The 57,671-nt window shown below is 39.5% G+C and carries 53 protein-coding genes and 7 riboswitches (2 of these 60 cut by a window edge); of the genes, 43 read left to right on the forward strand and 10 right to left on the reverse strand.

Going from position 1 to position 57,671, the window contains the following annotated elements:
- Positions 1-2,016, forward strand: partial view of a methyl-accepting chemotaxis protein gene (locus tag BMZ99_RS05795; RefSeq protein ID WP_090933865.1) — the 3' portion only. The gene continues 150 nt to the left of window position 1, outside the view; 2,016 of the gene's 2,166 nt are visible here — the last part of the coding sequence; the start codon falls outside the window, past its left edge; it ends in the stop codon at positions 2,014-2,016.
- Between the two features lie 124 nt (positions 2,017-2,140).
- Here the strand turns inward: BMZ99_RS05795 and BMZ99_RS05800 are convergent, their stop codons facing one another.
- Positions 2,141-3,376, reverse strand: coding sequence for an aspartate kinase (locus tag BMZ99_RS05800; RefSeq protein WP_090933867.1), 1,236 nt, complete (start codon positions 3,374-3,376; stop codon positions 2,141-2,143).
- A 260-nt stretch (positions 3,377-3,636) separates the two neighbouring features.
- Here BMZ99_RS05800 and BMZ99_RS26915 point away from each other — a divergent pair, with 260 nt between their 5' ends.
- From BMZ99_RS26915 to BMZ99_RS05820, 5 genes are all read left to right on the forward strand, one after another.
- A complete protein-coding gene (locus tag BMZ99_RS26915) occupies positions 3,637-3,843 on the forward strand; it encodes a pyridoxamine 5'-phosphate oxidase family protein (RefSeq protein WP_245754833.1) in 207 nt (68 codons plus the stop codon).
- Position 3,844: 1 nt separating this feature from the next.
- Positions 3,845-4,021, forward strand: a complete 177-nt coding sequence (locus BMZ99_RS26920; protein ID WP_245754834.1) for a hypothetical protein — start codon at positions 3,845-3,847, stop codon at positions 4,019-4,021.
- Between the two features lie 165 nt (positions 4,022-4,186).
- Positions 4,187-4,792, forward strand: coding sequence for an acetate uptake transporter (locus tag BMZ99_RS05810; protein ID WP_090933869.1), 606 nt, complete (start codon positions 4,187-4,189; stop codon positions 4,790-4,792).
- A 224-nt stretch (positions 4,793-5,016) separates the two neighbouring features.
- The gene (gene fliB, locus BMZ99_RS05815; RefSeq protein WP_090933871.1) at positions 5,017-5,973 is read left to right on the forward strand and encodes a flagellin lysine-N-methylase; all 957 of its coding nucleotides are present in this window, start codon (positions 5,017-5,019) and stop codon (positions 5,971-5,973) included.
- Positions 5,974-6,286: 313 nt separating this feature from the next.
- On the forward strand, positions 6,287-7,585 hold the full coding sequence (locus BMZ99_RS05820) for an NCS2 family permease (protein ID WP_090933874.1): 1,299 nt from the start codon (positions 6,287-6,289) through the stop codon (positions 7,583-7,585).
- A 110-nt stretch (positions 7,586-7,695) separates the two neighbouring features.
- Here BMZ99_RS05820 and BMZ99_RS05825 read toward each other — a convergent pair whose 3' ends face one another.
- Positions 7,696-8,406, reverse strand: coding sequence for a Crp/Fnr family transcriptional regulator (locus BMZ99_RS05825; protein ID WP_090933876.1), 711 nt, complete (start codon positions 8,404-8,406; stop codon positions 7,696-7,698).
- 315 nt (positions 8,407-8,721) lie between these two features.
- Between BMZ99_RS05825 and BMZ99_RS05830 the strand changes: the two genes are divergently transcribed.
- The 4 genes from BMZ99_RS05830 (at position 8,722) to BMZ99_RS05845 (ending at position 13,001) form a co-directional block, all read left to right on the forward strand.
- Positions 8,722-9,501 carry an SDR family oxidoreductase gene (locus BMZ99_RS05830; RefSeq protein WP_090933878.1) on the forward strand — a complete coding sequence of 260 codons (780 nt, stop codon included), beginning with the start codon at positions 8,722-8,724 and terminating at the stop codon, positions 9,499-9,501.
- Positions 9,502-9,703: 202 nt separating this feature from the next.
- On the forward strand, positions 9,704-11,002 hold the full coding sequence (locus BMZ99_RS05835; protein WP_090933880.1) for an NCS2 family permease: 1,299 nt from the start codon (positions 9,704-9,706) through the stop codon (positions 11,000-11,002).
- Positions 11,003-11,203: 201 nt separating this feature from the next.
- On the forward strand, positions 11,204-12,547 hold the full coding sequence (locus BMZ99_RS05840) for a DEAD/DEAH box helicase (RefSeq protein WP_090933882.1): 1,344 nt from the start codon (positions 11,204-11,206) through the stop codon (positions 12,545-12,547).
- A gap of 91 nt (positions 12,548-12,638) precedes the next feature.
- Positions 12,639-13,001, forward strand: a complete 363-nt coding sequence (locus BMZ99_RS05845; RefSeq protein WP_007955979.1) for a VOC family protein — start codon at positions 12,639-12,641, stop codon at positions 12,999-13,001.
- 101 nt (positions 13,002-13,102) lie between these two features.
- Here the strand turns inward: BMZ99_RS05845 and BMZ99_RS05850 are convergent, their stop codons facing one another.
- Positions 13,103-14,239, reverse strand: a complete 1,137-nt coding sequence (locus BMZ99_RS05850) for an HD-GYP domain-containing protein (RefSeq protein WP_090933884.1) — start codon at positions 14,237-14,239, stop codon at positions 13,103-13,105.
- A 245-nt stretch (positions 14,240-14,484) separates the two neighbouring features.
- Between BMZ99_RS05850 and BMZ99_RS05855 the strand changes: the two genes are divergently transcribed.
- From BMZ99_RS05855 to BMZ99_RS05875, 5 genes are all read left to right on the forward strand, one after another.
- Positions 14,485-16,464, forward strand: coding sequence for an LTA synthase family protein (locus BMZ99_RS05855; RefSeq protein WP_245754835.1), 1,980 nt, complete (start codon positions 14,485-14,487; stop codon positions 16,462-16,464).
- Between the two features lie 44 nt (positions 16,465-16,508).
- Positions 16,509-16,733, forward strand: a complete 225-nt coding sequence (locus tag BMZ99_RS05860; protein WP_245754836.1) for a hypothetical protein — start codon at positions 16,509-16,511, stop codon at positions 16,731-16,733.
- A 22-nt stretch (positions 16,734-16,755) separates the two neighbouring features.
- Entirely contained in the window at positions 16,756-16,953 is a 198-nt protein-coding gene (locus BMZ99_RS05865; RefSeq protein WP_090933891.1) for a YwbE family protein, read from the forward strand.
- A 105-nt stretch (positions 16,954-17,058) separates the two neighbouring features.
- Entirely contained in the window at positions 17,059-17,412 is a 354-nt protein-coding gene (locus BMZ99_RS05870) for a poly-beta-1,6-N-acetyl-D-glucosamine biosynthesis protein PgaD (protein ID WP_090933893.1), read from the forward strand.
- Positions 17,413-17,542: 130 nt separating this feature from the next.
- Entirely contained in the window at positions 17,543-18,901 is a 1,359-nt protein-coding gene (locus tag BMZ99_RS05875) for an MATE family efflux transporter (RefSeq protein WP_090933895.1), read from the forward strand.
- Between the two features lie 79 nt (positions 18,902-18,980).
- On the opposite strand, the gene BMZ99_RS05880 is transcribed toward BMZ99_RS05875, so the two are convergent.
- Both BMZ99_RS05880 and BMZ99_RS05885 read right to left on the reverse strand, forming a co-directional pair.
- Positions 18,981-19,799: a MetQ/NlpA family ABC transporter substrate-binding protein gene (locus tag BMZ99_RS05880; protein WP_090933897.1), complete on the reverse strand. Its 819-nt coding sequence runs from the start codon at positions 19,797-19,799 to the stop codon at positions 18,981-18,983.
- A 27-nt stretch (positions 19,800-19,826) separates the two neighbouring features.
- Positions 19,827-21,017 (reverse strand): pyridoxal phosphate-dependent aminotransferase, encoded by a 1,191-nt coding sequence (locus BMZ99_RS05885; protein WP_090933899.1) that lies wholly within the window; start codon positions 21,015-21,017, stop codon positions 19,827-19,829.
- Between the two features lie 72 nt (positions 21,018-21,089).
- Positions 21,090-21,194, reverse strand: a riboswitch (SAM riboswitch).
- Positions 21,195-21,367: 173 nt separating this feature from the next.
- Here BMZ99_RS05885 and BMZ99_RS05890 point away from each other — a divergent pair.
- The 6 genes from BMZ99_RS05890 (at position 21,368) to BMZ99_RS05915 (ending at position 29,525) form a co-directional block, all read left to right on the forward strand.
- Positions 21,368-22,654, forward strand: a complete 1,287-nt coding sequence (locus tag BMZ99_RS05890; RefSeq protein WP_090933902.1) for an MFS transporter — start codon at positions 21,368-21,370, stop codon at positions 22,652-22,654.
- A gap of 12 nt (positions 22,655-22,666) precedes the next feature.
- Positions 22,667-23,962: an NPN-dependent 2-hydroxyacid racemase, LarAH10 family gene (gene larAH10 / locus BMZ99_RS05895; RefSeq protein WP_090933904.1), complete on the forward strand. Its 1,296-nt coding sequence runs from the start codon at positions 22,667-22,669 to the stop codon at positions 23,960-23,962.
- Between the two features lie 230 nt (positions 23,963-24,192).
- Entirely contained in the window at positions 24,193-25,578 is a 1,386-nt protein-coding gene (gene fumC, locus BMZ99_RS05900; RefSeq protein ID WP_090933906.1) for a class II fumarate hydratase, read from the forward strand.
- Positions 25,579-25,659: 81 nt separating this feature from the next.
- A riboswitch (Lysine riboswitch) is annotated at positions 25,660-25,832 on the forward strand.
- A gap of 110 nt (positions 25,833-25,942) precedes the next feature.
- Positions 25,943-27,226: a diaminopimelate decarboxylase family protein gene (locus BMZ99_RS05905; protein ID WP_090933908.1), complete on the forward strand. Its 1,284-nt coding sequence runs from the start codon at positions 25,943-25,945 to the stop codon at positions 27,224-27,226.
- 275 nt (positions 27,227-27,501) lie between these two features.
- Entirely contained in the window at positions 27,502-28,590 is a 1,089-nt protein-coding gene (buk, locus tag BMZ99_RS05910; protein WP_090933910.1) for a butyrate kinase, read from the forward strand.
- Between the two features lie 44 nt (positions 28,591-28,634).
- On the forward strand, positions 28,635-29,525 hold the full coding sequence (locus BMZ99_RS05915; RefSeq protein WP_090933912.1) for a bifunctional enoyl-CoA hydratase/phosphate acetyltransferase: 891 nt from the start codon (positions 28,635-28,637) through the stop codon (positions 29,523-29,525).
- Between the two features lie 73 nt (positions 29,526-29,598).
- Here the strand turns inward: BMZ99_RS05915 and BMZ99_RS05920 are convergent, their stop codons facing one another.
- Positions 29,599-30,666: an HD-GYP domain-containing protein gene (locus tag BMZ99_RS05920; protein WP_090933914.1), complete on the reverse strand. Its 1,068-nt coding sequence runs from the start codon at positions 30,664-30,666 to the stop codon at positions 29,599-29,601.
- A gap of 115 nt (positions 30,667-30,781) precedes the next feature.
- Positions 30,782-30,868, reverse strand: a riboswitch (cyclic di-GMP riboswitch).
- Positions 30,869-31,055: 187 nt separating this feature from the next.
- Here BMZ99_RS05920 and BMZ99_RS05925 point away from each other — a divergent pair.
- Complete coding sequence (locus tag BMZ99_RS05925; RefSeq protein WP_090933916.1) at positions 31,056-31,496, forward strand: metal-dependent transcriptional regulator; 441 nt, start codon at positions 31,056-31,058, stop codon at positions 31,494-31,496.
- A 108-nt stretch (positions 31,497-31,604) separates the two neighbouring features.
- Here BMZ99_RS05925 and BMZ99_RS05930 read toward each other — a convergent pair whose 3' ends face one another.
- A complete protein-coding gene (locus BMZ99_RS05930) occupies positions 31,605-32,510 on the reverse strand; it encodes a LysR family transcriptional regulator (protein WP_090933918.1) in 906 nt (301 codons plus the stop codon).
- Positions 32,511-32,745: 235 nt separating this feature from the next.
- Between BMZ99_RS05930 and BMZ99_RS05935 the strand changes: the two genes are divergently transcribed.
- The 11 genes from BMZ99_RS05935 (at position 32,746) to BMZ99_RS05985 (ending at position 45,959) form a co-directional block, all read left to right on the forward strand.
- Complete coding sequence (locus tag BMZ99_RS05935) at positions 32,746-34,005, forward strand: Glu/Leu/Phe/Val family dehydrogenase (protein WP_090933920.1); 1,260 nt, start codon at positions 32,746-32,748, stop codon at positions 34,003-34,005.
- A 100-nt stretch (positions 34,006-34,105) separates the two neighbouring features.
- Positions 34,106-34,287, forward strand: a riboswitch (cobalamin riboswitch).
- A gap of 260 nt (positions 34,288-34,547) precedes the next feature.
- A riboswitch (cobalamin riboswitch) is annotated at positions 34,548-34,731 on the forward strand.
- A 365-nt stretch (positions 34,732-35,096) separates the two neighbouring features.
- Positions 35,097-36,518 (forward strand): sigma-54 interaction domain-containing protein, encoded by a 1,422-nt coding sequence (locus BMZ99_RS05940; RefSeq protein ID WP_090933922.1) that lies wholly within the window; start codon positions 35,097-35,099, stop codon positions 36,516-36,518.
- A gap of 223 nt (positions 36,519-36,741) precedes the next feature.
- Complete coding sequence (locus BMZ99_RS05945) at positions 36,742-37,050, forward strand: NifU family protein (RefSeq protein ID WP_090933924.1); 309 nt, start codon at positions 36,742-36,744, stop codon at positions 37,048-37,050.
- A gap of 79 nt (positions 37,051-37,129) precedes the next feature.
- Positions 37,130-38,272 (forward strand): acyl-CoA dehydrogenase family protein, encoded by a 1,143-nt coding sequence (locus tag BMZ99_RS05950; protein ID WP_090933926.1) that lies wholly within the window; start codon positions 37,130-37,132, stop codon positions 38,270-38,272.
- Between the two features lie 28 nt (positions 38,273-38,300).
- Entirely contained in the window at positions 38,301-39,131 is an 831-nt protein-coding gene (locus tag BMZ99_RS05955) for an electron transfer flavoprotein subunit beta/FixA family protein (protein WP_175490484.1), read from the forward strand.
- On the forward strand, positions 39,128-40,147 hold the full coding sequence (locus BMZ99_RS05960) for an electron transfer flavoprotein subunit alpha/FixB family protein (protein WP_090933930.1): 1,020 nt from the start codon (positions 39,128-39,130) through the stop codon (positions 40,145-40,147). The genes BMZ99_RS05955 and BMZ99_RS05960 overlap by 4 nt, the downstream gene beginning before the upstream one ends.
- A 198-nt stretch (positions 40,148-40,345) precedes the next feature.
- Positions 40,346-41,710 carry an aldehyde dehydrogenase family protein gene (locus tag BMZ99_RS05965; RefSeq protein ID WP_090933932.1) on the forward strand — a complete coding sequence of 455 codons (1,365 nt, stop codon included), beginning with the start codon at positions 40,346-40,348 and terminating at the stop codon, positions 41,708-41,710.
- 17 nt (positions 41,711-41,727) lie between these two features.
- Positions 41,728-42,843 carry a 4-hydroxybutyrate dehydrogenase gene (locus BMZ99_RS05970; protein WP_090933934.1) on the forward strand — a complete coding sequence of 372 codons (1,116 nt, stop codon included), beginning with the start codon at positions 41,728-41,730 and terminating at the stop codon, positions 42,841-42,843.
- 36 nt (positions 42,844-42,879) lie between these two features.
- Positions 42,880-44,340, forward strand: coding sequence for a 4-hydroxyphenylacetate 3-hydroxylase family protein (locus BMZ99_RS05975; RefSeq protein WP_090933936.1), 1,461 nt, complete (start codon positions 42,880-42,882; stop codon positions 44,338-44,340).
- Complete coding sequence (locus BMZ99_RS05980; RefSeq protein ID WP_090933938.1) at positions 44,330-44,641, forward strand: NifU family protein; 312 nt, start codon at positions 44,330-44,332, stop codon at positions 44,639-44,641. Before BMZ99_RS05975 ends, BMZ99_RS05980 begins: the two co-directional genes overlap by 11 nt.
- 22 nt (positions 44,642-44,663) lie before the next feature.
- Complete coding sequence (locus BMZ99_RS05985) at positions 44,664-45,959, forward strand: acetyl-CoA hydrolase/transferase family protein (RefSeq protein ID WP_090933940.1); 1,296 nt, start codon at positions 44,664-44,666, stop codon at positions 45,957-45,959.
- Positions 45,960-46,151: 192 nt separating this feature from the next.
- Here the strand turns inward: BMZ99_RS05985 and BMZ99_RS05990 are convergent, their stop codons facing one another.
- Genes BMZ99_RS05990 through BMZ99_RS06000 form a run of 3 tightly spaced genes read right to left on the reverse strand, consistent with a single transcriptional unit; the run spans position 46,152 to position 48,620 of the window.
- Complete coding sequence (locus tag BMZ99_RS05990) at positions 46,152-47,555, reverse strand: nucleoside recognition domain-containing protein (RefSeq protein WP_090933942.1); 1,404 nt, start codon at positions 47,553-47,555, stop codon at positions 46,152-46,154.
- Positions 47,552-48,331 (reverse strand): FeoB small GTPase domain-containing protein, encoded by a 780-nt coding sequence (locus BMZ99_RS05995; RefSeq protein ID WP_090933944.1) that lies wholly within the window; start codon positions 48,329-48,331, stop codon positions 47,552-47,554. Before BMZ99_RS05995 ends, BMZ99_RS05990 begins: the two co-directional genes overlap by 4 nt.
- A gap of 43 nt (positions 48,332-48,374) precedes the next feature.
- Positions 48,375-48,620 carry a FeoA family protein gene (locus BMZ99_RS06000; RefSeq protein WP_090933946.1) on the reverse strand — a complete coding sequence of 82 codons (246 nt, stop codon included), beginning with the start codon at positions 48,618-48,620 and terminating at the stop codon, positions 48,375-48,377.
- A 292-nt stretch (positions 48,621-48,912) separates the two neighbouring features.
- Here BMZ99_RS06000 and BMZ99_RS06005 point away from each other — a divergent pair, with 292 nt between their 5' ends.
- The 10 genes from BMZ99_RS06005 to BMZ99_RS06050 form a co-directional block, all read left to right on the forward strand.
- A complete protein-coding gene (locus BMZ99_RS06005) occupies positions 48,913-49,173 on the forward strand; it encodes an STAS domain-containing protein (RefSeq protein ID WP_090933948.1) in 261 nt (86 codons plus the stop codon).
- Positions 49,174-49,314: 141 nt separating this feature from the next.
- Positions 49,315-49,495: riboswitch (cobalamin riboswitch) on the forward strand.
- 117 nt (positions 49,496-49,612) lie between these two features.
- Positions 49,613-50,554 carry a nickel ABC transporter permease gene (gene nikB / locus BMZ99_RS06010; protein ID WP_090933950.1) on the forward strand — a complete coding sequence of 314 codons (942 nt, stop codon included), beginning with the start codon at positions 49,613-49,615 and terminating at the stop codon, positions 50,552-50,554.
- A complete protein-coding gene (gene nikC, locus BMZ99_RS06015; RefSeq protein ID WP_090933952.1) occupies positions 50,555-51,376 on the forward strand; it encodes a nickel transporter permease in 822 nt (273 codons plus the stop codon).
- Positions 51,377-51,440: 64 nt separating this feature from the next.
- Entirely contained in the window at positions 51,441-52,979 is a 1,539-nt protein-coding gene (locus BMZ99_RS06020) for an ABC transporter substrate-binding protein (RefSeq protein ID WP_407670179.1), read from the forward strand.
- Positions 52,980-52,999: 20 nt separating this feature from the next.
- Positions 53,000-53,788: an ABC transporter ATP-binding protein gene (locus BMZ99_RS06025; protein WP_090933955.1), complete on the forward strand. Its 789-nt coding sequence runs from the start codon at positions 53,000-53,002 to the stop codon at positions 53,786-53,788.
- Positions 53,778-54,758: an ABC transporter ATP-binding protein gene (locus BMZ99_RS06030; protein ID WP_090933957.1), complete on the forward strand. Its 981-nt coding sequence runs from the start codon at positions 53,778-53,780 to the stop codon at positions 54,756-54,758. The genes BMZ99_RS06025 and BMZ99_RS06030 overlap by 11 nt, the downstream gene beginning before the upstream one ends.
- A gap of 23 nt (positions 54,759-54,781) precedes the next feature.
- A complete protein-coding gene (locus BMZ99_RS06035) occupies positions 54,782-55,300 on the forward strand; it encodes a GNAT family N-acetyltransferase (protein ID WP_090933958.1) in 519 nt (172 codons plus the stop codon).
- Between the two features lie 307 nt (positions 55,301-55,607).
- The gene (locus BMZ99_RS06040) at positions 55,608-55,796 is read left to right on the forward strand and encodes a hypothetical protein (protein WP_090933960.1); all 189 of its coding nucleotides are present in this window, start codon (positions 55,608-55,610) and stop codon (positions 55,794-55,796) included.
- Between the two features lie 31 nt (positions 55,797-55,827).
- On the forward strand, positions 55,828-57,159 hold the full coding sequence (locus BMZ99_RS06045) for an MATE family efflux transporter (protein ID WP_090933962.1): 1,332 nt from the start codon (positions 55,828-55,830) through the stop codon (positions 57,157-57,159).
- A gap of 68 nt (positions 57,160-57,227) precedes the next feature.
- A riboswitch (cobalamin riboswitch) is annotated at positions 57,228-57,412 on the forward strand.
- Positions 57,413-57,639: 227 nt separating this feature from the next.
- Positions 57,640-57,671: the 5' end (the start) of a hypothetical protein gene (locus tag BMZ99_RS06050; RefSeq protein ID WP_245754842.1), read on the forward strand. Its footprint extends 241 nt past the window's final position; only the first 32 of its 273 coding nucleotides appear in the window; it begins with the start codon at positions 57,640-57,642; its stop codon lies off the right edge, out of view.

The raw sequence follows: 57,671 nt of genomic DNA on the forward strand, positions 1-57,671 counted from the left end.
TCTCTAAGGTCTTTTACACTGGATTCTTTGCGCAATTTTACATTTAAAATATCTTGGTCATCTCTTGCAACCCAGGCAACTATTACCATGGCTCTTATCTGCGTTATGCCGTTAAGTATCATAGGCTGGTATTTTACGAATCAGACAATGGGAAGCCTAACGCAGGCTGCTATAGATAAAAATAATAAAGTTGTGGACCGGATTGCCAGTGATATTGGGGCAAATATTCAATCCAAAAAGAATTTCTTAATGATAACCAGTTCCACGAGCAGCATTCGTGAGATGAAAAAAGAAGGATTGGAAAATTATCTTGCCCAGGTCAAGCCTTATTATGGCGGTAATGAGGCTCTTTTTGTGGCTCGTACAGATGGAAATCAAATTTTTCGTACGGATAATAAAGCACTAGTAAATATTGTGGATCGGGATTACTTTCAAAAAGCATTGCAAGGAACTGTAAATTTCTCAGATCCAATACATAGTAAGGTATCGAATGAGATGACGATCATTGCATCCGTTCCTATTGTAGGCGCAGATAATAAAGTGCAAGGGATACTAGGAGCTAATTTGTCTATGCAAAATGTAAATAATTTGGTTGAGCAGATATTATCGCAAAATCCAGGCTATTCTATAACGATTCTGAATAAAAATCGAGTACCGATTTTTTATCAAAGTGATTCATCTGCAGTTGTACAATCCAAACAATTAGAAGAAGAATATTATAAAGAGGCTGTAGAAAAGCAGTCTGGCAATACGATGGGAGTATTTCGGAATCAAGACTATTTTATCTCCTATCGTCCCATTGCGAATACGGATTGGATTGCTGTTTCCGCCTATCCTAAAAAAGATGCACTGCAGTCTGCCTTCGATATGGTAGAAAATAGTACAAAAATTATCTTTTGTATGATTATGATTTTACTGATTAGTGGATTGTTTGTGATTCGTAAATCTCTTGCTCCTTTGCAGGAATTAGCGGAAGGGGCCGATATTGTAGCCCAAGGTGATTTAACCCACACGATGGGGCATTACAGGCACGATGAATTAGGGCATGTTGCAATGGCCTTTAATAGCATGACATTTAATTTGCGAAATATTGTACAGTCTGTAAAACAATCTACTGGTCTTGTATTAGAGTCTACCAATACTGTTGCAGCTACTACAGAGCAATCTCGCGTCGGAAGCATCCAAGTGTCACAGTCTGTCGCGGATATTGCCGAAAAAATTGGACATCAGGGAAAAGATACGAAGACTACCGAAGAGCTGCTGCAAAAATTAGTGAATATTAGTGTGAATGTTTCAGAAAGTATTCAGCAGACGGCAGCTTCTACTAATGAATGTTCAACAGCGTCTGTTCAAGGGCAGCAGGTCATCAATGAGACGGTAGTGAAGATGCAAAATATTAAAAGCCTTGTTGCTTCAACTGCTAAGACCGTTGAGATACTGGGGGAAAGTACAAAGGAAATTGGTACCATTACGGGTGTAATTACCGAAATCGCGAAACAGACCAATTTATTAGCTTTGAATGCAGCGATTGAAGCTGCTCGGGCGGGAGAAGCAGGTCGAGGCTTTGCGGTGGTGGCAGACGAAGTACGTAAGCTAGCCGAACAATCAGCAAAAGCTACCAAAAACATTTCAGCAATTATCAATCGAATTCAGTCAGAAAGTAGTGGTGCCTTCACTGCCATGCAGCAAAGTTTTGTTAATGTAGAGCAGGGGGTCGAAATTGCGCAAACCAGCGGTGCTGCATTTGAAAAAATTGTTGCAGGGATCGGTCATGTGCAAGAGCAGGCTAATACCATTATTGTAGAAACAGAGAATCAAGTTAATTTATGCCGGGAGGCAATGCAGGCTGTGGCTAATATTAGTGTCTTGGCAGCTCACAATACGAATGGTGCTCAGGAAATTGCTGCAGTATGCGAGCAGCAGGCTGCTTCCGCTCAAGATATTACCTCTTCTACGGAAAAGTTGCAGGAGATGTCATACAAACTAGAAAACCTGGTGCTGCAGTTTAAAGTATAGCTTGGAAAGAAAAGAGAGACGAAACCGCAGAGGCATAGAATACTGAGAGGGATTCAATTCTACCTTCTCTGTGTTCTCTGCGCCTCTGCGGTTAATGTATTACCACGTTAGTATTTTTCGTGTATTATTCAGGATTTTTAGGAAAGAAACGAGCATGAATTGCGTTTACGGCTTCTTTTACACGATCAGCTTGAATGATGCAGGATATGCTGATTTCTGAAGTGCTAATTACTTCAATGTTTACTTCAGCATCAGATAATGCACCAAACATATTGGCAGCGATGCCAGGACTGCCGAGCATACCTGCACCGACAATGGATACTTTGGCGACCTGATTATCAATGAGAGTACCAAGAAAATCCATTTCCTCGCCTAACTCCTCGATGATTTTTTTCGTTTGAGGTAAATCAGGTTGTGCAATGGTAAAGATCATATCGATAATATCTTTGTCCGTATTGCGTATACTTTGTACGATCATATCCACATCAATATTTGCTTTTGCCAGTGCTGAGAAAATTTTAAAAGCAATACCTGGACGATTTGGTACACCTAATATTCCAATTTTGGCTACATTGGTGTCATGAGCGACTCCTTTGATGATAAATTCTTTTTCTTCCATTGTACATACCTCCCTGATAAAAGTACCCATGTCTTGGGTGAATGTTGAGCGTACGTGAATTGGGATACCATAGTGTTTACCCATTTCTACAGAGCGAGGCTGCATCACTCCTGCTCCTAGTCTAGCCATTTCCAGCATTTCATCACAGGTTATTTCCTTCATTCGGCGGGCATCTGGTACAATTCTTGGATCAGCAGAATAGATACCATCTACATCTGTGAAAATTTCACAAACATCAGCTTTTAGCGCTCCGGCTAGAGCAACTGCAGAAGTATCGGAGCCGCCTCGTCCCAAGGTTAAAATATCGCCTGCATCATTCGATCCTTGAAAACCAGCGACAACAACAATATTTCCCTGATCTAATTGTTCTAGCACCCTTACTGGATTAACGTTGTTGATTCTGCCTTTGGTATAAGCGCTATTTGTTTTAATGCCGGCCTGGGAGCCTGTTAATGATATGGCGGGATGCCCCAATTTGCTGAAGGTCATCGCCAATAAAGCGATGGTTACTTGCTCGCCAGTTGATAATAACATATCCATTTCGCGAGCATATGTATATGGTTGTCCAACTAAGGTATTGGCTAGGGTAATTAAGTTATCTGTAGTATCTCCCATAGCCGACACTACTACAACCATTTTATCTTCAGGACCTTTTTCGCGTAGAACTCTTTGGGCTACAGCCATGATTTTCTCAGGGGTAGCTACAGAGCTTCCACCGAACTTTTTTACAATTAGAGCCATTTCCATCCTCCCCCACTTCACTTAATACTGTTAATATAATATACTATTCTTCCTAAAGACACAAATAACTTTTTAAGAAGGACATACTTTATAGTAGCATAAAGTAATTATTTTGCCAATTCGAATTTTATCTTCCTTATTATATAATAACAGCTAAATAATCAATAATTTTTATTAAGTAAGAAGGAATTTAATACAGAGAAAACGAATATCAATTATAATCTAACGAATACATAATAAAAGTGAAGGAGGGTTATATCATGGCTTTAAAAGAATATTTTGCATCTGTAAAGGGGAGTGGTGTTTTATCTACTGCTGATGATCAAGGCAAAGTCAATTCTGCAATCTATGCTGCTCCTTATCCATTAGAAAACGATTTGTTTGGGTTTATTATGAAAGCGCGTAAGACACATGAAAATATTGCAGTAAACCCTAATGCTTGCTTCTTGTTTGTTGAAACGGGGTAAAATGGAAGGGAAGCGTGTCTATCTGACTAAGGTTCAAGAAGAAAAGAATAGCGAGTTGCTTTTTTCTCTCCTTAGCCGCTGTAAGCATGAAGAGTGTGAAACAAAGGAAGACTATTATTTAGTACATTTTAAGGTTGATAAAGTACTGGATTTAGTGGGAGATAAGGAAATTATATAAATCAATGAAGTCTAGGGAATACTTGCATTCCCTAGACTTTTTTTGCCATTTTTTCAGTAATTTATGCAATGCGAAATTTACTGAAAATTATGTAATATTTTAATATATTGACACGAATTTTGTTTATGTGGTAACTTAGCATAGTATAAATTTAAGGAGGTTTTTATGAATAACACGCAACATGTAAAAATCGTAGTGGCAGACCCTTCTAGTTTAGGTTTATTTGGTTTGGCAATGGTGACTTTTGTCGCATCTACCCAAAAACTTGGAATTACAACTGGTTTATCGTTTGTAATTCCATGGGCTATATTTTTGGGGGCCTTTGCGCAATTAATGGCAGCTTCTCTGGATTTTAAGCACAATAATATTTTTGGAGCAACTGCTTTTGCTGGGTATGCTTTCTTTTGGTTTTCCGTTGCAGCGTGCTGGTTAATAAAGTTAGGTGTTTTTGGACAGGCACTTATGAATGGTATTGATATGGGACAGCTTGGTTTTGGTTTTATTGGTTATTTAATTTTTTCCCTATTTATGACGATAGGTTCAATGGAAACGAATAAAGTATTATTTATTATCTTTGTATTAATTGATGTTTTATTAGCAATGCTAGCATTAGATGCCTTTGGTGCTGCTCATTGGGCGCATACTGTGGCTGGTTATACGGAGCTTGCAATATCCTTAGTTTCTTTCTATGGTTCTGCTGCAGTCGTATTGAATCATCATTTTGGAAAAGCATTTTTACCTACAGGTAAACCTTTTGGAATTTTTAAATAAGTACTCTATATAGTTGCTAAGGATCATCTGTCACAGCAAGTCATAATGCTGTAACAGGTGGTCCTTTTCTGTTACATAGAATTTCAAGTTATAGCTTTAGAAGAAATGTTGACTATGAGAGCGCAGCATTTTTTATCTGATTATATCAGCGGATACGGCAGGAATTCCTTGGAGTATCAAGAAGAAATACACTCATAAGCATAATCATAGGATGGAGCTGTAAGATGTATATCTATATCGATATTATAAATGAGTTTACATGCGAAATGTGTGGAAGTTGCTGCCGAAACGATTGGCAGGTAACAATGGATGAGGAAAGTTATAGACGAAATTATCAGCTATTTTTGAGAAATGGGAAGGAAGAGGAGTTCTTTAATATTTTTATTCCTATTATTGGTAAAGTGGAATTAGGTGAATATGCTTACATCCGTAAAAAGACTGAAGGTGGCTGTTGGTTTTTAGAAGAGAATCATCTTTGCCGATTACATCAGGAAGCTGGGCATAATCATTTAGATACAGTCTGCCAGATTTTTCCTCGCTATCCGATGAACACTTCGCGCGGTAAAGAGCTGACTTTAAGCTTTAGTTGTCCAGCGGTAGTAAAAATAGCAAGTCGAGTGAGACCTTTAGAAATCATACGCTCTAAGGTGGAACCAATGCTTTTACATGCTAACCAGGAAGTTGCTCATGTATATCCTGATCAGCAATCTTCATATCATCCTTTGCGTTATTATTTTGAAATAGAACATCACATTATTGATTTACTGCAATATAGAAAAATCACAATTGAAGAACGTATTCAACTCGTAAAAGAAACAATTAAAAAAATTCTCCATTTGCCGCAGAACGAGACTTTTAAGCAGAGTTTTAATACAATTATTTATGATAATTATCTTTATTTAGATGAAAAAGATGATGTTATAGCAGCAGTCAGTCATTGTACACCTGATATTTTAATCGAAAATTTTCTTATAAATTTCGTCTTTAAAAAGCCATTATATCTATATGGTTTACAGTCAGGACTACATCTATTGGATACTATGTGGAGACAAATTAAAAGTGAAAGAATAAACGATACCAATGGATCAACAGAAATGGAACGTATTTCTACATTGATTATGAATCTGGAATTTCATTATAGCCATAATCGTAGTACTTTACTAACCTCCATTCTTCTATAGCTAGATGAATGGAGGTCTTAATTTGTAGAATTTGTAAGTTCACGAAATAGTAACATGAATCTTTCATTGTAGGTACAGCGGGATATAGAGGTTATTAATGAGGCGCTATACTCTGCAATAAATATAAATGTCCTGCTGATAAGGCTATTATTAATAAAATAGAGAATTTGTTTTTAAAAAAATAATAATATTAGTAGAATTCAGGAGAATAGTAAAAAGATAAGAAGAATAAATACGGATTTTAGTGTATACATAATGTGTAAATCTGTGTTATAATGTCGCCTTACATAGATATAATTTAGAGGTGTTGCAAATGGAATTATTGTTTAAATTACGAGAACGAGGGACAAGTGTATCCACTGAAGTTTTGGCAGGAATAACAACTTTTTTAACATTGGCATATTCAGTCATTGTTATTCCTTCCGTTTTAAGTTTGACTGGTATGGACTTTAATGGTGTTTTTATGGCAGTTATTTTAAGCAGTGTAATCGGTACCTTAATTATGGGATTATTTGCGAATTATCCGATTGTAATTGGACCTGGACTTGGGTTGAACGCTTATTTTGCTTTTAGTGTAGTAAAAGGCGGTGGATATTCCTGGGAAGTAGCACTTGGGGCTGTTTTCATATCGGGAGTCATGTTTTTACTGGTATCTCTTACCAAATTTCGTTCCATTTTAATTGATGCGATTCCTGCGAGTTTAAAGCATGCTATTACTGCAGGTATTGGTTTTTTTGTCTGCTTTATAGGATTACAAAGTGCAAAAATTGTTGTTGATTCTCCTGCTACTTTAGTAACTCTTGGAAAGCTGTCTGAGCCCATTGCTTTGTTGACAATTATTGGTTTGGCGGTATCATTAGTATTGCTTACCTATCGCGTAAAGGCAGCCTTATTTATTGGTATGTTAGTAACCGCATCTGCTGCTTATTTTATGGGTTTTATGTCGTTGCCGTCACAATTTGTGGTGATGCCTAGTGGTCTAGAGAATACCATATTAAAATTGGATGTACAGGGTGTCTTAGATTCTGGTCTTTATTCTGTAATTTTTACTTTCTTTTTAATTACATTATTTGACACTACGGGTACACTACTGGGAATGGCAGAGCAAGCCGGCCTTCTTATAAATGGAAAGTTTCCAAATGCGAGAGGTGCCTTTTTAGCTGATGCTGCTGGCACGGTGGCTGGTGCTGTGCTAGGAACAAGTCCCACCGCTACCTGTATTGAGTCGAGTGCAGGTGTAGCAGTAGGAGGACGCAGTGGTTTAACTGCTGTTGTTGTTGCAGGATTGTTCTTAGTCACTTTATTTTTTTCGCCTGTTGCTAAAATGCTATCAAGTATACCAGCTGTGACAGCACCCGCACTTATTATTGTTGGTTTTTTTATGATGAATGGTTTGCGTGATATTGACTGGCAAAACATTGAAGAAGCTTTTCCGGCTTTTCTGGTTGTGGCGTCTATGCCATTAACCTATAGTATCGCTACTGGTATAGGAATTGGCTTTATCGTATATCCTCTATTAAAATTAATGCGAGGCAAGGGAAGTGACGTTCATCCCATCTTATATTTATTCATGATATTATTTTTTATACAAATTGGACTTTTAAGTCATTGAGAATAAAAAAACAGCCAATCTATCTTCAAAAATATTGATAGGTTGGTTGTTTTTTATAAGTCACCTTTCTTCGTTTTATAGTAGTTAAAAGGTGTAGTAAATAGCAAGTGCTAATTTTCCAGTGTAGAATAATGCTTTAGTTTGTCAAGAAGTAGCAGTTGTTTGGGGCTGATGATTGTTATTAAGCGTTCTGCTTGTAGTTTCGAGAGCTTGCGGCTGAGTGTTTCTCTTGTAGTACCGAATAAATTAGCTAGCTCATGTCTAGGTAGATTAATAGTAAGTCGGATACCATCAGGTGTCACAACACCTTCTTTTTCACCCATAATGAGAAGCCAAGTAATCAGACGCTGTTCAATGGTCTGTAAGGTAAGATTACTAATGAATCTTTCTGCATAAGCGAGTCTTTCTGTTAATGCCTGCATAATACGGGTTGAAATTTCAGGATTTTGGTGCATCATCATTCTTAAGTCATCTCGAGACAGAAGGCAAATTCCAGTGTTATCTAATGTTTCTGCATTTAGGAAATAGTGCTGTTCATCCATGAATAAAGCGAGTTCACCAAAGAAGTCACCAGGTTCTAATAGACGCACAATTTGTTGTCGCCCATCTTCTGACATTTCATAGACTTTTACCATACCAAAGCGCACGATATATAGATGATTAGCTACGTCTCCTTTTGCAAAAAGAATTTTACCCTTTTCATAGTTTTTCTTCTTGATCAAAGTGTTAATTTTCTGCAATTCTGGAAGATGCAGCATTTTGAAAATGGGAACAATGCTGGCACAGATATGTTCTCGTGAATTGGTGCATGTGTCGTCCATAGCATACCTCAATTATTTAATATATTTATTTATATTATAGATTGAATGATTCTTAGTGAAACGTTTATTTTAAAATTTAATTGATATACTATGCAAAGAGTAGTAAATAAGGCAAAAAACGTAAGTCGTAAAGAATACATAAGAGTTAAAATTTGAAAGGAATTTAAGGTTAGCTGGGTCAATATACAGTAGGTTAACAAAACGAATACTTGATCTTTATTTCACTTGTTGAGCATGGCAGGAAATTAAGTGATTGTGTAGAAAGATAATCAGCAAGGTAGATGTAATGATTATAAATAGAAGGAGATTTGTCGAATGAAAATATTAAAAGATAAAATTGTTTTTATTAGTGGCGCCAGCGGTGGTATAGGTAAAGCTTGCGCTGAATTATTTGCAAAATCAGGAGCAAAATTAATTATATCTGCAAGAACGGTAGAAAAGGTACAAGAAGTCGCCAATGAAATAAAAGAGAAGTATCAAACTGATGTATTGGCACTGCAATTGGATGTGCAGGATAAAAAGGCTGTCAATGAACTCATCGATACATTGCCTTTAGACTGGCAGAAAATTGATATACTTGTTAATAATGCTGGATTAGCACGCGGTATGGATAAACTTCATGAAGGAGAGCCAGAAGACTGGGAGGCTATGATTGATACAAATGTAAAAGGATTATTGTATCTTACCAGAAAAATTGTTCCTCGGATGTTAGAACATAATGTAAATGGTCATGTTATTAATATTGGTTCTACTGCAGGGATTATTGCTTATCCTGGAGGGACGGTATATTGTGCTACAAAAGCTGCGGTTAAGTTCATTAGTGATGGACTTAGAATGGATGTCGTGGATACTCCAATACGAGTAACGAATATTCAGCCAGGCATGGTGGAAACTAATTTCAGCGTAGTTCGATTCCATGGCAATCAGCAGAAAGCTGATAATGTGTATGAGGGTATAGAGCCTTTAGTAGCAGAGGACATTGCAGATATTGTTGTTTATGCAGCTAGTGCGCCAGCTCATGTTCAAATATGTGAGGTAACTGTTACTCCTACCCATCAGGCAACAGGCGGTATTGTACATAAAGAAAAAAAATAAAAAATTGTTTATAAGGTAACCACTTAGATGTAACTATCTAAAATGGTTACCTTTTTTATATATTCAAGAAAGTATAATAGTTAGAGTTTCTGACTTCTACAAAAATTCTTTGTATACAAGGGTACTTCAATGTGATAAAATAAATCTCGGTCTTTTGGAGAAGATAATGAAAGCAAGAAGATAGAATAGAGGTGTTTCATACGTGGAATCATGGTTCAAATTAGAAGAGCGAGGAACAAAGGTATCTACAGAGATAATGGCAGGTATTACTACTTTTCTGACAATGGTGTATATCGTTATTGTCAATCCTGCGGTTTTACATATTGCTGGCATGGATTTTGATGGTGTATTTATGGCTACTATTTTAGCAAGTGCATTAGCTACGTTGATTATGGGGATATTTGCCAATTATCCGATTGCTATAGCCCCAGGAATGGGGATGAATGCGTACTTTTCTTATAGTGTTGTATTAGCAGGGGGACATTCATGGCAAGTCGCATTAGGAGCAGTATTTCTGACAGGGATTATTTTTCTGCTCCTTTCCTTAACCAAATTTCGTTATATTTTGATTGATTCAATTCCAACTAGTTTAAAACATGCGATTACCGCAGGAATTGGCTTGTTTATATCTTTCATTGGATTACAGAATGCGAAGATTGTCATTGCATCGCCGGCGACATTGGTTACGTTAGGAAATTTGGCAGAACCGATTACCTTAATGACAATTATTGGTCTTGTGATCTCCTTGGTATTAATGGTTTATCGTGTGCAGGGAGCCTTATTTGTCGGTATGCTGATTACTTCCGTTATAGCTTATTACAAAGGGATGCTAGTATTGCCAGATAGTTTGTATATGCTGCCTCATGGTTTAGAGAACACCGCATGGCAAATGAATGTATCTGGTGTTTTTGAGCAAGGGCTCTATGCAGTGGTATTTACTTTTTTATTGATTACCTTGTTTGATACTACGGGTACAATGCTTGGTGTAGCAGAACAGGCCGGATTACTAAAGGATGGAAAGTTTCCTCGAGTGCGGGGAGCGTTGCTGGCAGATGCTGTTGGCACTACCGTTGGTGCTGCTCTTGGTACGAGTCCTACTTCCGCATATGTTGAGTCAAGTTCAGGAGTTGCTGTAGGCGGACGGACAGGTCTGACAGCTGTAGTAACAGCTATATTGTTATTAATTACTTTATTTTTTGCACCTATTGCCAAAATTCTGGCTAGCATTCCTGCAGTTACAGCACCTGCTTTGATTATAGTCGGCTTTTTTATGATGGGAGGGTTGCGCAGTATCGATTGGAATGATCTGGAGGAAGCTTTTCCTGCCTTTTTAATCGTAATTGCGATGCCGCTAACATATAGTATTGCTACAGGGATTGGTGTAGGTTTTATTGTATATCCTATTTTAAAAGTGTTAAGAGGTAAAAGCAGAACGGTTCACCCAATCTTATATATATTCGCCATATTGTTTTTTATACAGTTAGGCTTTTTTAGCCATTAAGAAAAAGAGTGTTAGGCATGGGACTAACACTCTTTTTCCTAACATGTATTTGTAATATTTCCAGGAAATATAGCGAAGATTTCTGTAGAACAATCCTAGTCATTGCTTTACATGCAGTATACATTACATCTGGAATCAGATTTGCCGTCAATAGTAAGATAAAATGAAGTATAGGTTTAATGAATAATAAGAGGTGTTTTTATGCATAAAGATTTTACAAGCCTAGGTATGCGACGGAAAATAGTTGCGCTTTTAGCTGAGAATGGTATTATTAAGCCCACAGAAATACAAATACAGGCGATACCTGCGATCATGTCCGGCAAGGATGTTGTTGGGCAGTCTCAGACAGGAACAGGCAAAACATTAGCCTTTGTATTGCCTATTTTAGAAAAAATTGAAATCAGTAAGCCAATTGTACAAGCATTAATTATTACGCCAACTCGGGAATTAGCTCTCCAGATTACCCGAGAAGTGGCAAAGTTAGCAGACCAATTAGAAATACAGGTCTTATCTGTATATGGTGGACAAGATGTAGATCGACAAATTAAAAGGCTAAAAGGAGGAGCTCAAATCGTCATTGGTACTCCTGGACGATTAATGGATCATTTGCGGCGAGAAACGATACAGCTTGAGAATGTTACGAAACTTGTACTAGACGAAGCGGATCAAATGTTGCATATGGGTTTTTTAGAGGATGTGGAGGAATTAGTTCGTCAAACTTCGAATAAACGCCAAACGATGCTCTTTTCAGCAACCATGCCTTCTAAAATTCGCGGATTAGCCGACCGTTACATGCGAAAGCCGTTAGATATACGGATACAAACTAAAAATATTACTTTAGATGAAATCAAACAGATTATGGTAGAGGTACCTGAGGCAGAAAAAATTGCCAAGCTAAGTAGTATGATTGATGAATATCGACCCTATTTAGCAATTGTTTTCTGTCATACCAAAAAACGAGCAATAGCTGTAAATATGGCTCTTAGTCAAAAGGGTTATGAAACAGACGAACTTCATGGTGAATTGTCTCAGGCAAAGCGGGAACAGGTCATGAAGCGTTTTCGTGAAGCTAAAATTCAGATCTTAGTCGCCACAGATATTGCCGCCAGAGGTCTGGATGTAGAAGGCGTTACTCACATATTTAATTATGATATTCCTCATGATGTAGACAGCTACATTCATCGTATCGGGCGTACGGGGCGTGCCGGGCAAGTGGGTATGGCCATTACATTAATAGATCCTCATGAACAGCCTTATGTAAGATTGATTGAGCAAGGTATTCGGGCTGCAATTGAAAAACATAAAGTAAATGATCAAAAAGTAGTTAGCAGTGATAAAAGAAGAGTATTCAATGCAAAGAGTGAAGAGGAAAAAGCAGGAGTAGAAAAAAAAGAGAAAAAAAGAGCCTTTGTTTTTGGGAAAACCGATAAGAAAAAAACGGGGAACCACAGCGGAGCAAACTCAAGAAGCCGCCGCAAGCCAAAAGAAAATGAAAAAGGTGAACAGCAGGCTCAGCCAGGAAGAGAAAAAAGAAAAAAAAGATAAGGTAATCGATAAGAGTGGTAATTGTGTAATACCTTGACAATTATGCACTCTTTTCTTATATAATGTAGATAACAACAAAGGAGGTAGAATTGTGAATTTTAAATTAGCACATAATAATATTAATGTCTTGGATCTAGAGCGGAGCATGAATTTTTACAGTAAGGCTCTTGGGTTGGTTGAGACATCCAGGAAGGATATGGATGGATTTACCTTGGTTTACCTGGGAGATAGGCAGACTCCACATAAACTGGAATTAACATGGATGAAAGACCGAAAAACTGCTTATGATTTAGGTGAAAATGAGTTTCATCTGGCCTTTATTACAGATGATATGGAAAAGGCGCATGCTTTACATAAAGAAATGAATTGTATCTGCTATGAAAATAAGGCGATGAATCTTTATTTCATTCAAGATCCGGACGGCTACTGGTTGGAGATTATGCCAGAGCGATAAACGCATAATTTAAAAAAGAGGACATTATTGTTAGATAGTAACAATAATGTCCTTTTTATGTTTCAAATGGCGATGTTTTAAAAAGAGGGGAAGTGCCTTTCTTATACTACTAATTTTGCAATAAAGAGATCTTTATTTTTGCTGAGGTCAATAAATTCACCATTTACAGTCCTCACAACTAGAGACATATAAAAAGGATGATTATAAACGACTTCTGCTGTTCGACCGTCATTGAGTTCAACATTTACATTGAATACAAAGCTTTCTAAATAATGGTCAAATGTATCAATGATAGTAGTATCAAACTTAGTAGCACCTTCTTGGGTCAGTCTTTTGCGAATCGCAAAGAAATTGGGGGGGGTATTCTTTTCATGAAGCAGAGAATCAAAAAAGTTGGCAAATGCAACAATTTGGGCGTAGGGATGAATCTTAGCAGCAGGCAAATGCAGCGGAAATCCGCTGCCATCTTGATATTCATGGTGTTGCAGTAAAATCAGATTGGCCTCTCGAGGCAATCCTAAACTTTTAATGATTTCGTAGCCGGCTTGTACATGACTTTGATATTGCAATTCCTCTTCTGCTGACTGGCAGTCACTTTTATGAAGGAGGTTTTCTGGCAACTTTATTTTGCCGATATCATGAAGTAATGCTCCTAAGGCAATGGTATGTATTACTGCATCAGGATGTCCTAATAGTTTAGCGATCTTTGCAGAAATAATAGCTACCGATATACTGTGATTGGTGAGATTTTCCTGCATCGAAGGGGTGATTTCTCTTTTGAGTGTATAAGCAAGCACTCCTACTGTCGTTGCTGCATAGTGGCAGATAATATTTGCCATGACGGTAAGGGGCATAATGTCTTTTGTTTGTGGCAGATCAAAGAGTATTTTTGAGAATTTATCAGAAATATCGTGGTATTGTTGAGTGGACTTTTTGTTAAAAATGGTGGGCAGCTCTTCGACGGGAGGAGAATCACTGTCAGCTATTTTTTTTATTTTATCAAAAAGCTGAGAATTTTTAGAGATAATTTCATCAAATTGTAAGGATAGGCGAATATCATCATCTGTATCTTTTTCTTCTCTCACCCGGATTTCTTGTATCTCCCATAGTTTTAATAAACTGATGGTTTTATCAGTCAGACTGGTGCCAGCTGCTAGTAAGACTTGTCCTTCGGGATTTAAGATATGCTCGGCGATGACATCACCTTTTTTAAGTTCATTTATTTTGATTTTTAACATATTTATATCCTCCTAAGTTAAAAAATCAGTAAGAGTGCTACTTTAAAGCTCCTTATTCTAGAGAATCTAATTCTATCTAAAATCATATAACAAAATATAAGAATTGGCGAGAAGAAATTCTTAATACAGGCAAAACTTTAAGTCTGAGATGCCCGATAAAGGATGAAAAAGTAGAAAAATGCAGGATAATGGTGAAAAAAATAGAAATAAAGAAGAAGTATGCATAAGAGGAGATGTTTTTCTGCGTGTCAAGGTGGGAAGAATTATTTAACAACATTCAACAAGATATAAAACTATTTATATTTGTACTGGGAGTATTTTGCTTATTTCGGATTGGTTTTATTATTATATTAAATTCTTATATTAGTGAGGCTGCAACTTTTCAAGATATTGCTATGACACTTTATTATGGGATACGGATTAGTTTGAAAAGTACAGGTATAGTGGTTGCAGTTTCTTTTATACTTTGTATTATATTCAATATAATGAATAAAAAGACAATAGCAATCAATTTGCGTTATATTCTGGGGTGTACGTATATCACCCTTCTAAGTTTATTGTTTTATGCTCGAATTCCTTACTATGAACAATTTCATATGGGGTTTAATCAATTGCTATTTAATACTTTTAATGATGATGTTCATGCCTTATTCTATACTTTGGTAGAACAATATAATTTGCCTATTCGTTTACTATTGACTGGAGTAACAGCACTGGCATTGTGCCGTTTATTAAAAGTCTGGCTGAAAACGAAGACATATCATTTACCTCGCTTTGCCAAGTGGTACAGTACTATTGCCTTTCGTACTTCACTGTTAATTGTCGTATATTATCTCGTTATCTTTATTCGCTTTGGCGGCAGTATGAGCTATGCCTATAACATCGACTGGGAAAATTCAGGGGTAACTAAGGATGAATTTTTAAATGAGGCCATTTTAGATGACGTTCAAGCTTTGTATCGGGCATATACACTCCATGAGCGGGTAATGGCATCAACGGGGTTAGATATGGATCCACAGAGGATGGTGGAGTATGGAACGTATGTGGCTGGTCATCCGGTGGACTCACAAAATATTGATGATTTTTTAAGAAAAGAAGCCCAAGGCGGAAAAATTGAAAAGCCACAACATGTATTTCTAATCATTGGGGAAAGCTATGCTAATTGGCCGCTGCTGCCCCAATATAAAGATCTGAACATTGCCAATGGTATGCGGAATATTATTGCCCAGGAAGATGCGGCCTATGTACCTGCTTTTCTGCCTAATGGTATGAGCACCATTTCAGGAATTATGGGAATTGTTACAGGCCTGGCAGAAGCAAACCTGTATCTTACTTATTTGCCTGAGTCTTACAAGGAACCTTATTCTACATCTCTTGCTCCTCAAATAAAAAAACTAGGTTATAAACCTCGATTTTGGTATGCTGGTCCTACTTCTTGGGAGCGAGTAAAAGATTTTACATTGGCTCAAGGGTTTGAGGAATTTTATGGAATGGGAGATATAGCGAGCCAGTCGGGAAATGTTTGGGGTTGTGATGATAAATATTTATTTCAAGCTGTTGCCTCAGGGGCAGATCGTCCCACGCCGACGTTTGATGTGATTATGAATATTTCAAATCATGCTCCTTATACAGTCGATTTAGAGAAAGAAGGCTTTGATAGGGACACTGTAATCAGCGGATTGCCTGATAATCTAAAAGAAGATCAGGAGCTTATAAAAAAGCTGGGACATTTTTGGTATGCGGATAAGGTTATGGCTGAATTTATTAAGGATATGCGCCAGAAGTATCCTGATAGTCTATTCATTATTGTTGGTGATCATGCCGATCGGCTCAATATCCAATTGAATCCTGATCTATACGAACGCTATGGTATTCCTTTTATTGTCTATGGAAAAGGAATTGATAAAAAGGTGTTTCCTAAAGAAGTGGCAGGCAGTCATATTAATGTGGCACCTACGGTCCTAGAATTACTGTCGCCTCCTGGTTTTGTTTATTATTCATTAGGAGAAAGTATGACAAGGGGGAATGGAGTAGGTTTTAATTACGGATTTTGGGTAACTCATGATTCTATCGGGAAAATTGGCGGTGAGAACAAAGAAAATATGGAGGGAATGAAAATGACCTCTGCTGTCGACGGGAATTTCATACAAAAAGATATTGATGCAAGACGAGCCATTTCTTGGTGGCGTATTAAAAATGGAAAAAATATGAAATTTGAAGAGTGATTAACAGGATTTAGCAAGAGTAATATGGAATATATAAGTAAGTCATGAATAATAGAAAGGAAGAATTTAAAATGACAAGATCCTTTACCTTATATCGTGATCAATTAAAGAAGCTTTTGGCACAAGTGGAAAAAAATGTAGAAAAAAATCCATTGGCGACGGATGGGATCACGATTATGATTTCAGATAATGATCGTTGTTTGAAAGTGTTTCAAAAAGTTGGTCATGATTGGATTTATCTGGATCAAGAAGAATTCTGTGAGTGGTAATAAGCAAAGAGTGGAGGAAGCCATGCTGAATGGGACAGAACGCAAAAACATTAAAGCGGGCAGCAAAGTAAAAGTTGTACAGAAGCAGCATCAAGGCACTGGACAATTAACAGAAGGGGTGGTCAAAGACCTGCTTACTAATAGTGCAATTCATCACAGGGGAATAAAAGTCCGTTTAGTAAATGGTATAATAGGCAGAGTTCAAGAAGTGATTCAATAGTTTGCTATAGATTAGTACATTACGTCATTTAAAATTGGATAATGACTGCATAATTATCATGCTTTTAGGTGACCTAATGTACTAAGTAACAAGGAAGGGAAAAGCATGACAGAGACAATGGTTACTCAGTCAAGGAAAGACCGTAAAAATAAACAATTGTCAATTTACAGGAAAGCACTGTTTGGCAGAGTGAAAACGGTATTGTATATTGCAGCCTGGGCCTTTATATTCTATTCATTGCAGCCTTTTATTACAGCGGCAGCATGGTGGAAGGCGCATCAAATCATGATGGAGAATGCCTTTTCTTTATCTGCTGTCAATACAATTTTTACTGTGATAGAGTATATCGTATGTTTTGGAATGGCTGTCCTTTTTGCAATGCTTTCCTGGTCAGAGTGGAATTATTGGCGTATATCTCGTCCTGTGGAAAGTCGTTTATTTATGAAACTATTAAAATAAGTGAGGCAGGGAAACTAATAGTTGTTCCTGCCTCACTTATTCATCTTTCGATAGTTAACATGTAGTTTTTAATAAGGAGAATAGAATCCGGACATAGGTTATGAGATTCTAGAATAGATAGGTGTAAGAGATGGAACAAACATATTCTTTAAGAGGAAAAGTAAATCAATTTTTAATCATTTTATTGCCCATTTTAGTAACACAAGTATGTATGTGTGCGATGACGTTTTTTGATACCATGATGTCGGGGCGTGTCAGTCCCAATGATTTAGTTGGTGTTGCTATTGGATCTAGCATCTGGATGCCTGTTTTTACAGGATTAAATGGGATTCTCTTTGCAATAGTGCCTATTGTTGCCCACTTTTTGGGTGCTGAGCAAAAAGAAAAAGTACCTTTCGCGGTCATTCAAGCCGTATATCTAGCCATAGTAATATCCATTGTGGTTATGATTAGCGGCTTTTATTTGATACATCCGATATTGAGTAAAATGGAACTCAATGCTTTATCCTATCAAATTGCTTATGATTTTCTAGCAGCAATTTCATTTGGGATTATTCCGTTGTTTATTTCCACAGTTCTGCGCTGTTTTATTGACACATTAGGTTATACACGAGTAACGATGGTAATTTCTATGGCTGCGTTACCGATTAACGTATTGCTCAATTACATACTGGTTTTTGGCAATTTTGGTTTTCCGCAGCTAGGTGGAGTTGGAGCCGGATGGGCTTCCGCTATTACTTACTGGTGCATTGCCATTATTAGCGTGTGTGTAATTCGAAGCAAAGAACCTTTTAAATCTTATAAGGTATTTAGCTCTTGGCATCGTTTTTCGTTAGGGGCGTGGAAGGAGCAGTTAAAGATTGGTATACCAATTGGTATAGCGATTTTTTGTGAAACGAGTATATTTGCAGTGGTCACTTTGCTGATGAGTGAATTCAGTGAAGTGACAATTGCAGCCTATCAAGTTGCTATTAATGTGGCAGCTCTAATTTATATGATGCCACTGAGTATTTCGATGGCTTTAACAATTGTAGTAGGTTTTGAAGTGGGAGCTAAGCGGTATCAAGATGCTAAGCAATATGGCTATCTGGGTATTGGAATTGCATTGCTTATGGCTGTAATGGCTGCCGTCATATTATATTTTGGCAACGAGCAGATATCCAGTTTATATACCGCGGATATCAATATTAGGCGTCTTGCAGAGCAATTTTTGCTATATGCGATTTTCTTCCAATTATCGGATGCTATTGCAACGCCCGTCCAAGGCTGCCTGCGAGGTTATAAAGATGTTCGGGTTACATTTATTTTGGCCATGATCTCTTATTGGATTCTTGGATTGCCCCTAGGATATGTGTTATCTCATCCTTCCGGGTTAGGAGCCTTTGGTTATTGGATCGGTTTGATTGCAGGTCTAGCCTTTGGCGCAACTTGTTTATCGGTAAGATTAATGAGAGTACAGCATAAATATGCGGAGATACAAAATGTGTAGTATTCTGTTTCGATCGAAAAAAGAAGCACATGAAGGAGATTGTAAGTCTCTTCGTGCGCTTCTTTTTTTTGCGTCAGTTTTACCAGGCTGCTGCTACAGAACCTTTAAAGTGTTCATTAATGAAGGCTTTTACTTCATCAGAGTGGTAGGCTTTAATGAATTTTTGTACAGCTGGATTTTCTTTATCTTTCGTGCGTACAACAATAATATTTGCATAAGGAGAATTTATATCTTCAATTGCAATGGCATCTTTTGTAGGTACTAAGCCGGCAGTAATTGCGTAATTTGTATTAATGGCAGCAACGTCCATATCGGCTAGGGAACGAGGGATTTGTGCAGCATCTAATTCTTTGATAACAATTTTTTTAGGATTCTCAATAATATCGGTGACAGCAGCTTTTAGTCCAATTCCAGGTTTTAATTTAATAAGACCAATTTTCTCTAGCAATAACAAAGCTCGTCCTCCATTGGTTGGATCATTAGGAATGGCAACAACAGCTCCTGCCTGTAAATCAGCTATATTTTTCAGCTTGCTTGAATAAATACCCATTGGAAAAATGACTGTATTACCTACTGACACAAGATCATAATTGCGGTCCTTAATAATATTGTCAAGGTAAGGTTTGTGTTGAAAACTATTGACATCAATATCACCTTGGTTTAATGCTACATTTGGTTGAATATAGTCATTAAATTCAACGACTTCAATTTTTAAGCCGTCCTTTTCGGCAATTTTCTTTACTACATCCATTACTTCAGCATGAGGACCTGCTGTAACACCAACTTTTAGTGTTTTCTGTTCTACTTTTGCGGGGCTTTGCTGACCGCAGCCAGTTGCTAAACCTAGAATAAAAACAAGAGATAAGAGAAGAGAAATCGATTTTAGTGATTTTTTCATTTAATTTTGCCTCCTAAATGTAATATTTTATTTTAATTTTTGCAGTCTTTCAATTGCGGATTCTAATGTAGCAAATTGCTTGCAGAAACAAAAACGAATAAAGCGATGCTTATCATTGGCATCGTCCTGATAAAAACTAGATCCTGGTACGACAGCAACCCCTACTTTTTCAGCTAAATGGCGGGCAAAGTCTACATCATTCTTCCAGCCAAAGGGCGCTATATCTGCCATAATATAGTAGGCTCCGGATGGGCGAATGCAATTAAAGCCGATAGCAGTTAATTCTTTTAACATAAAGTCGCGGCGCTTGCTATAAAAATCTCCTAACTTTTCGTAATAAGCGGCAGGAAAATTTAGGGCCTGAGCGGCAGCTACTTGCAGAGGGGCAGCGGCTCCCACTGTCAAGAAGTCGTGCATTTTACGTATGGATCGGCTGATTTCGGCGGGAGCAATCACATATCCAATGCGCCAGCCTGTTACGCTATAGGTTTTTGAAATGCTATTGATGGTTATCGTTCGTTCTGCCATACCGGGCAAGGTAGCCAGAGGAATGTGTTTTATTTCATCATAAATGATGTGCTCATAGATTTCATCAGTAATCGCCAAGACATCATGTTTGATACAAAGTTTGGCAATGAGATCCAGCTCTTCACGGTTAAAAACCTTACCTGTAGGGTTATTTGGAGTATTAATAATAATAGCTCTGGTGCGGTCTGAAAATGCCGCCGTTAATTCTTCCTTATTAAAGCTGAATTCTGGTGGATGCAGTTGGACATATTTGGGGGTAGCGCCACATAATACAGCATCAGGTCCATAGTTTTCGTAAAAAGGCTGGAATATAATGACTTCATCTCCAGGATTAATAGTGGCCAAGAGGGTTGCTACCATGCCTTCTGTTGAACCGCAGCACACGGTAATTTGAGTTTCGGGGTCAATATCAATGTTATAGTCTCTTTTATTTTTTAAAGTAATAGCATCTCTAAGAGACTTGGTTCCCCAGGTAATAGCATATTGATTGTGATCTTCTAAAATAGCCTTAACTGCGGCCTCTTTTATTTCATCTGATGCCGGAAAATCCGGAAAGCCTTGTGCAAGATTGATGGCTTTATGAGCAGCAGCAATACGAGACATTTCTCTAATCACTGATTCTGTAAAACGCCCAGCTTTTTCCGAGGCATAATTACGCAGAGTTTGAGCTTGTTGTGAAGTTTGATTCATTGTATTAACTCCTTTATATTTATAATAAAAAAACCTTCTTCATAAGATGAAGAAGATTCTATTTAAAAATGATCTTCATCTCCCAGGAAAATCCTGTTGGAATTGGCACCGTTCGCCTTGTGCGGTGGTTGCCGTAGCTTCATCGGGCCAATCCCCTCAGCTAACTCTTGATGAATCTATGTAGTTGATGAAAACAATAGTAGCATGAGTTTCTGCCTGATGTCAAGGAAAAATAAGAAATATTAAATTTCGTCAATTGACATGTAAACTTAACAAAAGTATAATGTGGTAATATGAGTAGAAGTCCATTGTAAAAATACTTATATTCATGATTTAAGGGGGATTATCGTATGGGACAGACAAAAACAAGTTTTCGATGGAAATTAGCAGGACTTATGTTTTTCATTAGTTTTATTTCTTACATGGATCGAGTTAATTTATCAGTAGCCACTCCCACTATTATGCAAGAATTAGGCTTTAGCAAAATGGATATGGGATTTATACAAACGGCCTTTTTTGTTGGTTATGCTTTTATGCAGATACCGGGTGGAATCATGTCTGAATTTTGGGGACATCGGAGAGTTCTTGCACTAGCAGCTACTTGGTGGTCAGCCTTTACAGTATTAACAGGGGCATGCAGTAACTTTACCTCATTTGTTCTGGCGAGAAGTCTGTTTGGCATAGGTGAAGGTCCTATGGCACCTGCTTTTGGAAGATTTATTTATCGCTGGTTTAATAATAATGAAAAAGGGCGTGCTTCTTCATTCATGTTAAGCGGTGTATTTTTTGGGCCAGTTGTTGGTCCAACGCTTACGATCGTATTAATGATGAATTTTGGCTGGCGTTCTGTATTTATCATTTTTGGTGGAGTGGGTTTGCTATTGGCAGCACTTTGGTATTATTTAGCTAAGGACACTCCACAGGATAGTAAATTTACTAATGCAGCAGAGGCAGATTACATAGAAGAAGGCTTGGTGGCAGATAGTGATAAAAAAGAGCTGGCGCCTTGGCGCGCGTTTTTAGGATCTTCCCAGTTTTGGGCCATTGGTATTCAATATTTTATAACTGATTATATTATGTATGTATTTTTAGCTTGGTTGCCATTATACTTAATAGAGGCTCAAAATTTTTCTTTGCAGAAAATGGGGATTGCTGCTTCTTTTCCTTGGGCGGCATTATGTATAGTAACGGCTACATGCGGCTATATCAGTGATAAACTAGTCGCTTCTGGTGTATCAAGGCATAAAGCTCGAACTTTATTTGGAATTCTAGGATTAATTATCTGTTGTATAACTCTTTACCTGGGGGCAGTGGCAACTGTACCTTGGCTGAATGTATTATGGTTGACGATATCTTTAGGATCTCTAGGATTTACTTTTAATGCTTCATGGGCAGCTTGTCTTGATATTGGTGGTAAATTTGCAGGATCGATAACTGGCTGGATGAATTTCTGGGGGAATATGGGAGGTATCGCTGCTCCCGTTGCTACAGCATGGGTTGCAACGAATTATGGCTGGCAGGCAGCTATTCTCACGACTGCAGCTTCAGCTGTGATTGGTATTGTTGCATGGTTAGCTGTTAAGCCTGACACGCCTTTAGTACTAAAGGAAAATAATAGTCTTGAAAAGATTGCATAGGAGAGATGCTAGATGTTAAAAGATTTTTCATTTGGTTTTGGTGATAGTGAACTTAAAGTAGCTTTGCCGGAAGAACGCGTGGTAAATGTTGTGGAAGGTAAACCAGCGAAAGCAGTTTTAGATGTAGAAGCTGCTGTTCGTGAGGTATTAAACAATCCAATTGGTACACCTCCTCTAAAAAATGTAATACAGCAAGGTGATAAAGTAATCATCATTGCTAGTGATATAACTCGCCAATGGGTGCGTCATGACTTATTTTTACCTACTTTGCTGAATGAATTGAATGAAGCTGGTATACCCGATGATGATATTTCCCTTATTGTTGCACTTGGCGCTCATCGTCATCATACTCACGAGGAAAATGTACTGACTTTTGGTCAGGAAGTTGTGAAACGTATAACGATTCTGCAGAGTCATGCGCCAGAAACGGATGAATTTGTTTATGTGGGGCAAACTTCACGGGGAAAAGATGTTCATTTGAATAAGCATGTAGTAAATGCTGATAAAGTTATTTTAACAGGTGGTATTGTTCATCATCTAATGGCTGGCTTTGGTGGTGGACGTAAGGCCATCATGCCAGGAATTTCCTCTTATAACACGATTCAGGAAAATCATAGTTTATGCCTTCATGCAGTAGTTGGAAAGGGACTAAGTCCAGAATGTACTGTTGGCAAATTAGAAAATAATCCTATGCATGCAGATATGCTGGAGATGGCAGAATTACTGAAACCAGCGTTCTTATTAAATGCCGTGTTTACACCAGAAGGTCAGTTTGCCTCTTTTGTTGCCGGTCACTGGCATGAAGCCTGGCTTCAAGGATGCAAAACGGCGAATGAGATATTTGGCGTTTCGATAAGCGGAAAAACTGATTTGGTCATTGCTTCTGCGGGAGGGTTCCCCAAAGATATCAATTTGTATCAAGGATCGAAAACCATTGGTAACTCATTCATGGCAGTGAAATCTACAGGTGTAGTGATTTTAGTGCTGGAATGTCGTGATATCATGGAGCCGCCCGATTTTAGCGGTTGGTTTAATTATGATTCTCTGTATGAGCGAGAAGTGGCCCTGCGAAAAGGTTTTACCGTTCCTGGTTTCATTGCATTAAAACTGGGATATATCGCAAAAGAAGTTCCTCATATTGTTGTTTCATTGCCTCAAAATAAGGAGTTTTTTGAGAAGGCGGGAATGCTGACTGCTAGCAGCTTGGATGAGGCGATTACCATGGCTGAGAAAATAATAAATAAGACAGAATACACGATCACCGTGATGGCTCATGGAGCCAACACAGTACCAATCGTAAGTGTTTGAACAAAAAAAATAAGTTAACCACAGAGGCACAGAGAACACGGAGAAAAATTTATTTCTTTGTGCTCTCTGTGCCTCTGTGGCTAAGAAAAATGTTTTCTTTTTAAAAGTTAGTATAGCAGCAGGATTGTTGCTGCTAATGGGGAAGAGATATAGTAATGTTTGTTATTTCCTACATATTAGTCTGGACTACAGCAAAGCCAGATTCAATTGAAAATGAGGAGGTTTTTTGTATGGAATATCGTATAGAGAAGGATTCAATGGGGGAAATACGTGTACCAAAGGATAAGTTGTGGGGAGCACAAACGCAACGTAGTTTTGAAAATTTTCGTATCGGTATAGAAAAAATTCCTTATGAATTAGTTGGTGTATTTGCTACTTTGAAGAAAGCAGCTGCTATCGTAAATCATAGACTGAATATATTAGATGAGGAGCGAACTCATGCTATTGTAGTAGCGTGCGATGAGGTGCTGGCAGGAAAATTAGATGGAAATTTCCCTTTGTCTGTGTGGCAGACAGGTAGTGGCACACAGTTTAACATGAATGTGAATGAAGTAATTGCTCATCGGGCAAATCAAGTGTTACAAGAAAAAGGGAAGACAGTAGTTGTTCATCCCAATGATCACGTAAATAAATCACAAAGTTCTAACGATATCTTTCCTACTGCTATACATGTTGCTGGTGTTAGTTTGGTAATTGATAAATTGCTGCCGGCAATTGCAGGATTGAAGCAATCCTTACAGCAAAAGTCAGAGGAATATAATCATATCATTAAAATTGGCCGAACCCATCTGATGGATGCGACTCCTCTTACTTTTGGGCAAGAGATAAGCGGATGGGTACGAATGCTGGAAAGAAATGAAGAAATGTTAACTATTGGTATTAATTTTATGCGAGATTTGGCAATGGGAGGGACTGCTGTTGGTACGGGTATTAATTCTCCAGCCGGATTTGGCGAATTAGTTGCAACAGAAATTACTAGGCTTACTGGAAAACAGTTTCAGACGGCACCAAATAAATTTCACGCGTTGACTAGTAAAGATGAAGTCGTGGCAGTTCATGGAATCATTAAAGCCTTAGCTGCTGATTTAATGAAAATTGCTAATGATGTTCGATGGCTGGCAAGTGGTCCACGTTGCGGCATTGGTGAGATTAAAATACCTGAGAATGAACCGGGCAGCTCTATTATGCCAGCAAAAGTAAACCCTACTCAATCAGAAGCCTTGACCATGGTTGTTGCGCAAGTATTTGGCAATGATACAACGATTTCGTTTGCTGCTAGTCAAGGAAATTTTCAGCTGAACGTATTTATGCCTGTACTTGTGTATAATTTACTGCAATCCATTAACTTATTAGCTGATGGCATACATTCCTTTAACGAAAATTGTGCGATTGGAATACAGCCGAAGGAGGACGTGATTGATTTTTACTTACATCAGTCATTAATTCTCATTACGGGACTAGTACCTCTAATTGGCTATGATAAAGCAGCCCAAATTGCAAAGCGAGCTGCCAAAGAAGGTATTACATTAAAAGAAGCTGCTTTGGCTACTGGAGAGGTCAGCGCAGAACAATATGACATATATATGAATCCAGCTATTTTAGTCAAACCAAGGTAGAAAAATGCAAAAAAGAATAGAATAAGAGTTGACATGACAAACTAGATTAGTCTATACTTATGAAAATGACAAAAGAAATAGGGATAAGATAGAGGCGCGGTATATTAAGAATATGTATCTAGAGTTGCCAGCGATGAAAGATACAAAAAGGAATATCCGCCGAAGTAGAAGGGTTTGGCAAGACCCATTTATTGGTTTTGTATTGAATAAGTGCAAGACTGTCATCCAAGTTTGGATGGAGTGCTATCTGCATTGCTGGTTGTGAGATCATTTGAATTCTTATGGCGGTTTGCGGAATAGTTTTCCGCAGATCGCTTTTGTTTTTTAGAATCTATAATCAATATTTCAGGAGGTACACATTACTATGGCAGAAAAAATATTACCATTCACTAAAACTGAGCTTGAGGAAATTATTACGCATTATCCCACTCCTTTTCATATTTATGATGAACAGGCGATTCGCAATAATGTACGTAAATTACTGACGGCTTTTTCCTGGGCACCAGGATTTAAAGAGTATTTTGCTGTAAAAGCTACTCCTAATCCGCATATTTTAAAAATACTGCAGGAAGAAGGCGTTGGTGCTGATTGTAGTTCTTTACCCGAACTCATTTTATCCAAGCAATCTGGAATTACGGGTGAAAATATTATTTTTTCGTCTAATGATACACCTGCCGCCGAGTATCAGGCAGCTAAGGACTTAGGTGCGATTATTAATCTTGACGATATTAGCCATATTGAATATTTGGAAAAACATGTAGGTTTACCTGAATTGATTTCTTTCCGCTATAATCCAGGTCCCTTGCTGGAAGGCGGCAACGATATTATTGGTTATCCTGAAGAAGCAAAATATGGATTAACTAGAAAACAAATATTTGAGGCATACAAAATGATTCAAAGTAAAGGGGTAAAACGCTTTGCTTTGCATACCATGGTAATTTCCAATGAATTAAATCCTGATAGTTTTGTGGCTACAGCAGCGATGATGTTCGATTTAGTCGTTGAAGTATATCAAAAATTAGGGATTCGCATTGAAATGATTGATTTGGGTGGCGGAATTGGTATTCCGTATCGTCCCGAGCAGCAAGCAGTAGATTTAGATGCTGTCAGCCAAGGTGTACGTAAAGTCTACGAAGATAAAATTGTGGCTAATGGACTGCATCCTTTAAAAATTACTATGGAATGCGGTAGAATGATTACAGGTCCTTATGGATATTTGGTTTCTACTGTGCTTCATAAAAAAGAGATCTACAAGAATTATGTAGGGCTTGATGCATGTATGGCAAATTTAATGCGCCCTGCTCTGTATGGCTCCTACCATCATATTACGGTTGCAGGAAAAGAAAACTTGTCCCTTGATCATGTGTATGATGTAACGGGTTCTTTGTGTGAGAATAATGATAAATTTGCCATAGACCGCAACTTGCCGCGTACTGACATTGGTGATATTGTTGTATTGCATGATGCAGGTGCTCATGGGCATGCAATGGGTTTTAATTATAATGGCAAGCTGCGTTCAGCTGAATTGTTGTTGACAGCTGAAGGAGCTGTGAAAATGATTCGTCGTGCAGAAACAATTGAAGATTACTTTACAACATTGGATTTTGAAAAATGTGAAATGAATTTGGCTGCGGCAACTAAAAAATAAAGAATGATGTAAAGAGCAGACAGGTATACCTGTCTGCTCTTTAGTTTTTAGTTAAAAATATTAGGGAATGAAACGTAAAGGGTACATAGAGGTACAAATGAACAGAGACGTGGGTTTAAAGTCGAGCGGTATTTCAGTTAATTTCTAAAAAGTATGTAGAGAGAATATAGTTAGTAAGCAGGAGATTTTGAAACAATAAGGAAATAAATAGTAAAAAAGAAGTCTGAATGTTAAGATATTTATAATAAAGATTGAATAGCATCTGGAGGGGGATTATGATTGATAATTGCCTGCTAAAAGAGAGAATCTTAGTGATTAACCCAGGAGCAACTTCTACAAAATTTGCTGTGTATGATGGGGAAACTCTGATTATCAAAAGAACTGTAGAACATTTGTCAGCCGAAATCAATGCGTTTGTGAAATTATTAGATCAATATGAGTATCGCTTACGAATTATTTTGAAGCAATTAGCTGCAGAAGAGATAGAACTTTCTACATTAACTGCGATTGCAGCGCGTGGAGGGATATTGAAGCCTCTCAAAGGGGGAACCTATGAAATTACCCAAGAGATGGTGGATGATTTAAGAGAAGCGAAAAGGGGTGAACATGCATCGAATTTAGGTGCTGTGATGGCTTTTGGATTAGCCAGCCTTTTAAAAATTCCATCTTATATCGTAGATCCTGTTTCTGTAGATGAAATGGAACCTGTGGCAAGAATATCTGGTTTACCTGATTTACCAAGAATAAGCCTATCTCATGCCTTAAATACGAAGGCTGTCGCTCGTAAAGTAGCAAAGCAGCTTGGAAAGAAGTATGAAGAGATGAATCTGATTGTGGCGCATCTGGGAACAGGAATTTCTGTAACTCCTCACAGGCTGGGGAGAATGATTGATGTCAATAATCCAAAAGAGGAAGGACCTCTTTCTCCCGATCGTTGTGGAGGGCTGCCAGTAGGACAATTTTTAAAGCTTGCTGCTTCTGGTATCTATACCTTTGATGAACTAAAAGAGATACTCAACTATAAAGGTGGGATGTATGCTTATCTTGGCACTGCCGACATTCGAGAAGATTTTTCTATGGCAAGTAGTGGCAATCAACAGGCTAACTTAATACTGGAGGCTCTTTCCTATCAAGTAGCAAAAGAAATTGGGGGGATGGCTACGGTATTATCAGGTCAAGTAGAGTGTATTATTCTAACGGGGGGAATTGCCCATTCAGAACCTATTGTTAATGCTATTATTAGTCGAGTGCAGTTTATTGCTCCTGTAATTGTAATTCCAGGGGAAGAAGAATTAGAAGCATTGGCATTTGGAACGTTGAGAGTGCTGCAAGGCGAGGAACAAGCACAGATGTATTCCATGTAAAAGAATATATCGTTTTGATAGTGATATTTTTAGGAGGTAGTTTTTTGTATTCTAATTATTATGAAATGATAGCGGAGCTAAAAGCTCATCCTTTAGTACGAATTAGTGTTGCTGTAGCCCAGGATAAAGGTGTCTTAGAGGCAGTCAAACTAGCCCAAGAGGCGGGAATTGCTGAGGCTGTTTTAGTGGGAGATGCTGCTCTCATTGCACCTTTAATGGAAGAGGTAGGCTTATCTGCCGATACACCGATTCTGCATGAAGCAGATAGCAGCAAGGCAGCAATGCAAGCTGTTTCCTTAGTAAAGAAAGGCGAAGCACAAGTATTGATGAAGGGATTAGTAAATAGTAGTGAATTCTTACGAGCAGTATTGCATAAAGGGGAAGGACTGCGCACTGGGAGGTTATTAAGTCATTTAGGAGCTTTTGAGGTTCCCGGTCAGAAAAAGCTCTTATTTATTACTGATGGAGGTATGAATATTGCTCCTACGTTGTATGAAAAAAAACAAATCCTGATAAATGCAATATTGGCACTTCATGGTATGGGAATCATTGAGCCTAATGTAGCATTACTGACTGCTAATGAAGTAGTCAATGAAAAAATGCCTGCCACTTTAGATGCTAAAATTCTAGTAGAGATGAGAAACAATGGTGATTTACCTGCCAGTCTGATAGAAGGACCCATTGCTCTTGATGTGGCAATAAGCCAAAATGCAGCACAGCACAAAGGGATTGACAGCAAAATAGCAGGTAATGTTGATTTAATTATGGTGCCAAATATTGAAACAGGCAATGCTCTAGGAAAGTCTTTGATTTACTTTGCTAAAAGTAAAATGGCGGGTATTGTCTTAGGGGCAACACATCCCATTGTCATGACATCACGATCTGAGACACCAGAAGGGAAGATGAACTCGATTGCTTTGGCTTGTATGGTCTAGCAAGAATATAAAAAAACGATAAATAATAGAGGGAATCCTTAATGGAGATAAGGATTCCCTCTATTATTTATCGTTAGATATGGGAGGTACTCACAATGGAAAGATGAGGATTTTCTGCTAGGTTAATTTCTATAGGAGGAGAATAGGAGGTGCCATCGGGGTGAGTCATCATTCGAATTCGCGGCTGTCGAGGAGTATTTTCACATAATGAGACTACAATAGCCTTTTCCCCTGTATTTAGCGAAACTTCCATTCCTGGAAAATATAAGGCCATTCTGGATAAGAATATGTTGCCGAAATGTTCGTCAAAAGCAGTTCCTAAACCAGAATGAATAATAGTATATGCCTCTTCTAATTTCATCGCTTTTCGGTATGGCCGGCACCCTGTAATCGCCTCATATACATCGGTAATTGCCAACAAGCGAGCATAATTTAGTATTTCTTCGCCCTGAAGCCCTCGAGGATATCCTGTACCATCTACTTTCTCATGATGCTGCCATGCCATATGAGCGACAAGGCTTGACAGCTCCCAGCGCTTTTTCACCAATAAATTAAATCCGGACTGAGGGTGCTGTTTAATGATTCCAAATTCTTTTTCTGTCAATCGGTCTGGTTTATTAATAATTCTTTTGTCTACTTTCATTTTACCAACATCATGGAGCAGAGCTCCACAGGTGATTTCTTTAATTTGAGGAATAGTAAAATCACAAGAACGAGCTAACAAAGCTGTATAAACAGCACAATTCAAGGAGTGATCTAGGGTGTAGTCATCATGAGTTGCAATCCCAGTAAGCTGGATGCTTATGGAGGGTTGAATAATTAATTCTTCAACAATAGCAGAGGCAATATTGCTAATGGAATCGATAGAAAATGTTTCTTTATTATGAATTTTTTCCATGGTAGAGCTTAGTATAGATAATGCTCTTTGTTGAGTTTCTATGGAAAGGTATTCTGGAATTGCAATATCTGCATAGCTTTCGTCGTGAATAAAGAGAGTTTTTACTTTCAACCTTCGTAATTTGTGAAGGTACACTTCCGTCAGCCTAACTCCTGATGCCAGCAAGATGTGTCCTTTTCTGCTGTAAAGATTTCGTGCTAATATCATACCTGGGTGTACTTCTGTTAACCTAATCTGTCGCAAAATGAAAGCTCCTTTATTTTCAAAAAAATCAGCATACGTAATTGTTTACCTAGTATAACGATAGAGAATCACAAAAAAACTTAACTGCAGATATGAGGCAGTTAAGCTTTTCATCATATGCAGCGTGGCGATCATAGATTATAAATCCGTAGACCCTATAGCTTTGCGTCCTTACCTTTCGGTAAGTTTGCCAATATAAAATTTAAGAAAACAGGAAAATTGTAGTATTAAAATAGAATGATACCACAGAAAAAGAGCGAATTATGTCATAATTTGAAGAAAAATAAAAAATAATTTTATTAAAAGTTTTATGTAGAGATTTAGCATATCTTTTAAAGTATCATCATAGAAGTAAATAGTGGGTTTCTAACGTACGGGAGGCGGCTGTTATGCTATCACCCAGCTTGGAAGATTATTTAGAAGAATTATATCGCTTTTCTTTATATAATGATATTGTGCGGGTTACCGATATTAGCAGAAAACTGAATGTATCGCTGCCTTCTGTAAGTAAAGCGTTACGTAAATTAAAAGCAGGGCAATATATCAATTATCAACGCTACGGCATTATTGATCTTACAGATAAAGGGAAAAAAACAGGAAATTTCTTAGTTGAGAGAAATAAAATATTACAGGAGTTTCTCACTTTGCTGTGTGCGGAGTGTGATATAGCAGCAGAGGCAGAGGCTATGGAGCATTATCTTTCTAAAGAGACAATTAAATCGATTCAGTTGCTTGTAAAATTTATGCAAGATCATACGGAATATTATAATGTCTTTTTAGATTATATAATGACCAAAGATGAAAGAAAAAAGAATGACCCACTGTTCTAGCATATTTTAATGATGAGCAATATCCGAATTCTTATTTAATTTAAGAATTCGGATATTTTTTTGCTAAAGTAAAGAATATGTCATAAGGATTACAGCATGACATATATCTTATTTCAAGTTAGCATAGATCAGTTTTTTTTCCTTACGGACAAGAGCCATAAATGCTTTTATGGAATCATTAAGCCACTTATTTTTATGATATACCAAAAAAGCATTCATCTGAACTTCTGTTCCTTTCCAAGGAAGAACAGCAAGCTCTCCTGCTTGTATTTCTTTTTGCACAGATACTAAGGGGAGAAGGGTTATACCTGAATTATGTATTACCAACTGTTTAATTACTTCTATTTGACCTATTTCCAAGATTGTTTTTAAGCGTATCCCTGCATGTTCTAAATCCTTTTCAAGTGCAAGACGATAGTTACTGCCTGATTCGACAAGGACGAGACTCTGATCTCTAAGGTGCTTAGGTTCTACTTTTTCTAGCTTGCTAAGTACATGTGTAGGGGAAGAAAGAAGAACAATTGGTTCAGGCCATAATAAGGCGTATGTTAAATCAGGATCTGAAAAAGAGGGTTCAAGAAAAAAGGCTAGATCAAGTATATTTTTTCGCAGCATAGCCCGAAAATCACTACTGATACCTACTTTAATATTCAATTCCACAGTAGGATAAAGTAAATTAAAGTCTTTGATTAATTCTGTCATTCGAAAGGCACATAGAGATTCTGACATTCCTATGGTTAAAGGACCAGATGGAATATGGGATTTATGCAGAGCACTCTTAGATTCACATTCCAACCTTACAATTTTATCAGCATAATCATAGAATTCCTCCCCGTGTTTTGTTAATGTGATTTGTTGGCCTAGCCTTTCAAGCAATATTACATTCAATTCTTTTTCAAGTAATTGAATATGAGTCGTTACGGTAGAGGGAGTATATCCTAAAAAATGAGCAGCTTTAGTGAACGTACCTAATTTGGCTATTGTTAGGAAGGTCTTAAGTTGACGAATTTCCATATCGTTACCACCTTCAATAAAATCGAATGACCCTGTTCAATCTTTCAAATTTACCCTTGGTTATTTCAATGATAGTATAAGAAACAGGAATATTCAACAAGCAAACTGAATATTACCTCAATTTATTGACCTTGAAGGGAGGGAGAGGATGAGTTAGTAATAAATACAAGATAGTGTCAAGAGCATGGAATCTGCATAGAATTTTGCTCCCAAATCATAATAGGAGGCACAAAGAATGTTAAAAAAATATAATCCTTTTCAAAATATGCTTGATGTTCTAGATGATGCTGCAAAAAGACTTGATTTATCTGAAAATGAATACATTACGCTGCGGCATTCTGAAAGAGAATTAGTAGTATCGGTTCCAGTGGTTATGGATGATGGACGTACAGAAGTATTTACTGGATATCGGGTCCAGCATAACAGTACCAGGGGACCTTGCAAAGGAGGAATTCGATTTCATCCAGAAGCCGATCTAGATGAAGTAAAAGCGTTGGCTGCTTGGATGACGTGGAAATGTGCAGTAGTAAATATTCCTTATGGCGGGGCAAAAGGCGGCATAAAATGCAATCCTGCTAAAATGAGTGAGGCAGAGCTGAAGCGAATGGCAAGACGTTATACAGCAATGATCTTACCTATTATTGGACCGGAGCGGGATATACCTGCGCCTGATGTCAATACAGACGGAAAAGTGATGGCCTGGATTATGGATACCTTTAGTATGTTAAAAGGATATGCAGTACCAGGAATTGTTACTGGAAAGCCAGTTGAAATTGGTGGTTCATTAGGACGGAAAGAAGCGACAGGGCGAGGCGTCATGTTGACATTATTAAATTTTTTAGGGAAGATAGGCTTTAAAAAGGAAAGTATGACAGTTGCAGTGCAGGGGTTTGGAAATGTGGGAAGTATCGCTGCCAAACTTTTACATGACGAGGGATTAAAAATAGTGGCGATTAGTGATTCTTCCTGTGCCTTATATAAAAAAGAGGGAATTAATATTGAAGCTGCCATTGCATATTCCGAACGAAACAATCGGCTGATGGCAGGATATAAAGAAGCTGGCATAGAGGTGATTTCTAATGAAAAATTATTGGCTTTAGACGTGGATGTGCTGGTACCAGCAGCATTGGAAAATCAGATAAAAGAAGAAAATGTTGCAACTATTCAGGCTCGGATCATTATTGAAGCCGCGAATGGTCCGATTACAACCTACGCGGATGAATTTCTTCACAAAAAGGGAATTGTTGTGATTCCAGACATTTTAGCAAATGCGGGAGGCGTCGTAGTTTCTTATTTTGAATGGGTACAAAATGCACAGTCTTTTATGTGGGATGAAAATTATATTAATAATAACTTAGAGAAGGTTATGAAAAAAGCTTTTGAGGAAGTTTGGCAAGTTCACATTGAGCAAGGAGTATCAATGCGAATTGCAGCCTATATGGTGGCACTTAGTCGAGTTGTTAGCGCGAAAAAACTTCGAGGAATATTTCCATAAACACCGCAAGAAAGAAAAACGTATACTGTATATTCATAGAAATTTGTTTGACAGAATTGATTTTATATGATAGTTTAAGTAGTAAGTTACAAAAAGCACAATCTAATAAAAAGAAGTAGGTGCCCGCGAGGGCTTAATAGGGAAGTCCGGTTAAAGGCCGGCGCGGTCCCGCCACTGTATTGGTGAGCAACCTCAAGATATGCCACTGGGATGAATATCCTGGGAAGGTTTGAGCGCGCGATGATCCAGAGCCAGGAGAACTGCCTATTTGACAATCACCGTTTGACCTGCGAGCGATGGGGAGGGGATTATTTGAGCCGTCTATGTTATAGGCTATTTTTAGGGTTGCCTTTTTCCCGAAAATAGTTTGCAAAATGGATTTCTCATATAGTCAAATCTTCGGCGCTGCGCTAGGTTGACTACATGAGAAATCCATTTTTAATTTATTTAAGATTGGATAAAATTATATTTTTGTAAGGTGGTGAAATATGCAGTTCGTTCTATTTCGGCTTACATTGAATTTTACGTAGCATACTGTTAATAAAAATTATATAGGAATAGGTGCCCGAAAGGGCTTAATAGGGAAGTTCGGTTAAAAGCCGACGCGGTCCCGCCACTGTATTGGTGAGCAATCTCAAGATATGCCACTGGGGATGAATTTTCCTGGGAAGGTTTGAGTGCGCGATGATCCAGAGCCAGGAGAACTGCCTATTTGACAATCACCGTTTGACCTGCGAGCGATGGGGAGGAGATTATTTGAGCCGTCTATGTTATAGGCTTTTTCAGCTTGCCTTTCTGCTGAAAATAGTTATGGATAATGGATTTCTCTTATAATCATCTCTCTGCCACGTGGCTGAGGTGATAATAAGAGAAATCTATTTTTTATTTTAGAATCAGAATTAATTAAGTTTAGGGAACATTGAACACAGAGTTGCACCAGAGCACAGAAGTTTTTAGCCCTAATTAGATTTCTTCTCAGTGTTCTCCGTGCCTCTGTGGTTCGGTTAAGGTTTTTCGGCGGCATAAGTAGTCATTGATGCTAACAAGCAGGACCTTGAATTGTCGGTGAAGGTAGAAGGGAGGATGGATCTATGACCTCAAATATATGTCAAATCGGTAGTGAAAAGATGGCTGCTGATCTAAGTTCTGTACAGGAACTGTCGAAAGAATTGGAAGCCATTATCAGCTCTTCTTATGATGGAATGTTTATTACCGATGGCAAGGGGATTGTTTTGCGGGTAAATGAAGCTTATGAGCGCATTACAGGCATTCAGGCTCGTGAAATACTAGGCAGAAATATGAGACATTTAATTTCAGAAGGGTATTATGATGAATCAGTGACCTTGCTAGTCATAGAAAAGCGTACAACAATTACGATTAATCAAATCGTAAAGGGTGGCCATAAAATATTAGTTACTGGAAATCCCATATTTGATGAACAAGGTGAGCTGTTTCGTGTCGTAACCAATGTACGTGATATTACTGAATTGTCCGATTTGCAAAATGAACTTATCCAAACGCAAGAACAGACTTTAAAGTATAAAGCAGAGTTATTTCATCTGCGGGCATTGCAAATTCAAGATAAAGATCTTATTTATCGCAGCAGTAAGATGATGCAGATTATTGAACTAGCAATAAAAGTGTCTGGAGTGGATTCCACGGTTTTAATTCATGGTGAATCAGGGACTGGTAAAGAAGTGATTGCAAAGTGTATTCACAAATATGGCAAAGGAGCCGATCGGCCTTTCATTCAAATTAATTGTGCAGCCATTCCGGAACAACTTTTAGAATCAGAGCTGTTTGGTTATGAGGAGGGGGCTTTTACCGGAGCCAAAAAAGAAGGAAAAGTGGGACTCTTTGAGTTGGCACAAAACGGTACCTTATTTTTAGATGAAATTGGAGATCTGCCATTATTACTGCAGATTAAACTGCTTAGAGCGATACAAGAAAAAAGTTTTATGCGGGTGGGGGGAACGAAAATCATTTCCATAAATGCGAGAATCATTGCTGCCACCCATAGAAACCTTATTCAGATGATCAAAGATATGACTTTTCGTGAAGATTTGTATTATCGATTGGCAGTAGTACCCATTTATTTGCCACCGCTCCGGGAGCGTAAAGAAGATATCCCATTATTAATTATGCACTTTATGAAGAAGTTTAATCAACGTTTTCAATATAACAAAAAAATAGCATCACCAGTGATCTGTAAACTAGCTGATTATTGGTGGCCGGGTAATGTACGTGAATTGGAAAATGTCATTGAACGCATGATTGTGATGGCACCTCATGAGGAAATTACAATGGATTTATTGCCGGAATCTATTTTGCATAGAACTTTTTTACCTAAGCAAGGAACCAAGCTAAAGGACGCAGTAGCGCAAACGGAAGTCTATGTATTAAATCAAGCCTACAAGGAATATGGCTGCTGGCAGAAAGTATCTGATGTATTGGGCATGAATCGAGCAACCATATTTCGTAAAGTTGCGAAATATGGTATAGGCAAAAAATAAGTCGCAATTTAAAGAATGGTGCAAAATTGTATAAACCCCATTCATACCACAAGTCAAGCTGCTCATGATACGAAGAACTGTTGCAGGATTGAGAGTTTGATCAAAACTTTAAAGCAAGCATCAGAGTAAGAGGAACGCGGAATTTAACAAAAAAAGTATTCTTTGGCATAAAAATTGCATTGTTTAAAGTAGAAGGAGAAAAATCAGAAAAAGAGGTGTTTATATGAAAAGAACTACAGTAGAAGAAAAGATTCGACCAATATTAGATGCGTATCGTGCCAATGTAGAATTAGTGGAAGTGACTCGAGATAAATTTCTCAAAGTAAGAGTCACAGGAACCTGCGTTGCATGTCATGGTGCCCAGGAAAGAATTGTGGAAATGATGGAAGAAGCTTATAAAGAAGTCGTATGTCCGGATATAAAAGGAGTCATATTGGTGCAGCCCACCAATAATCATTCGATGGGACAATTGGTGAACTTTACTCGCAAAGATGCGACGAAACGTTGCCGATATGCAGTGTCAATCAGATGAAATAATGAGTAGTACTATTTATTTCTCTGAAAAAAATAAAATATTTTGTGCTTAGCACAAGGAAGGACTGAAAAGTATTATGTTTACTTTTACTGAAGAACAAGAAATGCTGCGAAAAGTAATTCGGGAGTTTGTTGAGGCGGAGGTAGCACCAAAGGCTCAGGAATGGGATGAAGCAAATCATTGTCCTGTTGAACTTTTTCCAATGCTAGGTGAGATGGGGATTGTAGGAACATTTGTACCGGAAGAATACGGTGGAGCAGGATTGGGGTTTGTGGAAAGAAGTATCTGTCTGGAAGAGCTGGCCAGGCATTCCGCAGGCCTGGCAATTACAGTCATGGCACATCAGCTATGTATGGGCGGAATATTGAATTTTGGTTCAGAGGAGCAAAAGAAAAAGTACTTGCCTGACTTAGCCACTGGGAAGAAAATAGGCTCTTTATCGTTAACAGAGGCTACTGGAGGCTCTAACTTCATGGGGCAAAAATCAACTGGTGAATATAAAGACTGGCAATGGGTAATCAATGGCAGAAAATGTTTTATCACGAATTCTCATTTGGCAGATGTTGATCTTTGGACTGTCATTACCGGTCAAAATGAAAAGGGCAAGCCCATCATGACTGCATTTATTATTGACAAAGATACTCCAGGTCACACTGCTGGCCGTACAGAGCATAAGTTAGGGTTATGTTCTTCCAACACCGGCGATGTCAGTTGTGTGAATGTGAAACTTTCACCGCAGCAGATGCTCAGTCAGGAAGGCGATGGTCCGAAAATTGCATTATCAACGATACAGGAAGTAGGGCGTGCTGGCATGAGTGCTATATGCCTTGGAATACTGCGGGGCTGCCTGGAAGAGTCCGTCAAATTCTCCAATGAACGTATCATTTATGGCAAGCCATTAAATAAACTCATGAACATTCAGTTTACAATTGCAGAAAATAAATTGGATTATGAATCAGCAAAATTGCTGACGTATCGGGCGGCGTCCATGAAAGATAAGGGATTGCTCTGCGCATGTGAATTTGCTCTTGCAAAATATGCTGGTAACGAAGGGGCAATTCGGGCGGCTAAACGAACCATTGACATGATGGGCGGCTATGGTGTAATCAATGAATACCCAATCGGCAGATTTTTACGTGATACCTTAGCTGGCTCTACTGCTGGCGGTACTTCTGATATTTTGAAGGTGGTTATTGCTGCAGAAACACTTAAGAGATAAAATCCGTTAACTGACAGGAGGAACATTTGTGAAGTTAAATATTGCAGTATGCATCAAATCGGTGCCGGACCCTGAATGGTATGAAAAAATTACGATTGATATAAAAACTAAAACAATTACAAGAAAGGGTATTCCTAGCATTATTAATCCTGTAGATAAGAATGCTTTGGAAGCGGCGCTGCAGTTAAAAGAACAATTTGGCGGAAAAGTCACTGTAGTATGCATGGCACCTCCAGGGGCCACAAATGAGCTTTATGAAGCAATGGCTATGGGGGCTGATGAAGCGGCATTATTATCTGACTTGGCTTTTGCGGGCGCTGATACTCTTGCTACCTCCTATACCCTTGCCCAAGGATTAAACAAATTAGGAAAATTTGATTTGGTTCTTACTGGTACCGAAAGTGCAGATGGAGCTACTGCTCAGGTACCAGCTCAGCTTGCCGAATGGCTGAAAATACCTCATCTGTGGAATGTAAAAGAGTTTACATTCGCTACGGAGCAAGAACTTCATGCCAAAGTAAAAATGGATGACGCAGTAGGAGAATATGTGATCCAACTGCCGGCTTTATTAGCGGTTTCAAGAGAAATAAATAAACCGCGCTACACCACTGCTATGGGCGTAATGAAAGCGAGAAAAAAGACGCTGACAATCTTGAATAAAAATGATATAGATGTCAATAAAAGCCTGATTGGTCAGGTAGGTTCTCCTACTTGGTCTGGAGATATTTCTATTCCTTCCCTAGCCCGCAAGGGGCAAGAGCTAATAGGGACACCAGAAGAAATAGCAACACAGCTAATTGCCAAATTGCGAGCTGCTGGTATTAACCCAGCTAAGAGAAGGGAGGGGGATGGTAAATGACGCATCAGGGAATTTGGGTAGTAGCAGAACAGACAGTTAGCGGTATCAGCAGAGTTAGTTTTGAACTATTAGCCAAAGCTAGAGAATTAAAAGAGCAAGGGGGATTACAAGCCCCTGTAACTGCTGTTCTTCTTGGTGAAAACCTAGATGATTATTATAGTGCCAAGCTGATGGAAGCAGGTGCTGAAGCAATCATTTTGGTAGATCATCCGGTTTTGCGATATTTCCAAAATGAGACTTACGCTGCGGTGCTAAAAAGCTTAGTGGAAGAAAGACAGCCTAGTATTATTTTAATGGGGGCAACGGCTGCAGGTTCTGATTTGGCGCCTACTCTTGGAGCAAAGTTACACACAGGAGTATCGGCTCATTGTGTTGATATGCGGCTAAATGAAGAAGGACACCTTGTCGCTGTTGTTCCAGCCTTTGGCGGAAAGGTACTAGGAGATATTCTTTGCACCAATTTTCGACCGCAGATTGCGACGGTCAGACCTGGCATTTTAGGCAAGGTCATCTGTTTTATGCATAAGCAATGCCCTGTGGAAAGATTTGATATAGCAGATATCCTTGCTCAAGATCAAAGTCGTGTCAAAGCTCTTGGCATTACCTATGAGGAAATGAAAGGGGTACCATTGGAAGAGGCTGAGATTGTGGTGGCAGGTGGGTTTGGCATAGAAAGTAAGGAAATCTGGCAGCAGCTTGAAACTCTTGCAGCAGTGCTGGGGGGAGCTGTGGGTTGTACCCGGCCGCCACTTGATGAAGGGTGGGCCAAGGAGAGCCAAATGATTGGTACTAGTGGAAAATCAATACGTCCAAAAGTATATATTGGCATGGGGATTTCTGGGGCTACCCATCATATATGTGGTATGAAGGATGCAGGACTTGTAATCAGTATTAATAAGGATGAAAAGTCACCAATATTCGATGTTTCCGATATTCGCATAACCGCTGATGCGGCAACTATTCTTCCACTGTTAATTGAAGGATTACAAAAGAATGAAGATGATGTAATCTGCTGATAAATCGTGTGTCACCTATATTTTTAAATACGAAATATAGGTGACATATGAAACTTGTAACTATGCAAATTTATAATAGGCTGTTCAAGCATGCCGATAAATTTTAGAAAATTGTTGGCTGCTTCTGATAGAAAAGTTGGTGAAATAATCGAAAGCTTTAAATTAATAGATATTATTTAATGTAAAGGAGGAATTTATATGACAGAACAAACATTGCTGCAAAAAATTGTTAGTCAAGCACAGCAATCCCAAAAAGAAATGGAGAAGTGTAGTCAGGTAGAAGTTGACCAGTTTGTCAAGGCAATTGGCAAGGTCGTTTTTGATAATGCAGAGCTATTAGCTCAAGAAGCAGTAGAAGAAACGGGTATGGGTGTATATGAAGACAAAGTGGCCAAAAATAAAGGGAAATCCAAAATGATTTGGCTGAGTCTTAAAAATAAAAAATCAGTAGGTATTATAAAGGAAGAAAAGGCAAAAGGACTGCTTTACGTAGCAAAGCCCAAAGGTGTTATTGCTGCCATTACTCCAACCACCAATCCGGTGGTCACGCCTATGTGCAATGCTATGTTTGCAATAAAAGGACGAAACTCTATCATTGTAGCACCTCATCCGCGAGCCAAGAAATGCTCTGCCCACACAGTAAAACTAATGAATGAAGCGTTGCGTAAGTTAGGGGCACCGGAACATCTAATTCAAGTCATCGAAGAACCAACAATGGAGCTGACCCAAGAATTGATGCGTGCGGCAGATGTTGTTGTTGCGACTGGTGGTATGGGATTGGTAAAGGCAGCTTATGCCAGCGGTAAACCAGCCTACGGAGTTGGGGCAGGAAATGTGCAAGTTATCGTAGATCGAGAGTATGATTATGATCAAGCAGCCCAGGATATTATCGCAGGACGAAAATTTGATAATGGTATTATTTGTTCTGGCGAGCAGTGTGTGATTACACCAATTGAAGAGCATGCAGCCATTATGGAAGCATTCTCCAAGCACGGAGGCCATTATATTAATAATCCAGAAGAGATTGAGCGCTTCCGGCAAGTCATGTTTCCAGAAGGAAAGATAAATACTCAGTTGGTTGGGCAATCCGTACAGTATATTGCCAATATGGCTGGGGTCAAAGTACCGGATACAGCAAAAATTGTTATTTTACAAGCTATAGGTAAGGGAAAACAAGATGTACTTTGCAAAGAAAAGATGTTTCCCTATATGGTTACCCTTAGCTATAACACGTTTGAAGAAGCGCTTGAAATTGCTAAGACCAATCTATATTACGAAGGGGCGGGGCATACCGCAGCTGTTCATTCACAAAATACAGAGCATATCAAACAAGCGGGAAAGTCATTGCCCATCAGTCGTTTGGTCGTAAATCAACCTTCATCTACCGGAGCTGGCGGCAGCATTTATAATGGTTTTAACCCGACTACAACCTTGGGATGCGGTTCTTGGGGCAATAATAGCATATCGGAAAATTTGAGTTATAAACACCTCATCAATGTATCGCGAATCGGTTTTTTTAATCGTGAAGCTGTGCTTCCCAGTGAAGTAGCAATTTGGAATTAAGAAAAGGAGAGGATGATATGGTTCCCTTTCGGGTTGTCCCGCAAATAGCAATTTATCAAAAATTTGAGCATTTTGCCGATGCTTTTCATATCGGTGAAGGTGATCTTCTGATTACCAATGAGTATATCTACAACGCGGGCATGAAAAACGTGAATTATACAGGAAAAATTTTATTTCAGGAACGGTTTGGTACTGGTGAGCCATCCAATGTCATGATGGATATGCTGTTTGGTGAGGCACGTAAGTATCAATATAACCGTGTCATTGCAGTGGGTGGAGGAACCGTCATTGACATGGCTAAGCTGTTAGCCTTAGGTGGCAATGGAACGGCATCAGATTATTTTAACGGTCTCGTACCTCTGGTAAAAGAAAAAGAACTGGTATTGATTCCAACGACTTGCGGTACTGGCAGTGAAATGACTAATATTTCTATTCTGGAAATCAAAGAACAACATACGAAAAAAGGATTGGCAGTAGATGCTTTGTATGCGGATTATTCTGTGCTGATTCCAGACTTGTTGAAGAGTCTTCCATTTCAATTTTTTGCTACTAGCTCGATGGATGCGCTGATTCACGCTGTAGAATCTTTTGTAGCCCCTAATTCTAATCAACTGACTGAAGTATTCAGCAGTAAGGCTATGGAAATGATCATTGATGGTTATCAGCAAATGATTCAAAAGGGATCTGAGCAGCGTCATGAAATGATTGAAACATTTTTGCTGGCAAGTACCTATGCTGGTATTGCCTTTGGCAACACTGGCGTGGGAGCGGTTCATGCGATGTCCTACCCCTTAGGCGGTGTTTATCACGTTCCTCACGGTGAAGCAAATCAGCAGCTTTTCACAGAAGTATTTCGAACTTATAAAAAAGTAAAGCCAATGGGTAAGATTGAAAGTCTGGAAATTCATTTGGCCGAAATCTTGGGAACATCCTTAGTTCGGGTTTGGGATGAACTAGAATGTGTATTGGAAAAGATTTTACCTCGCAAACCTTTGAAGGAATATGGCATGAAACGCGATGAAATTGAAAGCTTTGCTGATAGTGTATTAGAGAATCAGCAGCGGTTATTAAAAAATAATTATGTGGCATTATCAAAGCAGCAAATGGTTGCTATCTATACTCGGTTATATTAATTGACGATTTTTAAAATAAATAGGAGGTTTTAGAAAATGGCAATGAAAACACCAGAGCAATATGAGGAAAGTTTGCGCAATTTGAATTTGAAAGTGTATCTACAGGGGGAATTAGTAGAAAATCCTGTGGATCATCCTGTAATTCGACCATCCTTAAATTCTGTAAAGAAAACCTATGAACTGGCACAAATGCCAGAATACCAAGAGTTGATGACGGCAACATCTCACTTAACAGGTGAGAAGGTTAATCGCTTTTGTCACTTGCATCAAAGTACTGAGGATTTAGTGAAAAAAGTGAAAATGCAGAGGCTTTTAGGACAAAAAACAGCTGCATGCTTTCAACGCTGTGTGGGCATGGATGCAATTAATGCGGTCGATAGCGTAACCTTTGAAATGGATCAAAAACTAGGAACAAACTATCACGATCGCTTTAATTCATTTCTGCAGAGAATGCAGGAGGAGGATTGGACGGTTGATGGTGCCATGACCGACCCCAAAGGAGATCGAAGCCTTTCCCCCAGCAAACAGGCTGATCCGGACTTGTTCCTCCATGTGGTACAAAAAAGAGCCGATGGCATTATCGTCAGCGGTGCGAAAGCCCATCAAACAGGAGCAATTAATTCTCATTGGATCTTAGTCATGCCAACCATTGCTATGGGGAAAGAGGATGCTGATTATGCTGTATCCTTTGCTGCACCTGCAGATGCAAAAGGTGTGTTCTATATTTATGGACGGCAATCCTGTGATACCCGCAAATTGGAGGGCGGAGATATTGATGTTGGTAATAAAGAATTTGGCGGACATGAAGCATTGATGGTTTTTGATAGGGTTTTCATTCCATGGGATGACGTATTCATGTGCGGTGAATATGAATTTAGCGGCAGTTTAGTCGAACGCTTTGCAGGCTATCATCGGCAAAGCTATGGTGGCTGCAAAGTTGGCGTTGGGGATGTACTGATTGGTGCAGCTGCCTTGGCGGTAGAATACAATGGTGTTGAAAAAGCTTCCCATATTAAAGATAAATTAATCGAAATGATTCATTTAAATGAAACATTATATTCCTGCGGCATCGCCTGCTCTGCTGAAGGTAAAAAGACAGCATCTGGCAACTATATTATTGATTTGCTCTTAGCCAACGTATGCAAACAGAATATTACTCGACTTCCTTATGAAATTGCCCGTCTGGCAGAAGACATTGCCGGTGGACTTATGGTTACTATGCCATCAGAACAAGATCTGCGTCATCCGGAGATTGGCAAAGTAGTAGAAAAATATTTTAAAGGCGTGGCCAATATTCCTATGGAAAGCCGAATGCGGATCTTACGTCTAATTGAAAACTTAACACTGGGAACGGCGGCGGTTGGATATCGAACAGAATCCATGCATGGCGCAGGGTCACCTCAAGCTCAAAGAGTAATGATTGCCCGACAGGGGAACTTAGCTGCCAAGAAGGAATTAGCAAAAGTCATTGCCGGTATCCCCCAAAATGCAAAATAATAAAGAACGATTTGCTGAGTTAGAGATAATGATTCAAAATGAAATTCGACCATTTTTAAAGAGTCATGATGGTGATATTCAATTGGTAAACTGGGAAGATAATGGAACGGTCACGTTACGATTACTAGGAGCTTGTGCAAATTGTCCGAGCTCTGAGCAAACCTTATCTTCCCTAGTTGAGAAGAAGTTAAAGAACTGTTGTCCAGATGTAAAACAAGTTAACTTGGTACAACAAGTCAGCGAGACATTAATTAAACAGGCATTGCAGATTTTACGCAGAGAAAAAACTAGCGACGAATAAACGAGCGGAATGAGTGATGAGTATGAAAGAGTGGCAAACAACGTATAGACATAAATTGGTCTCGGCATTTGAGGCTGTTCAAAAAATTAAATCTGGTGACCGAGTGGTGGTAGGGCATGCCTGCGGTGAACCCCAGGCACTGGTATATGCCTTAACTGAGCGTTATCATGAACTTTGTGATGTGGAAATCACTCATATGGTAGCAATGGGAAACTCTCCTTATGCTCAGCCGGGTATGGAGAACAGTTTTCGCCACAATGCCTTATTTGTGGGGCGTTCTACACGCCAGGCGATTGCAGAAGGCCGGGCTGATTATACACCTTGTTTTTTTTCGGAAATTCCGCGATTGTTTAAGGAAAAAATACTGCCGGTGCAGGTTGTATTACTGCAGATTACACCACCGGATGAACAGGGCTTTTGTAGTTATGGTATATCAGCAGATTATACCGTAGCTGCCGCCCAAAGTGCTGATATCGTTATTGCTCAGGTCAATCGGCGACTGCCCCGTACTCAAGGAGCAAAAATTCATCTAAACCATGTTGATTATTTAGTCGAGCAGGACGAAGAAATTGTAGAATTACTGCCGGGCAAGATTGGTGAAGTGGAACGAAGGATTGGCCGGCAAATTGCAGAAATGGTGCCAGATGGAGCTACATTGCAACTTGGAATTGGTGCGATTCCTGATGCAGTACTTCTCTTTTTGCAGGGCAAAAAAGATTTGGGAATTCATTCTGAAATGTTCTCCGATGGGGTAGTTGACTTAGTAAATGCTGGTGTGATCACCAATTGTAGAAAAAGCCAGAATCCCAATGTTTTCGTAGCTACTTTTTTAATGGGGACCAGGAAACTGTATGATTTTATAGATCAAAACCCGCAGGTGCAGTTGCATCCAGCTGATTATGTAAATGATCCATATATCATTGGCAAGCATGAATTGATGATCTCCATTAATTCGGCTTTGCAAGTAGATTTAATGGGGCAAGTTAATGCAGAGATGATCGGTTCTAACCAATTTAGCGGTATCGGAGGGCAGGTTGATTTTATTCGTGGTGCCAGTAGGTCGTTGGGAGGCAAATCCATTATTGCACTACCGACGACTGCTGCTAAGGGAACTGTTTCTCGAATTGTAGCTGAACTGGATCAAGGATCTGCCGTCTCAACTAGTCGTAATGATGTGCAATACGTAGTTACAGAATATGGGGCAGTGGATTTGCGCGGCAAGACATTACGGCAAAGAGCAGCAGCCATGATCGAAATTGCCCATCCTGATTTTAGACCCAATTTGCGTGAGCAGGCAAAAATGAAAGGATTGCTATAATAGTACATGGATTCTGCTTACTTTATGATTCATGAAATACGTTAAGGCACAAAAGGCACAAAAATCCACGGGGAACACAGAAAAAAATTCTTCCTTTGTGTTCTTCGTGAATCTTTGTGCCTTTGTGTTTTAAAATGTGTCTATGTTTCAAGGTACGCACAGTGTTTTTCTTATTAATAAATCATTTATTGTTTATACTAAGTTGAGTAATCGTGCTGACTGGGCTACTATAAAGCAAACGATGAACGCAATGACAGTGGGAATCAGAAATGTTAAAAAGGTCCATTTCTTGCTGCCTGTTTCTTTATAAGCAGATAGCAAGGCTGTGGTGCATGGCCAGTGAAGCAGGCAAAAGAGCATTGTGCAGACAGCTGTTAACCAAGTCCAGTTATTATTGATAAGTATATCGCGTAATTCCTCTAAGGTACCATATTCCATCATTTGACCAGTTGATAAATAACACATAAGAAGGATAGGCATAACGATTTCATTAGCAGGCAGACCTAAGATAAAGGTTAAAAGAATAAAACCGTCTAGGCCAATGGCGTAAGCAAAAGGCTGCAGCCAAGCTGCTAAATGACCAATGATGCTTATTTCGCCTATGTAAATATTGGCAAGCAGCCAGGTAATGGCACCTGCTGGTGCTGCCATGATAATGGCTCGTTTTAGGACGAAAATTGTGCGATCAATAAGAGAACGATAAAAAATAGCACCTAACTGGGGTTTGCGGTAAGGAGGCAGCTCTAATACCATCGAAGAAGCTTCTCCCTTTAGGAGCGTGTGTGATAAAGCCCAAGACACAGCAAATGTTACAAAGATTCCTAATACAACCAAGCTCGTTACTACTACTGAGGCTACTGCAGTTTGTAATTCGGATACCACCATACCGCCCATAAAAATAGTGGCGATTGCAATCAAGGTAGGAAATCGTCCATTGCATGGTACAAAGTTGTTTGTCAGCACAGCTATTAATCGTTCGCGAGGAGAATCAATGATACGGCAGGAAACCACACCCGCAGCATTGCAGCCAAAGCCCATGCACATGGTAAGAATTTGTTTGCCGCAAGCACGGCATCTCCTAAACATATTATCAAGATTAAAGGCGACCCTTGGCAAATAGCCTAAATCTTCTAGCAGTGTGAACAAGGGAAAGAAGATTGCCATAGGCGGCAGCATAACTGCGATAACCCAGGCGAGACCTCGAAACATTCCTAAAACTAATATACCAGTTAGCCAAGAGGGGGCTCCTGCTAATTCAAACCAGATTAAAAGCTGATCCTGAAATGCAAAAAGTGTGTCAGCAATCATTTGTGAAGGAACATTTGCTCCTGCAATTGTTATCCAGAAGATGATGCTAAGTAAAGCAAACATGATAGGATAACCCAATCGTCGGGAAGTTAAAATATCGTCCAGTTTATGATCCCAGCTGCGAGAGTCAGTAGAATTTTTAATTACGGCTGGGCCTGCGATCATTTCAGCATTTTGATAAATATCAGATACAATTTTATCACCTAAGTCGGGATTACTAAGGCGGATCTTTTCCGCCTCAGTGCATATTTCCTCCAGAGTAGTCATAGGCTTTATTACAGCGCTCATACAGCAACCTCCTGTAAGCGTGTTGAATGCAGATCCAAATTAAGATATTGACTGATGCTTTTGATAAACGCTTGATCTCCATCTAACAATCGCAGCGTTACCCAACGGGGGTTGAGATTCGATCCGATTAATCTGGATACGTTTGGGAGAAGTTGCTGAATTGCATTTTCTACTTCAGAAGAATAACTAATTTGTCTGGGAGTTGGGGTACAAAGCCCTATAGACATTTCATGTAATTTTTGTCGCAAGGTGTCGAGACCCATTCCGCTTCGGGCAGCAGTAGCAACAACTGGTACACCTAAATCTTTTTGCAAAGCAGAAAGATCGATCTTAATATTTTTCTTTTCTGCTTCGTCCATCAGATTGACGCAAACAATAATCTTCGGCGTAATTTCCATGACTTGCAATGCTAAATTAAGATTGCGTTCAAGGCAAGTAGCATCTAATACTACTAACGTCACATCCGGTTTGCCAAAACAAATAAAGTCTCTGGCAACTTGTTCTTCTATTGTATGGGCTAAGATCGAATAAGTACCAGGCAAGTCGACCATTAAAAAAGAGCGATCTAAATACGTAAAACTTCCTTGGGCATTATCAACGGTTTTTCCAGGCCAATTTCCTGTATGCTGATGTAATCCGGTTAGTGCATTAAAAACTGTACTCTTTCCCACGTTAGGATTACCAGCTAAGGCTACTGTAAACTGTCCAGGAATTGCTGTAATTCCAAAATGTTCACTTAGAAGTTTATGATGTTCTTTGGTCGCAGAATGGTTCATTGTCAATCTCCTCCTAAATTTCATGGTTAACTTTATTATGAAATTACATTGGATTCACATAGATTTGACTAGCATCTTCACTGCGCAAAGCAATGAGTGTATCCCGTACCATGTAGGCTACAGGATCACCTGCTGGGCTCTTGCGAATACATTGAACTGGAGTTCCTGGCACCATACCTAAGTCTAGAATACGGCGACGCAGTAAGCCTTGTAAATTAAGGGATACAATCTGGCAAGCAGATCCTATTCCCAGTGTTGACAATGGAATTGTTGTTATTGCAGTATTCATTATAAATCCTCCTTTGATCAAATCGTTAGTATTAGCCATGGCTAACATTTGTAGTAAAAAAGATGGTTAGCCGCGGCTAACATGTAAGTAAGGGAATCTAATTTAGTATATGAAGACCGAAAGATTTGGTTACTTATATATAGAACTTATTTACAAGTAAAATATTTGACAGATGTTTCTAATATTGATAAAATGATAATGATTATCAATATTAGAATGGAAACAAAACATTCGATCAGGAAAGGATATGATAATCAATTTGTTAAGTTAAGGTTCTAAAGGAGGAAGATGGATGTCTGTATGGGTAACAACTGATAGCCGACAAGTATATATGAATGTAAGCGGTGATGTATTTGTAGAGCATCTCAATTTTCTGGAACAAAATATGCTAAAGCACTTGCAGTACGGGTATAGGCGTATTGTTGTTAATATTAATAATATAGGGCATTTGGATCATGATGGAGTCCATGTTTTTCAATATGTACGTGAGAAAATGTTAAAGCATGGCGGAGAATTGATTATTGAAGACGAAAAAGGAAAATTAGCTATTTAATTCATATCATTAGAATTATATCTTTCTTAATAATATAAGATTTTAAAGGATTTTTCAGTTTATCTATATATTGCAAAAAAATCCAACAGTTGACAAAAATCGGATTCTATTGTAAAGTATCAAAGAGATTGGCTGTCACAATTATATATTGCTGGTATAGGTGCCCTTCGGGGCTTAATAGGGAAGTTCGGTTCAATGCCGACACGGTCCCGCCACTGTAATGAGGAGCAAGCCCATGTTATGCCACTGAGATGATGTCTTGGGAAGGTTTGGGGGAGCAATGATCCAGAGTCAGGAGAACTGCCTATATAACAATCACCGATATGACCTGCGAGAGATAGGGATGGGATTTATGCGAATTTTCGTATTGTTTTCTGCTTGCGTTTTACTCTCGGTTTATACCGAGAGTTTTTTTATTTTATAGAGAGGAGAGGGTGATTTGAAAAAAAAAGAGCTCTTACATCGCTTAGTGCAGATGCTTATTACTCTTTTCGGTGTGAGTTTGCTGACATTTTCACTGATGTATCTGTCACCGGGGGATCCGGTAGAGATGCTGCTAGAGGTAGCTGATACCATTGTTTCAGAAGAAACAATTGCCGAGACACGGGCACAGCTTGGGTTGGACAAACCGTTTCATGTACAGTATTTCCGTTGGCTTGCAGGTGTCTTACAGGGAGACATGGGCATGTCGTATTCGGCAAAAATGCCGGTAGCTGACCGTCTCTGGCAAAGCCTGCCGGGGACGATGGTACTTGCTGCATCAGCGACGGTAACGATGCTTCTGATCTCGGTTCCATGCGGGATATTGTCGGCGGTATATCGAAACCGCCCGCTGGATTACCTTATTCGCGGCATTTCATTTTTGGGCGTATCTATGCCAAGTTTTTGGGTAGGACTCATTTTGTTGTATGTTTTAGGGCTGAAGCTGAGATTGTTCCCGATAGCGGGTGGAGAGGTATCATTTGATCGGATGGTGCTTCCTACGCTGACGCTGGCCATTGCGATGGCGGCCAAGTACACAAGGCAGGTGCGTACAGCGGTTTTAGAGGAACTGGGACAAGAATATATCACAGGGGCACGAATACGGGGATTTCCCATGCACAAAATCCTCTGGCGCCATGTCCTGCCAAACGCATGCCTGCCGCTTATTACGCTTTTAGGCCTGCAAATTGGCTGGCTCCTGGGCGGCGTAGCTGTCATTGAGATGGTTTTTTCCTGGCCCGGACTTGGGAAAATGGCCGTACATGCCATTGAGATGCGTGATTATCCTTTGGTACAGGGCTTTGTCCTTTGGATTGCTGTGTTGTATATGGGAATCAATCTGCTGGTCGATATTTCCTATACGTATCTTGACCCGCGGCTGAAAAAAGGGGGATGCTGAGTGGGAAGTTTGACAAAGGATAAGTTCTTGTTCTGGCTTTATACATGTTTTGTTCTTTTGATTCTCGGTTTTGCAATTTTTGCACCATGGCTAGCTCCTTACGATCCGTATGATGCGGTAATGCGGCAGTCCCTGCAGGCGCCATCTGATGAGCACCTGTTCGGCACGGATAAGCTAGGGCGGGATTGTCTGTCTCGTATTATTTATGGAGCGCGCACTTCGCTGATGATGACACTGTCGCTGGTTGCCGTTATAACGATAGTGGGGACTTTTATCGGTGTGTTGGCAGGTTACATGGGTGGAAAGGTAGATACCGTACTTATGCGCATTGTCGATATGATGCTGGCTTTTCCAGGAATTGTGCTGGCGATTGCCATTGCCGGCATGCTAGGCGGCAATATCGTCAATGCAATTTTAGCACTGGCGGCGGTCAGCTGGACTAAGTATGCCCGTTTGGGGCGCAGCCTCACGTTAAAGCTGCGTCAGCGTGATTTTATTGCCGCGGCTGTAACAAGCGGATCAAGACCGCTCCATATCCTATGGCGCCATATTTTGCCCAATATCCTGCCGACAATTGTTGTGACGGCGGCGATGGATATCGGTACAATGATCATGGAATTAGCTGGGTTGTCCTTTTTGGGTTTTGGTGCGCAGCCTCCGACGCCGGAATGGGGTCTTATGCTTAATGAAGGAAGACAGCATATCCAGACAGCTCCTTGGCTGATGCTTTATCCGGGAGCTGCCATCCTGATTGTGGTAACCATTTTTAATCTATGGGGAGACAGCCTGCGCGATATCATGGATCCGCAGCGGGCAAATTAAATAAAAGACAGATGAGAAAGGATGAGATTTCTTGAAAAGAGTAGGAAAGTTAACCTTGGTACTTATGATAGTATGCTTAGCCGCGGTTTTGATCGCAGGGTGCGGCGGCAGCGGCAAAAAGGAAGCCGACACAAAGACTCTGAAAGTTGGTGTAACTAATTTTGCCGATTCACTGGAGCCAACGGAAAATTATTTTGGCTGGGTTGTCATGCGTTATGGCATTGGAGAAAGTCTGGCGAAATTTGATGAAAAAATGAATGTACAGCCGTGGTTGGCTGAAAGCTGGCAGATCAGTGCTGATCACATGACCTGGACATTTAAAATCAGAGACGGTGTGAAATTCTCGAACGGTAAACCGCTGGATGCGGCTGCTGTTAAGGCGTCGCTAGAAAGAGCTTTTGCCAAAAATAAACGGGCAGTAACGTTTTTTAAGTATAAAGAGATGAAGGCTGAGGGCCAAACTCTTACCATCCTTACGGAAAAACCAGAACCGAATATGCCGGGCTTTTTAGCTGATCCGCTTTTTTTAATTGTTGATGTATCGGCTGAACCGGCACGTAATTTTGCCAAAGAAGGACCTATTGGCACCGGTCCGTATATGTGCAAGACTTTTGTGAAAGATAAAGCAGTGATGGTGAAAAACCCCTATTATTGGGATGGTGTAGTGCCTTATGAGACTGTTGAGATTCCGTCTATAGATGATCCGAATACACGGGCAATGGCTTTGCAGTCCGGTGAGGTAGACATGGCGGTCAATATTGCGGCAGGTGACATTGGTCTTTTTAACGATAAGTCAAAATTCCATGTTGACAGAATTGCCTCGCTTCGCACCGTATTAGCCCGGATTAATCAACAAGGAGTTTTGGGCGATCCGAAGGTTCGTGCTGCATTTATCAGTGCCTGTGATAGAAAAGTGTACAATGAGGTTATACTGAAGGGTACCTTTATTGAAGGTAAGGCACCAGTACCTCCATCAATGGATTACGGTTTCGATCAGCTCAAGGATCCGAACAGCTATAATATCGAACGAGCCAAACAGCTGTTGGCCGAAGCGGGCTGGAAGGATGCTGATGGCGATGGTATTCTAGAAAAAGACGGAAAGAAGCTTACTGTGGATTTTGTGGTATACAACAGTCGTGCGGAACTGCCCATTTATGCTGAGGCTGTGCAGTCTGATGCGAAGAAGGTTGGTTTTGATGTGAAAATCAAGACGGTAGACTATAACTTAATCGATAAAATGGGGATCAACGGTGAATATGGACTTTTGATTTCAAACATTACAACTGCAAATACCGGTGACCCGGAGATATTCTTAAATTGGTACTGGAAAACGAATAAAAATGGTGATAATCCGCAAAATGGTTCGGGTTACAGCAATCCTGCATTGGATGCGAAGTTTGCTGAACTGTCCACAACCTTTGACCGTCAACAGCGTCGTCAGCTGATCATTGATTGTCAGCAGCTCATTATGAATGACGGGGCAGCTCTGTTCCTAGGATATCCGGAGACAAACATCATCAGTTCGACATCAATTGAAGGCGCACAGATGTATCCGTCCGATTATTATTGGCTGACCAATAAGATTAAACCCGCTAAAAAATAATTTTACAAAGGAGAACTGAAATGTTGCTAGAAGTATCGGAGCTTTCAGTATCCTATGGGGAACGTGAAATCGTCCGAAATGTGAATTTGTCCCTTAATGAAGGCGAGGTTCTTGCAATTGTAGGCGAAAGCGGCAGCGGTAAGACAACGGTTATCCGCGCGATTCTTGGCTGCCTGCCCCATGAGGGCCGTGTAAGCGGCGGGAAAATTCTCTTTGAAGAAAAAAATCTATTAGAGAATACCACTGTTGAATGGTGCCGGCTCTGTGGAACAAAAGCAACTATGGTTTTTCAGGATAGTGGAAGCATACTGGATCCCATTCGTCGTATCGGCAGCCAATTCATCGAGTATATCCGTGAACACTCTCCTATGACTCAAAAAGAAGCTGCTAAGGCAGCAGAAGATATGCTCAGAAAAATGCACTTACCTAATACAGAAAACATTATGAAAAGCTATCCGTTTGAACTGAGCGGCGGCATGCGGCAGCGTGTCGGCGTAGCAATGGCTATGGTTTTCAAACCACGGCTCTTGCTGGCGGATGAGCCGACCTCGGCTCTGGATGTGACAACCCAGGCACAGGTAGTAAAAGAAATGATGGAAATTTGCCAACAAGATAAAACGGCAATCATTATTGTTACACATAATATTGGTGTAGCAGCGTATATGTCAGATAAGCTGATCGTCATGCAAGCGGGAGAGATCGTAGAATGTGGTAGAACGGATGACATCATCGCCTGGCCACAGTCGGTGTATACAAAAGAACTGTTAGATGCGGTACCGCAGGTTGGAGGGAAAAGCTATGTCAGCTGACAAGGAGACGATCTTAACAATCGAGAAGGTCATAAAACGTTTTCCGGTAGCTGAAGGGCGCATGCTGACAGCATGTGATAATGTTTCGTTATCGCTTTATCAGGGGGAAACACTCGGCGTTGTTGGTGAAAGCGGCTGCGGTAAAAGTACACTTGTAAAATTGATCATGCAGCTTCATGCGCCGACAAGTGGAGCTATCTGCTACCGGGGAAAGGATCTGACCCGGCTTACGGGAGAGCGTATGCGGCAAAGCCGGCGGCATATTCAGATGGTGTTTCAAGATCCCTCACAAGCCTTTAATCCAAAGATGAAGATAAAAGATATCCTTTGTGAGCCGCTGCGCAATTTTAAGCTGATAAAAGATCGCGAGGCGGGAAAAAAGGCTGAGGAACTTTTGCGTATGGTTGAACTGCCGGAAGAGTTTGCTGACCGCTATCCCGGCAATATGAGTGGGGGGCAGCGTCAGCGCATCGGGATTGCTCGGGCGCTGGCACTTGAGCCGGAGATTCTCGTTTGTGATGAGGCGACCAGTGCACTGGATGTATCAGTGCAGAAAAAGATTATAGAGCTTCTGGTCAGAATACAGCGTGAAAAGAATCTGTCCATGATTTTTATCTGTCATGATTTGGCACTTGTATCCCAGATAAGCCATCGTATTGCTGTAATGTATCTCGGTAATATCGTAGAGGTGCTTGCAGGTGACGTGCTGAGTAAAGCGAAGCATCCTTATACGAAGGCGTTGCTGCAGGCAGTTTTTCCGGTAAAGAAAAAAGAAGGCACAGTGGTTCGCCCGCTGGAGGGCGAGATACCAAGCCCTCTTGAATTACTCCCAGGGTGCCCGTTTCAGAGCAGGTGCTCGGAAAGTATGGAATTATGCAGGCGAGAAAAGCCGATGCTCGAGGAGCTGTTGCCGGGGCACAGTGCTGCCTGTCATTTATTAAAGCTGCAATCAGGAAAAAAAGATATTTAGCAGCGCATGAAAGGAAGGTTACGATGGAGTGCGGGAACATAGTAATTCGCAAGATTGTTAATAGTGATATTGCCAGTGTGCAACATTTCTTATTAGGACAGCTGCAGGACCTCTTTTCTCAGGATGGACAAAATGCTATTACCGATGATGTCTGGGGACTGGCGAAGTTATATATTGAACCTGTCCGCAATCAGATGTGGGCTGCATTCTCTCCAGAGGGGACTGTTATCGGTACGATTGCAATCTGTGAGTATAATGACCGGATCGCCGTTCTGAAAGGACGCTATCCCGGGAAGACTACAGCGGAAATCGGACGATGTTATATTGAAAAAGCGCTGAGAAGACAAGGGATTGGATCGAGGCTGCTAAAAGAAGTTGAAGCTTTTGGATATGAAAAAGAATATGAAATTATCTACCTGCACACACACCGATTCTTGCCGGGCGGCTTTCATTTTTGGGAGAAGCAGGGGTTTGGCATCGTTGTTGAAGAACAGGGAGATGCTCAAATTGTGCATATGGAAAAATCAGTTGCATCTAAGTAAAGAGTATAAACGTAAAAAAGGTCTGCAAAACAAAAAGTTTTGCAGACCTTTTTTACGTTTATGCGCTAGAATTTATAAATTTTAGTAAATGAAAAAATATAAGAAATTATGAACCACAAAGGCACAATGCCGCTGTCACGGCACACAAAGGAGTGTACAAAAAAAATCTTGCAATATCCCCCCTGGGGGGATAAAATGAATAAAAGAGATCCTACCAGAATTAACTATTTTTTGAAAGATATGTTTTGAGAAAAGGTACATTAGGCAGTTTTTATATTGATTTTCATAGCGAGAAGGAGGTAGGAAGATGAGAGTAATTCGACTGATGACAGTAATGCTTGTTATACCGACAATTGCATATGCTCACTCGGGAACCTTGGTTAGATCATTAGCTAACTATGTTCCGATTGCATTAGCCTTTATACCGCTTCTAATTAATCCAGTTCTTAAGCTGTTAAAGAAAATGTATTCTTTCTTTAATGGCAGGCAGGATTAATCTCAATGTCGTTTCATGCAGGGGTCTAAATATGCTAAATAATGTCCTTAATCCAAATGAAAAGAAAAAAGCAAAAGTAGTATTGAGACTTGCGGTACCAACTGTAATTGAGAATCTTTTAATTACAATTGTAGGGTTCGTTGACACTCTTTTTGTTTCTAAAATCGGTTTGCATGAAGTGTCTGCTGTTGGTATTACAAATGCTATTATCGCAATTTACATAGCTGTGTTTTTGGCGATGGGGATTGGGACATCTTCACTCATAGCGCGTTCCATAGGGGCTGGAGAATTTGATAAGGCAAAAAAAATAGCACGGCAGTCAACAGTTATTTCTGGAACCATTGGGCTTATCTTTGGCATGATTACCTTGTGCTTAGCAGAACCATTGCTGCGTAACATGGGAATTGAAGACGATGTTTTAGCCATGGGAATGGTGTATTTTGAAATTGTAGGAATTCCTGCAATCTTTACCGCTCTTATGACCAATTTCGGCAGTATATTGCGAAGTGCTGGGGATAGTAAAAATCCTATGAAGGTGAGTATATGGATTAATCTCATTCATATTGTTTTGGACTACATTCTGATTTTTGGTTTCGGGAGTTGGAGCGGCTGGGGAATTGCAGGAGCTGCTTGGGCAACAACCATTGCTCGATTGATTGGAATGACTGCATTATATTTTTATATTCAACGATCAGCCATCTCTTTTTCATTGCTTAAAGGAACATCGAAAGAATATACAATTCCTTTACTAGCGATTTCTGGTCCCGCAGTTATTGAACGATTCATTATGCGTTTGGGGCAGTTATTTTATGCAGGATTAATTGTACGGATTGGGACAGATGTATATAGTGCTTTTCTATTAGCAGGAAATATTTCTTATTTTTCTTATATGCCTGGTTATGGCATGGGGGTTGCAGCTGCGACTCTTGTGGGTACTTACATAGGGGCGAAGCGTAGAAATGATGCTTATCATTATGGAATAGTAACCATGTGGATTGCTGTTATGCTTATGAGCTTTGTCGGAGTATTGTATTTCACTTTTTCCACGGTTGTCGGACCTTGGTTTACAGACAATCAGGATGTAATTGAAATGGTGACTCTGGGGCTTCGCATTGATGCCTTCGCACAGCCATTTATTGCAATGAGTTTGGTTCTTACTGGAGCACTGCAAGGCGCAGGTGATACGAAAGGTCCTATGTACAGCACAATCTTTGGAATTTGGGTCATCCGTGTAGTCGGGATTTATATCCTTTGTTTTTATTTTACGTTAGGGATTGCAGGAGTTTGGCTGGTAAATGCCATTGACTATATACTTCGATCGATCTTTTTATTTAAACGTTTTAAAAATCATATTACGATTTAATTAGCTTTGTACAAAAACTTGACAATTCATGAAAGATATTATAAAGTGAATCTTATAACATATAAAAAATTCATATGAATGGTATAGGTGCCCTTTTGGGCTTAATAGGGAAGTCCGGTTAAATTCCGGCGCGGTCCCGCCACTGTAATGAGGAGCAAACCCATTTTTATGCCACTGGAATCATTAGGTTCTGGGAAGGTATGGGAAAGCAATGATTCAGAGTCAGGAGAACTGCCTATATAGCAATCACCGATTGACCTGCGAGAGATGGGGAGGGGATTTACGCGCAAGATTCGCGTTTTTTTCGTCCTGGCTATTTATACATAGCCAGGCTTTATTAATACTATTCCTATACTTGCGTTTAAGCTCTCGGCCTATGCTGAGAGCTTTTTATTTCGAAAAGGGGGGTGAGGAAATACGTTATAATCCGTGAGCTTTTCCCACGAATATAAAAAAGAAAGTAGAGGTATATAGGTGGATATGCTGAAATGGGAACCATTTACACCTTTGGT

Origin of the sequence: Pelosinus propionicus DSM 13327, from assembly GCF_900114615.1 — a bacterium.
Classification (GTDB): Bacteria; Bacillota; Negativicutes; order DSM-13327; family DSM-13327; genus Pelosinus; species Pelosinus propionicus.

Excerpts from the sequence above, each read along its gene's own strand:
- BMZ99_RS05800 (WP_090933867.1), bottom strand. The coding sequence starts at position 3,376 with ATGGCTCTAATTGTAAAAAAGTTCGGTGGAAGCTCTGTAGCTACCCCT.
- BMZ99_RS26915 (WP_245754833.1), top strand. The coding sequence starts at position 3,637 with ATGGCTTTAAAAGAATATTTTGCATCTGTAAAGGGGAGTGGTGTTTTA.
- BMZ99_RS26920 (WP_245754834.1), top strand. The coding sequence starts at position 3,845 with ATGGAAGGGAAGCGTGTCTATCTGACTAAGGTTCAAGAAGAAAAGAAT.
- BMZ99_RS05810 (WP_090933869.1), top strand. The coding sequence starts at position 4,187 with ATGAATAACACGCAACATGTAAAAATCGTAGTGGCAGACCCTTCTAGT.
- fliB (WP_090933871.1), top strand. The coding sequence starts at position 5,017 with ATGTATATCTATATCGATATTATAAATGAGTTTACATGCGAAATGTGT.
- BMZ99_RS05820 (WP_090933874.1), top strand. The coding sequence starts at position 6,287 with ATGGAATTATTGTTTAAATTACGAGAACGAGGGACAAGTGTATCCACT.
- BMZ99_RS05825 (WP_090933876.1), bottom strand. The coding sequence starts at position 8,406 with ATGGACGACACATGCACCAATTCACGAGAACATATCTGTGCCAGCATT.
- BMZ99_RS05830 (WP_090933878.1), top strand. The coding sequence starts at position 8,722 with ATGAAAATATTAAAAGATAAAATTGTTTTTATTAGTGGCGCCAGCGGT.
- BMZ99_RS05840 (WP_090933882.1), top strand. The coding sequence starts at position 11,204 with ATGCATAAAGATTTTACAAGCCTAGGTATGCGACGGAAAATAGTTGCG.
- BMZ99_RS05850 (WP_090933884.1), bottom strand. The coding sequence starts at position 14,239 with ATGTTAAAAATCAAAATAAATGAACTTAAAAAAGGTGATGTCATCGCC.
- BMZ99_RS05860 (WP_245754836.1), top strand. The coding sequence starts at position 16,509 with ATGAATAATAGAAAGGAAGAATTTAAAATGACAAGATCCTTTACCTTA.
- BMZ99_RS05865 (WP_090933891.1), top strand. The coding sequence starts at position 16,756 with ATGCTGAATGGGACAGAACGCAAAAACATTAAAGCGGGCAGCAAAGTA.
- BMZ99_RS05870 (WP_090933893.1), top strand. The coding sequence starts at position 17,059 with ATGACAGAGACAATGGTTACTCAGTCAAGGAAAGACCGTAAAAATAAA.
- BMZ99_RS05875 (WP_090933895.1), top strand. The coding sequence starts at position 17,543 with ATGGAACAAACATATTCTTTAAGAGGAAAAGTAAATCAATTTTTAATC.
- BMZ99_RS05880 (WP_090933897.1), bottom strand. The coding sequence starts at position 19,799 with ATGAAAAAATCACTAAAATCGATTTCTCTTCTCTTATCTCTTGTTTTT.
- BMZ99_RS05885 (WP_090933899.1), bottom strand. The coding sequence starts at position 21,017 with ATGAATCAAACTTCACAACAAGCTCAAACTCTGCGTAATTATGCCTCG.
- BMZ99_RS05890 (WP_090933902.1), top strand. The coding sequence starts at position 21,368 with ATGGGACAGACAAAAACAAGTTTTCGATGGAAATTAGCAGGACTTATG.
- larAH10 (WP_090933904.1), top strand. The coding sequence starts at position 22,667 with ATGTTAAAAGATTTTTCATTTGGTTTTGGTGATAGTGAACTTAAAGTA.
- fumC (WP_090933906.1), top strand. The coding sequence starts at position 24,193 with ATGGAATATCGTATAGAGAAGGATTCAATGGGGGAAATACGTGTACCA.
- BMZ99_RS05905 (WP_090933908.1), top strand. The coding sequence starts at position 25,943 with ATGGCAGAAAAAATATTACCATTCACTAAAACTGAGCTTGAGGAAATT.
- buk (WP_090933910.1), top strand. The coding sequence starts at position 27,502 with ATGATTGATAATTGCCTGCTAAAAGAGAGAATCTTAGTGATTAACCCA.
- BMZ99_RS05925 (WP_090933916.1), top strand. The coding sequence starts at position 31,056 with ATGCTATCACCCAGCTTGGAAGATTATTTAGAAGAATTATATCGCTTT.
- BMZ99_RS05930 (WP_090933918.1), bottom strand. The coding sequence starts at position 32,510 with ATGGAAATTCGTCAACTTAAGACCTTCCTAACAATAGCCAAATTAGGT.
- BMZ99_RS05935 (WP_090933920.1), top strand. The coding sequence starts at position 32,746 with ATGTTAAAAAAATATAATCCTTTTCAAAATATGCTTGATGTTCTAGAT.
- BMZ99_RS05940 (WP_090933922.1), top strand. The coding sequence starts at position 35,097 with ATGACCTCAAATATATGTCAAATCGGTAGTGAAAAGATGGCTGCTGAT.
- BMZ99_RS05945 (WP_090933924.1), top strand. The coding sequence starts at position 36,742 with ATGAAAAGAACTACAGTAGAAGAAAAGATTCGACCAATATTAGATGCG.
- BMZ99_RS05950 (WP_090933926.1), top strand. The coding sequence starts at position 37,130 with ATGTTTACTTTTACTGAAGAACAAGAAATGCTGCGAAAAGTAATTCGG.
- BMZ99_RS05960 (WP_090933930.1), top strand. The coding sequence starts at position 39,128 with ATGACGCATCAGGGAATTTGGGTAGTAGCAGAACAGACAGTTAGCGGT.
- BMZ99_RS05965 (WP_090933932.1), top strand. The coding sequence starts at position 40,346 with ATGACAGAACAAACATTGCTGCAAAAAATTGTTAGTCAAGCACAGCAA.
- BMZ99_RS05970 (WP_090933934.1), top strand. The coding sequence starts at position 41,728 with ATGGTTCCCTTTCGGGTTGTCCCGCAAATAGCAATTTATCAAAAATTT.
- BMZ99_RS05975 (WP_090933936.1), top strand. The coding sequence starts at position 42,880 with ATGGCAATGAAAACACCAGAGCAATATGAGGAAAGTTTGCGCAATTTG.
- BMZ99_RS05980 (WP_090933938.1), top strand. The coding sequence starts at position 44,330 with ATGCAAAATAATAAAGAACGATTTGCTGAGTTAGAGATAATGATTCAA.
- BMZ99_RS05985 (WP_090933940.1), top strand. The coding sequence starts at position 44,664 with ATGAAAGAGTGGCAAACAACGTATAGACATAAATTGGTCTCGGCATTT.
- BMZ99_RS05990 (WP_090933942.1), bottom strand. The coding sequence starts at position 47,555 with ATGAGCGCTGTAATAAAGCCTATGACTACTCTGGAGGAAATATGCACT.
- BMZ99_RS05995 (WP_090933944.1), bottom strand. The coding sequence starts at position 48,331 with ATGAACCATTCTGCGACCAAAGAACATCATAAACTTCTAAGTGAACAT.
- BMZ99_RS06000 (WP_090933946.1), bottom strand. The coding sequence starts at position 48,620 with ATGAATACTGCAATAACAACAATTCCATTGTCAACACTGGGAATAGGA.
- BMZ99_RS06005 (WP_090933948.1), top strand. The coding sequence starts at position 48,913 with ATGTCTGTATGGGTAACAACTGATAGCCGACAAGTATATATGAATGTA.
- BMZ99_RS06020 (WP_407670179.1), top strand. The coding sequence starts at position 51,441 with ATGATAGTATGCTTAGCCGCGGTTTTGATCGCAGGGTGCGGCGGCAGC.
- BMZ99_RS06025 (WP_090933955.1), top strand. The coding sequence starts at position 53,000 with ATGTTGCTAGAAGTATCGGAGCTTTCAGTATCCTATGGGGAACGTGAA.
- BMZ99_RS06030 (WP_090933957.1), top strand. The coding sequence starts at position 53,778 with ATGTCAGCTGACAAGGAGACGATCTTAACAATCGAGAAGGTCATAAAA.
- BMZ99_RS06035 (WP_090933958.1), top strand. The coding sequence starts at position 54,782 with ATGGAGTGCGGGAACATAGTAATTCGCAAGATTGTTAATAGTGATATT.
- BMZ99_RS06040 (WP_090933960.1), top strand. The coding sequence starts at position 55,608 with ATGAGAGTAATTCGACTGATGACAGTAATGCTTGTTATACCGACAATT.
- BMZ99_RS06045 (WP_090933962.1), top strand. The coding sequence starts at position 55,828 with ATGCTAAATAATGTCCTTAATCCAAATGAAAAGAAAAAAGCAAAAGTA.